At 51.5% G+C, this 57671-nt stretch carries 55 protein-coding genes and 1 tRNA gene (1 of these 56 running past the window's edge); 39 read left to right on the forward strand and 17 right to left on the reverse strand.

Annotated features, from left to right (window positions below; translation table 11 throughout):
• The first annotated feature begins 94 nt into the window (after positions 1 to 94).
• The 5 genes from GN208_RS11610 (at position 95) to GN208_RS11630 (ending at position 6244) form a co-directional block, all read left to right on the forward strand.
• Positions 95 to 3271, forward strand: coding sequence for a host specificity protein J (locus tag GN208_RS11610; RefSeq protein ID WP_243828377.1), 3177 nt, complete (start codon positions 95 to 97; stop codon positions 3269 to 3271).
• A 1-nt stretch (position 3272) separates the two neighbouring features.
• Positions 3273 to 3593 carry a hypothetical protein gene (locus GN208_RS11615; RefSeq protein ID WP_004238646.1) on the forward strand — a complete coding sequence of 107 codons (321 nt, stop codon included), beginning with the start codon at positions 3273 to 3275 and terminating at the stop codon, positions 3591 to 3593.
• Positions 3590 to 4276 (forward strand): hypothetical protein, encoded by a 687-nt coding sequence (locus tag GN208_RS11620; protein WP_064483550.1) that lies wholly within the window; start codon positions 3590 to 3592, stop codon positions 4274 to 4276. The genes GN208_RS11615 and GN208_RS11620 overlap by 4 nt, the downstream gene beginning before the upstream one ends.
• Before the next feature lie 2 nt (positions 4277 to 4278).
• Positions 4279 to 4545 carry a hypothetical protein gene (locus tag GN208_RS11625; RefSeq protein ID WP_036414560.1) on the forward strand — a complete coding sequence of 89 codons (267 nt, stop codon included), beginning with the start codon at positions 4279 to 4281 and terminating at the stop codon, positions 4543 to 4545.
• A 112-nt stretch (positions 4546 to 4657) separates the two neighbouring features.
• The gene (locus GN208_RS11630; RefSeq protein ID WP_243828378.1) at positions 4658 to 6244 is read left to right on the forward strand and encodes a hypothetical protein; all 1587 of its coding nucleotides are present in this window, start codon (positions 4658 to 4660) and stop codon (positions 6242 to 6244) included.
• Between the two features lie 394 nt (positions 6245 to 6638).
• Here the strand turns inward: GN208_RS11630 and GN208_RS11635 are convergent, their stop codons facing one another.
• From GN208_RS11635 to GN208_RS11650, 4 genes are all read right to left on the reverse strand, one after another.
• The gene (locus GN208_RS11635; RefSeq protein WP_111759644.1) at positions 6639 to 6923 is read right to left on the reverse strand and encodes a DinI-like family protein; all 285 of its coding nucleotides are present in this window, start codon (positions 6921 to 6923) and stop codon (positions 6639 to 6641) included.
• A 351-nt stretch (positions 6924 to 7274) separates the two neighbouring features.
• Positions 7275 to 7351 (reverse strand) — tRNA-Pro (locus tag GN208_RS11640).
• 76 nt (positions 7352 to 7427) lie between these two features.
• Positions 7428 to 9197 (reverse strand): LPS biosynthesis-modulating metalloenzyme YejM, encoded by a 1770-nt coding sequence (yejM, locus tag GN208_RS11645; RefSeq protein WP_004238018.1) that lies wholly within the window; start codon positions 9195 to 9197, stop codon positions 7428 to 7430.
• 27 nt (positions 9198 to 9224) lie between these two features.
• On the reverse strand, positions 9225 to 9452 hold the full coding sequence (locus GN208_RS11650; RefSeq protein ID WP_004238019.1) for a YejL family protein: 228 nt from the start codon (positions 9450 to 9452) through the stop codon (positions 9225 to 9227).
• A gap of 232 nt (positions 9453 to 9684) precedes the next feature.
• On the opposite strand from GN208_RS11650, the gene yejK reads away from it, so the two are divergent.
• The gene (gene yejK, locus GN208_RS11655) at positions 9685 to 10689 is read left to right on the forward strand and encodes a nucleoid-associated protein YejK (RefSeq protein WP_004238021.1); all 1005 of its coding nucleotides are present in this window, start codon (positions 9685 to 9687) and stop codon (positions 10687 to 10689) included.
• 78 nt (positions 10690 to 10767) lie between these two features.
• Here the strand turns inward: yejK and rplY are convergent, their stop codons facing one another.
• Both rplY and GN208_RS11665 read right to left on the reverse strand, forming a co-directional pair.
• Complete coding sequence (gene rplY, locus GN208_RS11660; RefSeq protein ID WP_004238022.1) at positions 10768 to 11049, reverse strand: 50S ribosomal protein L25; 282 nt, start codon at positions 11047 to 11049, stop codon at positions 10768 to 10770.
• A gap of 172 nt (positions 11050 to 11221) precedes the next feature.
• The gene (locus GN208_RS11665; protein WP_015422838.1) at positions 11222 to 12982 is read right to left on the reverse strand and encodes a DEAD/DEAH box helicase; all 1761 of its coding nucleotides are present in this window, start codon (positions 12980 to 12982) and stop codon (positions 11222 to 11224) included.
• A gap of 231 nt (positions 12983 to 13213) precedes the next feature.
• Here GN208_RS11665 and rsuA point away from each other — a divergent pair, with 231 nt between their 5' ends.
• The 3 genes from rsuA (at position 13214) to GN208_RS11680 (ending at position 15988) form a co-directional block, all read left to right on the forward strand.
• Positions 13214 to 13909 (forward strand): 16S rRNA pseudouridine(516) synthase RsuA, encoded by a 696-nt coding sequence (gene rsuA / locus GN208_RS11670; RefSeq protein ID WP_004238026.1) that lies wholly within the window; start codon positions 13214 to 13216, stop codon positions 13907 to 13909.
• A gap of 37 nt (positions 13910 to 13946) precedes the next feature.
• Positions 13947 to 15131, forward strand: a complete 1185-nt coding sequence (locus GN208_RS11675; protein ID WP_015422837.1) for a Bcr/CflA family multidrug efflux MFS transporter — start codon at positions 13947 to 13949, stop codon at positions 15129 to 15131.
• A 512-nt stretch (positions 15132 to 15643) separates the two neighbouring features.
• A complete protein-coding gene (locus GN208_RS11680; protein WP_004240670.1) occupies positions 15644 to 15988 on the forward strand; it encodes a hypothetical protein in 345 nt (114 codons plus the stop codon).
• 114 nt (positions 15989 to 16102) lie between these two features.
• On the opposite strand, the gene mepS is transcribed toward GN208_RS11680, so the two are convergent.
• Together mepS and GN208_RS11690 are read right to left on the reverse strand one after the other, a co-directional pair.
• A complete protein-coding gene (mepS, locus tag GN208_RS11685) occupies positions 16103 to 16657 on the reverse strand; it encodes a bifunctional murein DD-endopeptidase/murein LD-carboxypeptidase (protein WP_004240669.1) in 555 nt (184 codons plus the stop codon).
• A 328-nt stretch (positions 16658 to 16985) separates the two neighbouring features.
• Positions 16986 to 17705, reverse strand: a complete 720-nt coding sequence (locus GN208_RS11690; protein ID WP_004238031.1) for a phosphatase PAP2 family protein — start codon at positions 17703 to 17705, stop codon at positions 16986 to 16988.
• A gap of 360 nt (positions 17706 to 18065) precedes the next feature.
• Here GN208_RS11690 and GN208_RS11695 point away from each other — a divergent pair, with 360 nt between their 5' ends.
• Together GN208_RS11695 and GN208_RS11700 are read left to right on the forward strand one after the other, a co-directional pair.
• Positions 18066 to 18395, forward strand: coding sequence for a type 1 fimbrial protein (locus GN208_RS11695; protein WP_004238032.1), 330 nt, complete (start codon positions 18066 to 18068; stop codon positions 18393 to 18395).
• A gap of 176 nt (positions 18396 to 18571) precedes the next feature.
• Positions 18572 to 18910 carry a type 1 fimbrial protein gene (locus tag GN208_RS11700; RefSeq protein ID WP_015422836.1) on the forward strand — a complete coding sequence of 113 codons (339 nt, stop codon included), beginning with the start codon at positions 18572 to 18574 and terminating at the stop codon, positions 18908 to 18910.
• A 91-nt stretch (positions 18911 to 19001) separates the two neighbouring features.
• Here GN208_RS11700 and yeiP read toward each other — a convergent pair whose 3' ends face one another.
• The 3 genes from yeiP to GN208_RS11715 all read right to left on the reverse strand — a co-directional run bounded on the left by yeiP (position 19002) and on the right by GN208_RS11715 (position 21557).
• Entirely contained in the window at positions 19002 to 19574 is a 573-nt protein-coding gene (gene yeiP, locus GN208_RS11705) for an elongation factor P-like protein YeiP (RefSeq protein WP_004238035.1), read from the reverse strand.
• Between the two features lie 151 nt (positions 19575 to 19725).
• Positions 19726 to 20973 carry a tryptophan permease gene (gene mtr / locus GN208_RS11710; RefSeq protein WP_004238037.1) on the reverse strand — a complete coding sequence of 416 codons (1248 nt, stop codon included), beginning with the start codon at positions 20971 to 20973 and terminating at the stop codon, positions 19726 to 19728.
• 161 nt (positions 20974 to 21134) lie between these two features.
• Complete coding sequence (locus GN208_RS11715; RefSeq protein WP_004238038.1) at positions 21135 to 21557, reverse strand: NUDIX domain-containing protein; 423 nt, start codon at positions 21555 to 21557, stop codon at positions 21135 to 21137.
• A 238-nt stretch (positions 21558 to 21795) separates the two neighbouring features.
• Between GN208_RS11715 and fruK the strand changes: the two genes are divergently transcribed.
• On the forward strand, positions 21796 to 22734 hold the full coding sequence (gene fruK, locus GN208_RS11720) for a 1-phosphofructokinase (RefSeq protein WP_032098715.1): 939 nt from the start codon (positions 21796 to 21798) through the stop codon (positions 22732 to 22734).
• A gap of 6 nt (positions 22735 to 22740) precedes the next feature.
• On the opposite strand, the gene nfo is transcribed toward fruK, so the two are convergent.
• Together nfo and GN208_RS11730 are read right to left on the reverse strand one after the other, a co-directional pair.
• Positions 22741 to 23583 carry a deoxyribonuclease IV gene (gene nfo / locus GN208_RS11725; protein WP_004238040.1) on the reverse strand — a complete coding sequence of 281 codons (843 nt, stop codon included), beginning with the start codon at positions 23581 to 23583 and terminating at the stop codon, positions 22741 to 22743.
• A 105-nt stretch (positions 23584 to 23688) separates the two neighbouring features.
• The gene (locus tag GN208_RS11730; protein WP_004238043.1) at positions 23689 to 24777 is read right to left on the reverse strand and encodes a YeiH family protein; all 1089 of its coding nucleotides are present in this window, start codon (positions 24775 to 24777) and stop codon (positions 23689 to 23691) included.
• Between the two features lie 181 nt (positions 24778 to 24958).
• Here GN208_RS11730 and yieE point away from each other — a divergent pair, with 181 nt between their 5' ends.
• The 10 genes from yieE (at position 24959) to GN208_RS11780 (ending at position 38201) form a co-directional block, all read left to right on the forward strand.
• Positions 24959 to 25825: a DNA-binding transcriptional regulator YeiE gene (gene yieE / locus GN208_RS11735; protein ID WP_004238044.1), complete on the forward strand. Its 867-nt coding sequence runs from the start codon at positions 24959 to 24961 to the stop codon at positions 25823 to 25825.
• Between the two features lie 187 nt (positions 25826 to 26012).
• On the forward strand, positions 26013 to 27494 hold the full coding sequence (locus GN208_RS11740) for an amino acid permease (RefSeq protein WP_004238046.1): 1482 nt from the start codon (positions 26013 to 26015) through the stop codon (positions 27492 to 27494).
• A 311-nt stretch (positions 27495 to 27805) separates the two neighbouring features.
• Positions 27806 to 28930, forward strand: coding sequence for an ABC transporter substrate-binding protein (locus GN208_RS11745; RefSeq protein WP_004240661.1), 1125 nt, complete (start codon positions 27806 to 27808; stop codon positions 28928 to 28930).
• A 28-nt stretch (positions 28931 to 28958) separates the two neighbouring features.
• A complete protein-coding gene (locus GN208_RS11750) occupies positions 28959 to 30056 on the forward strand; it encodes an iron ABC transporter permease (RefSeq protein WP_004238048.1) in 1098 nt (365 codons plus the stop codon).
• 1 nt (position 30057) lies between these two features.
• Positions 30058 to 30876, forward strand: coding sequence for an ABC transporter ATP-binding protein (locus GN208_RS11755; RefSeq protein WP_004238050.1), 819 nt, complete (start codon positions 30058 to 30060; stop codon positions 30874 to 30876).
• A gap of 276 nt (positions 30877 to 31152) precedes the next feature.
• Complete coding sequence (locus GN208_RS11760) at positions 31153 to 33117, forward strand: ligand-gated channel protein (protein WP_032098687.1); 1965 nt, start codon at positions 31153 to 31155, stop codon at positions 33115 to 33117.
• A 584-nt stretch (positions 33118 to 33701) separates the two neighbouring features.
• Positions 33702 to 35081, forward strand: a complete 1380-nt coding sequence (locus GN208_RS11765; RefSeq protein ID WP_004240658.1) for an APC family permease — start codon at positions 33702 to 33704, stop codon at positions 35079 to 35081.
• A 122-nt stretch (positions 35082 to 35203) separates the two neighbouring features.
• A complete protein-coding gene (locus tag GN208_RS11770) occupies positions 35204 to 35989 on the forward strand; it encodes a TSUP family transporter (RefSeq protein WP_004238053.1) in 786 nt (261 codons plus the stop codon).
• 112 nt (positions 35990 to 36101) lie between these two features.
• The gene (gene dld, locus GN208_RS11775; RefSeq protein ID WP_004238055.1) at positions 36102 to 37847 is read left to right on the forward strand and encodes a D-lactate dehydrogenase; all 1746 of its coding nucleotides are present in this window, start codon (positions 36102 to 36104) and stop codon (positions 37845 to 37847) included.
• A gap of 57 nt (positions 37848 to 37904) precedes the next feature.
• On the forward strand, positions 37905 to 38201 hold the full coding sequence (locus GN208_RS11780; protein ID WP_223302402.1) for a hypothetical protein: 297 nt from the start codon (positions 37905 to 37907) through the stop codon (positions 38199 to 38201).
• Between the two features lie 40 nt (positions 38202 to 38241).
• On the opposite strand, the gene sbcB is transcribed toward GN208_RS11780, so the two are convergent.
• Positions 38242 to 39660 carry an exodeoxyribonuclease I gene (sbcB, locus tag GN208_RS11785; RefSeq protein WP_015422835.1) on the reverse strand — a complete coding sequence of 473 codons (1419 nt, stop codon included), beginning with the start codon at positions 39658 to 39660 and terminating at the stop codon, positions 38242 to 38244.
• Between the two features lie 277 nt (positions 39661 to 39937).
• On the opposite strand from sbcB, the gene tmaR reads away from it, so the two are divergent.
• The gene (gene tmaR, locus GN208_RS11790) at positions 39938 to 40264 is read left to right on the forward strand and encodes a PTS system regulator TmaR (protein WP_015422834.1); all 327 of its coding nucleotides are present in this window, start codon (positions 39938 to 39940) and stop codon (positions 40262 to 40264) included.
• A 109-nt stretch (positions 40265 to 40373) separates the two neighbouring features.
• Here tmaR and rne read toward each other — a convergent pair whose 3' ends face one another.
• Entirely contained in the window at positions 40374 to 43529 is a 3156-nt protein-coding gene (gene rne / locus GN208_RS11795) for a ribonuclease E (RefSeq protein ID WP_015422832.1), read from the reverse strand.
• A 534-nt stretch (positions 43530 to 44063) separates the two neighbouring features.
• On the opposite strand from rne, the gene rluC reads away from it, so the two are divergent.
• Positions 44064 to 45023 carry a 23S rRNA pseudouridine(955/2504/2580) synthase RluC gene (gene rluC / locus GN208_RS11800; RefSeq protein WP_004238062.1) on the forward strand — a complete coding sequence of 320 codons (960 nt, stop codon included), beginning with the start codon at positions 44064 to 44066 and terminating at the stop codon, positions 45021 to 45023.
• 67 nt (positions 45024 to 45090) lie between these two features.
• Here the strand turns inward: rluC and GN208_RS11805 are convergent, their stop codons facing one another.
• Complete coding sequence (locus GN208_RS11805; RefSeq protein WP_004238063.1) at positions 45091 to 45417, reverse strand: hypothetical protein; 327 nt, start codon at positions 45415 to 45417, stop codon at positions 45091 to 45093.
• 37 nt (positions 45418 to 45454) lie between these two features.
• A complete protein-coding gene (locus GN208_RS11810; RefSeq protein WP_004238064.1) occupies positions 45455 to 46045 on the reverse strand; it encodes a nucleoside triphosphate pyrophosphatase in 591 nt (196 codons plus the stop codon).
• 154 nt (positions 46046 to 46199) lie between these two features.
• Between GN208_RS11810 and yceD the strand changes: the two genes are divergently transcribed.
• The 15 genes from yceD to lpoB all read left to right on the forward strand — a co-directional run.
• Positions 46200 to 46724: a 23S rRNA accumulation protein YceD gene (gene yceD / locus GN208_RS11815; RefSeq protein ID WP_004238065.1), complete on the forward strand. Its 525-nt coding sequence runs from the start codon at positions 46200 to 46202 to the stop codon at positions 46722 to 46724.
• A 12-nt stretch (positions 46725 to 46736) separates the two neighbouring features.
• Positions 46737 to 46907, forward strand: coding sequence for a 50S ribosomal protein L32 (gene rpmF, locus GN208_RS11820; RefSeq protein WP_004240653.1), 171 nt, complete (start codon positions 46737 to 46739; stop codon positions 46905 to 46907).
• Between the two features lie 28 nt (positions 46908 to 46935).
• Positions 46936 to 47970: a phosphate acyltransferase PlsX gene (gene plsX, locus GN208_RS11825; RefSeq protein ID WP_071823274.1), complete on the forward strand. Its 1035-nt coding sequence runs from the start codon at positions 46936 to 46938 to the stop codon at positions 47968 to 47970.
• Positions 47971 to 47975: 5 nt separating this feature from the next.
• Positions 47976 to 48929: a beta-ketoacyl-ACP synthase III gene (locus GN208_RS11830; RefSeq protein ID WP_004238069.1), complete on the forward strand. Its 954-nt coding sequence runs from the start codon at positions 47976 to 47978 to the stop codon at positions 48927 to 48929.
• A 19-nt stretch (positions 48930 to 48948) separates the two neighbouring features.
• Positions 48949 to 49881: an ACP S-malonyltransferase gene (fabD, locus tag GN208_RS11835; RefSeq protein ID WP_004238071.1), complete on the forward strand. Its 933-nt coding sequence runs from the start codon at positions 48949 to 48951 to the stop codon at positions 49879 to 49881.
• Between the two features lie 7 nt (positions 49882 to 49888).
• Complete coding sequence (gene fabG, locus GN208_RS11840) at positions 49889 to 50623, forward strand: 3-oxoacyl-ACP reductase FabG (protein ID WP_004240650.1); 735 nt, start codon at positions 49889 to 49891, stop codon at positions 50621 to 50623.
• A 155-nt stretch (positions 50624 to 50778) separates the two neighbouring features.
• Positions 50779 to 51015, forward strand: a complete 237-nt coding sequence (gene acpP, locus GN208_RS11845; protein WP_004238075.1) for an acyl carrier protein — start codon at positions 50779 to 50781, stop codon at positions 51013 to 51015.
• A gap of 69 nt (positions 51016 to 51084) precedes the next feature.
• The gene (fabF, locus tag GN208_RS11850) at positions 51085 to 52329 is read left to right on the forward strand and encodes a beta-ketoacyl-ACP synthase II (RefSeq protein WP_015422831.1); all 1245 of its coding nucleotides are present in this window, start codon (positions 51085 to 51087) and stop codon (positions 52327 to 52329) included.
• Positions 52330 to 52488: 159 nt separating this feature from the next.
• Positions 52489 to 53328, forward strand: a complete 840-nt coding sequence (gene pabC, locus GN208_RS11855; RefSeq protein ID WP_004238077.1) for an aminodeoxychorismate lyase — start codon at positions 52489 to 52491, stop codon at positions 53326 to 53328.
• A 20-nt stretch (positions 53329 to 53348) separates the two neighbouring features.
• Positions 53349 to 54371 (forward strand): endolytic transglycosylase MltG, encoded by a 1023-nt coding sequence (gene mltG, locus GN208_RS11860; RefSeq protein ID WP_004238078.1) that lies wholly within the window; start codon positions 53349 to 53351, stop codon positions 54369 to 54371.
• Complete coding sequence (gene tmk, locus GN208_RS11865; RefSeq protein WP_243828379.1) at positions 54368 to 55006, forward strand: dTMP kinase; 639 nt, start codon at positions 54368 to 54370, stop codon at positions 55004 to 55006. The genes mltG and tmk overlap by 4 nt, the downstream gene beginning before the upstream one ends.
• Positions 55006 to 56004, forward strand: coding sequence for a DNA polymerase III subunit delta' (holB, locus tag GN208_RS11870; protein WP_004238081.1), 999 nt, complete (start codon positions 55006 to 55008; stop codon positions 56002 to 56004). Before tmk ends, holB begins: the two co-directional genes overlap by 1 nt.
• 10 nt (positions 56005 to 56014) lie before the next feature.
• Complete coding sequence (locus tag GN208_RS11875; protein ID WP_004238082.1) at positions 56015 to 56794, forward strand: metal-dependent hydrolase; 780 nt, start codon at positions 56015 to 56017, stop codon at positions 56792 to 56794.
• Positions 56795 to 56837: 43 nt separating this feature from the next.
• Positions 56838 to 57188, forward strand: coding sequence for a purine nucleoside phosphoramidase (gene hinT, locus GN208_RS11880; RefSeq protein ID WP_004238084.1), 351 nt, complete (start codon positions 56838 to 56840; stop codon positions 57186 to 57188).
• A 21-nt stretch (positions 57189 to 57209) separates the two neighbouring features.
• Positions 57210 to 57671, forward strand: the 5' portion of a protein-coding gene (lpoB, locus tag GN208_RS11885) for a penicillin-binding protein activator LpoB (RefSeq protein WP_004238085.1). It continues 126 nt past the right edge of the window; the window shows 462 of its 588 coding nt (coding positions 1–462); it begins with the start codon at positions 57210 to 57212; its stop codon lies off the right edge, out of view.

Genomic DNA, 57671 nt, shown 5'->3' on the forward strand with positions numbered 1-57671 from the left:
TAAGCGCCGCATCGGCGGCGCGGTTATCTCAGCCGGAATTTACGTCGAAGATCAGCAGTAACTTTCCCTTCAGTTATCCAGCAGGAAATCCAGAATGACACAAATCACAGGCCGCAAAGGTGGCGGTGGCAGCCCGCGTACGCCCGTCGAACAGCCGGACGACTTACAGTCCGTAGCCAAAGCTAAATTGCTGATCGCCCTCGGGGAAGGTGAATTTGCCGGTGAGCTGACCGGGAAGAATATCTTTCTGGATGGTACCCCGCTGCTGAATGCTGACGGGTCGGAAAACTTCCCCGGCGTGGTGTGGGAATACCGTCCCGGCACCCAGGCGCAAACCTATATTCAGGGGATGCCGGCGGCAGAAAATGAAATCACCGTTGGTACCACGGTGCAGAGCAGCACACCGTGGGCGCATGCGTTTACTAACCCGCAGTTATCTGCGGTCCGCGTCCGCCTGAAATGGCCGTCCCTGTTCCGCCAGGAGGATAACGGGGACATGGTCGGGAATGAGGTGAAATACGCCGTTGATTTGCAGACTGACGGCGGCAGCTGGAAAACCGTTGTTGATGGCCGCGCAAAAGGCAAGACCACCTCGGGTTATGAGCGCACCCATCGTATTGATCTGCCGCAGTCGGCCACATCCTGGACACTGCGGGTGCGGAAAATCACGGCAGATGCCAACAGTGCCAAAATTGGTGACACCCTGGTGCTGCAGAGTTACACCGAGGTGATTGATGCCAAACTGAGGTATCCGCATACCGCGCTGCTGTATATCGAGTTTGACTCAAAACAGTTTAACGGCTCCATCCCGCAGGTCACCTGCGAGCCGAAGATGCGGATCATCCGTGTACCGTCAAACTATGACCCGGAGCACCGGACGTATTCCGGTACCTGGGACGGTTCGTTTAAATGGGCATGGACCAATAACCCGGCCTGGGTCTTTTACGATATCGTGATTTCCGATCGTTTCGGCCTCGGTGACCGTATCAAAATTCAGAATATCGATAAATGGGAATTGTACCGCGTTGCGCAGTATTGTGACCAGCCGGTACCGGACGGCAAAGGTGGCAGCGGCACTGAGCCGCGCTATATCTGTGATGTGTATGTGCAGGATCGCAATGAAGCCTATACCGTGCTGCGGGATTTTGCGGCCATCTTCCGGGGTATGACCTACTGGGGCGGAAATCAGATTATCACCCTGGCGGATATGCCGCGGGATATTGATTACAGCTATACCAAAGCCAACGTGCTGGACGGGCGTTTCACCTATTCCGGCAGCAGCAGTAAGGCCCGTTATTCCTCCGCACTGGTGTCGTACTCAGATCCGCTGAACGGTTATGCCGATGCGATGGAGCCGGTGTTTGAAAATGAACTGGTTTACCGGTTCGGCTTCAACCAGCTGGAAATGACGGCGATTGGCTGCACCCGCCAGTCAGAGGCCAACCGCAAAGGCCGCTGGGGAATCCTCACTAATAACAAAGACCGGGTAGTGACATTCGGTGTGGGGCTGGACGGTAATATCCCGCAGCCGGGGTACATCATTGCGGTGGCGGATGAAAATCTGTCCGGGAAAGTCACCGGCGGCCGCGTCAGTGCGGTGAATGGCCGGAGTATCACACTCGACCGCAAACCGGATGCCGCGCCTGGTGACAGGCTGATGCTGAATCTGCCGTCCGGCAAATCACAGGCCCGTACCATTCAGATGGTCACAGATAACGTGATCACTGTTACCACGGAATACAGCGAAACGCCGGAACCGGAATGTGTCTGGGTAACGGAATCAGATGAGCTGTACGCCCAGCAGTACCGGGTGGTGAGCGTGACTGAAAATGATGACGGCACGTTCACGATATCGGCGGCCATGCATGACCCGGATAAATACGACCGGATAGATACCGGCGCGGTACTCGATGAACGGCCAATCAGTGTTATTCCGCCCGGAAACCAGTTCCCGCCGAAAGATATCACTATCAGTTCTTACTCTGTGGTGAATCAGGGGATCAGCATTGAAACTATGCAGGTTACCTGGTCACCGGCGGAGAACGCGATTGCCTACGAGGCGCAGTGGCGGCGTGATGATGGCAACTGGATCAATGTGCCGCGCAATGCCACCACCTCGTTTGACATGCCCGGGGTCTATTCAGGCCGCTATCTGGTGCGGGTCAGGGCGATTAATGCAGCGGAAATCTCCAGCGGCTGGGGATATTCAGAGGAGACCAGGCTGACCGGGAAAGTGGGTGATCCGCCGATGCCGCTGAACTTCCGGGCATCCACACTGGTATTCGGGATCAAACTGAACTGGGAGTTCGGGAAATTTACGGAAGACACCCTGAAAACCGAAATTCAGTACAGCAAAACCAACGATGGCCAGAATCTGTTGCTGCTGGCCGATGTGCCGTACCCATCCCGATCTCACGAACTGGCCGGTCTGGCCGCCGGTACCGCGTTTTATTTCCGCGCCCGCCTGGTAGATAAAACCGGCAATCAGTCCCCCTGGACTGAGTTTGTGCGCGGTGTGGCCGAGTTCGATGCATCAACCATTATTGATGAAGTGGCCGCCGGGCTGGGTGATTCCCAAATCATCAAAGATCTGCAGTCGCAGGCGGATGACAACTTCGAAGCCATCATCAACAACGCCAACAACGCATACGGCCAGTGGGGCTACTGGCAGCGCGAAAACGGCGCGATGAAAGCAGAAATTATCGAAGTCCGCAACTACACAGTCACGGAAACGAAGGCACTTGCAGAGAAACTGGACGCGGTACAGGTTAAAGCAGAAGACGGACTGGCGCTGGCGCAGAACTCCATCCGCGCGCAGTGGGATATGGCATCCGGTCAGGCATCCGTGGTCCACGATATGAAAGTCCGGATCCGTTATAACGGTGAGGATTATTCCGCCGGTATGGTGATCGGGGCTGAGCTGAAAGGTGGTCAGGTGAACACCCTTATCGGTTTTAACGCTCAGCAGTTTGCGTTTTATAATCCGGTGAAAAAATCGATGGACATGTTCATGTACATGAAGGACGGACAGGTCTTTATGCGTGAGGCGTTCATTAATCAGGCATGGCTCAACAGTGTGGTTGTCACTGACAAAATGCAGTCGGAGAACTATGTGCCGGGTAAACAGGGTTTTATTCTGGATGCAAAGGCTAATAAATTTGAGTTCTTTGACGGAACAACAACAAACGGTACCGGTATTACAGCGGGCGGTATTAAAGTATATGACAATAACCGGCTGACGGTCATTATTGGTGATATATCGGGGTATTAATATGGCTCACGGGATTATTGTATATGATGATCGCGGTAATAAAATATTAGATTCCGGTAAAAGACTCGGTCGGTTCGTCGGCTGGCATGATATTAATCCTGCACCGGTCGGTCAGTTTAAATACAGCTGGGATCACCGGAACCTGCTCCCTATGGGGGAGATTTTTGTCTGGGTTAATCCGAGCTTTTGGTTCAATCATAACGGCTGGTGCGATTGCCGGGTTGAAAATGGCGTTATTATTTTTGAGGGTAATTTAAGGCGAAACGACGAACAGAGAGCCAGGGAAACTTATATGCGTATATTATATGGTGTAAAATCATGAAACACGGTTTTATATGTTTTGGTGACACCGGCCGGATGCAAATTGACGGCACTAATATAGCGTTAGGGCTAATCAGAAAACAGTCGTTTCATTGTCCGAAAGTGCAGGATGCAGGACAGGGAACCATTAAAGAGGTTTATTTTCCTGCCAGAGTTCATCCGAAAACACAAATGATCGCAGCCAGAGCATCATTCTGGGTCAGAATAGGCGGTCAGGCGTTTGACAATACGAATAACAATGCTTTTGTCTCGATGCCTTTCCGCGACGGTCCCGGCGGAAATATAGAAATCTGGGAGTTTGGCAACGCTCCTGTTAAGGTGCGTAATCAAAGAACGGGAATAGTTGTGATAAACCCGGTAACCAATCAGGTGGTATATAATACTAACTGGGGCGTTGCAAATATACTGCATGTTCAGCGGCTTAAACTATGGCCTGATACAATGTGGTCTATGACAATGCCTAATAATGGTAATAACTGTGCAGTTGTATTTGGCGGTGGTGCTCAGAAAAGAACAAATTATGATGAATATATGGAATTCGAGTCTTATTTCTGGCGAATGAACGGTTCTAAACTGGAAGTACGTCTGTTGGTTGATACGTATTCCAGACCGCATGCATCACAATCTTTTGAATCATGTGATATACCGCTATATATAATGATAATAGATACAACGGGGATATAAGAATGAATATATCAAAATTAATCACATTAGCTGCAATAACCACGCTGACAGCCTGCAGCCATAACGTATACACCAAACCAGTGGATTGCACCGGGCATATGTTTGAGGGGCTGGATAACCGGCATTACTCAGCTAAGCTGACAAAATATGCGCCGGACAGTAAACGGTTTTTCAGTACAGGTGATCCTGTTCTGGGTTTGCATGGCTGGATCCGCATGGATGCGTTTGACAAAATTACATGTGTTAAAGGCAAGAGTACAGAGGACTGATTATCGCCGTTACCGTCGCTGACTTCGATCCGCAAATACTAAAATCAAAATAAATAATCTCCTCCAACAACCGCTCCGGCGGTTTTTTTCGTCTGAAATTTAAGGAAACCCCATGATTTACACCGACGGCACCATAGCCATTAAAGCCGGTTCACCGATTGTGATCGGCACCGGTACACAGTGGAAAAACAACATTCACGGTGTGGCACCCGGCCAGCTTATCAGCATCGAGAACGGCACAGCACCGGTCAGCATGATGATCCGCGCGGTAAACAGTGATACCGAACTGGTGTTGTCATTCAATGCCCCGGTGACGCTCAGCGGCGCGAAATATTCAATCGCCACCACGGTACCGGACACAATTTCAGATGCAGCCCGCACCATGTCAGCCAATCAGGGCTATATCGTTTACTTTCTCCGGGCAATGCAGCAGTGGATGACAGACACCGGCCAGGTGGAAATTGAACTGCCGAACGGCCAGAAGGTGACACTGGAGGATGTAAAAGGGCTGGCTTCAAGGGAATGGGTTAACAATATGCTCCTGACAAGCGGGGAGCTGACACAGATTCAGTCACCGGCCAAAACGAGAGGGATTTATGTTAATGATAACGGGGATATCGGCGGAAACCTCGGTCCACATCAGAACTGGAAGGTAGACGGGAATGCAAAAGCCCATTTCCGGGAATTAGAAGTAAAAAGTCCGGGGGATTACACCGGCATTAATCTGGTAAAAGGTGATGGCCGATATGTACTGATAGAAACCAATCCGCATGCCGGTAGTGTATCGATGCTGACGTTTGCATACAGAAATGCATCAGGAGAAAACCAGCACGTTATTACTATACCGTATGACTCAGGTGCGCTGGCCACGCAGACATATGTGAAATACAGTACAGGTTTTGGTATCGGTTCTGAGGCGGGTGGTAAAGGAATTACAGATTTTAATAGTTTCGTCACGCCAACCGGTCAGTACTGGTACGGAAATTCCTCCTCAAATATTCCCCGGACTGTTGTGGGATTTGGTACCGCACTGGTTACACGGTATTCCAATAATATTTCGCATCATCTGATTATTCCGAACTATGGCGGAGGGAGTTATCTCGCTATCAGACGTAACAATGGCGGGGCGATAGAGGATGTCGTTGCCCTGACATCCAATATGTATATCGTAGACGGCAGTGGATATTATAAAAAATCGTCGCCAATCGTTCAGATTTACCCTGATGGCCATTATGAAACCAACGACGAATCCGAAGGCGCGGAAGTCCGCCGTACCGGCACCGGCCAATATCACATTACCGGCATTCTCGGTTATAACTCAGATGGCGCATGGGGTGTAAACGGTGGAATTTCCGTACCGAAAGACAATAACGGCCTTGAGCTGGTTTATGTCGATGACCGCGTACAGAAAGATGGCAGTATTATCATCGAAACCTGTCACCGTCAGCATGCGCATTTGCCGGAACGTTTCCAGAACTGGCGGCTGAAAGAGGTCACCCCGGAAGGTGAGCGCATCTTCTATCAGGACGGTGAACCATGTGATCTGCCGGAATCCACCCGCCTCGATGTTCGTGTCGAAATGCCGCAGGGCTCTGTGTGGAATGTGAAGCAGCAGGAGCTGGCCGAGCAGATGGAGCGTGAGCAGGCAGAGCGTGAAGCGCAGGAAGCAGCGGAGCAGGCCGGAGAATCAGAGGAATAAAACAAAGTCGCGCTGGTGGATGTCCGGCGCGGCTATTTTTCTGTATTACGATTGCTCATTAAAAGCATGATGTCACTGTACTCTGAGGAAAGGTAATCACTCAGTAATTCATTTACAGAGACATTAAGCACATGAGCAATCATTATAACCGTGTTTATGGTCATTGGCGTTTGTCCGGATTCATAGCGCGATACCTGTTGCTGTGAGACACCAATCTTTATGGCAAGGTCATTCCCGGACATTCCGGCAGATATTCGCGCATCTTTAATTTTACGACCTATGTTGGTGTTCACGCTGTTTTTTGTATTCGTCATTGTTATAGAGAGCAGATAGATAATTTTTTTATTATAATCTCCTTTTCTGAAATGTGTAATAAAATCTGAATGCAATAGTGTTATTTATCAAAATATTCTGCATCATCGGAAGCGTCTGCCGTTTCCGGTACCCAGCTGCCGTCCTCAAAAATCTCCTGCAGTATCTCTTTTATTTTTTTATTGTCCTTATCATTTTTCCCGCCTGTTACTGACATCACCGCATTGGTTCCCCATACTATACGGACGTTCATATCCGGATGCTGAGCCCGTAGCTTTCGGTCTATTTCCTTTTCCAACGCCTCAAATGTGCCAGGCGGCATCATCTCTTTTTGGTTGCTGCTGAAAATAACTTCAATACGGAGCATGCGATTACCTCTTAATTAACTGGTTATATATACAGTATAAATTAACGGGGCAGAATAATGCTGTCAAGACTGACTTTGATCTTTGGGGCACCAGTGGGGCAAAGAGTTGTCGCAAGTGCGCACGAATGTGCGGGTGTGTGATTTTAAACAATCTGCTTACTTGTTGATTTATATAGAGTGTGCGTAACTGTGCGGGCTGTTTAAAACATGGCTCAACATCGAATAAACGTATTGAGTGAATGCAGGATTTCTGTCGGTAGTTTTGCCATAGTTTTACCATTATTTTACCATCGGCATTTTGACGGGCACAAAAAAACCAACCCTAAGAGGTTGGTTTTCTTATATAAATACTGGTCGGCATGACAGGATTTGAACCTGCGACCCCCGACACCCCATGACGGTGCGCTACCAGGCTGCGCTACATGCCGAATGTTATCTATACTACTGTTTTGTTTGGTTAAAGCAAGACGCTACTGTATCAGTTGCGCTTTTTTTATCCCGGGCTCAGTGGGTATCGATAAAGCGTTTCTGCTCTGTCAGAACCTGGAGTAATTCCGCCATATCCGGCTTGGCGTTGCGGATCTTCTCATTATTCTCATCAAAGCGCTGGTATTTACCCTGAGCGGTCAGCAGTGATGCGGAATCCGGCTTGATAATGACCAGATTGCTGTTATCGCCGGTGAATATCCGAGGTTTACGCCGCGTGGTAGTGAACAGATCATCACCCTGAGTGTATTCTCCCGGCGGATTGCTGACGTGCAGCAGTCTCTGCATCAGGGTAGCCATAATATCCGGATGTGCGGTCAGTTTGCTGATGGTTTGTGCCGGGGTATCCGGCCAGTGAATAATCAACGGCACGCGTAACTGGTCGCGGTTAAATTTGCCGTCGGTGACCCAGTTATCCTGTAATTTGGTCATGCTGTGACCAGCACCGGCGGTGATGACAATCACTGTTTTATCCCACTCACCGCGCGCACGGATATCCTGAATCAGTGTGCCCAGCGTGTTATCAATATCTGTCATATCCGGGGCGGAATGATCATCCGGTAATGGTGTGCTGAGGTTAATTAGTGCAAACCACGGCTGATCTTTGCGGGTCTGTTTCAGCCAGAGTGACCAGCGATCTGCCACATCCGCAGAGGCGGTAGCTGTTCTGTTATTGTCCTGTCCGTCACGCAGCGGCGGCAGGCTGTAATCCGCCAGCAGGGCATAGCGGAAGAGCGGGGAGGCAAAGTGTTCTGTGGAGAAGAACCCTGACTGATAATTCTGTGCACTCAGCGCCGTCATCAGTGCGGACGGAATGCGTCCGTTGAGAATACCGTCATAATAGGTACCTGAGATGCCGTAATAGAGCCCGAACTGTGCCCGTTCCGGATTAATTTCACTGCTGTAGTGCTGTGTGAATTGCGTGCTTTCCTCTGCAAACCGGTTCAGGTTCGGCATTGCCTTATCAATATCTTCCCGGCTCAGTGAGGTGAGGGTGATAAGCAGCAAATTGTAGCCGCTGCCATTGTCTGCATAGGTCAGTTTGTTGATCGGGTACTCAACACCCTGGGCGGTCGGGTCGCCGTGCAGAAGCAGTTGCTGCTCATAACTGGTGCTGTCGAGCAGGCCGTGACGCTCCAGGAATTTGCGGGCGGTCATCGGGTAAGAGACCGGCAGGTTATAGCGCTGCATCGTCACCGGGCGGTAGAAATTGGCATCCGCCCAGATATACATAATATGAGAGGTAATAAAGGCGGTGATAAATACCACCGCAACAGGTTTACCGAATTTTTGCCGGTTCAGGCTGCGCAGTTTTTGCCAGCTCCAGGTGCCGAACAGCATTTCGATCAGGAAGATAACCGGGATCGCAATAAAGATAAACTGCCAGCGCCGCGCCATTTCCCCCTGTTCAGGGTTCACGACTAAATCCCACACCACCGGATTTAAATGCAGGCGGAACTGTTCATAGATGCCGATATCAAACAGCAGCAGTGTCAGCCCGGCCGTACCGAGGGCAGCGGATAAAAAGCGCAGAAGCCGTTGTGACATCACCACAAAGGTGAGCGGGAACACAATCAGCAGATAGAGGGCGAATGCCAGGAAACTGAAATGTCCCAGCCAGCTGGTGATGGCGTAAATGCGGCCAATCAGCGTGTCCGGCCAGTCAGAAATAAACAGGTAACGGCTGCTGAGTGCAAGACTCAGCAGGATATTAAACAGGGTGAACCAGTGTCCCCAGCTAATCATCTGGGAAACTTTGTCACCGTATTTCGGACGATACGTTACCATAGAATTTCGTCGTCAGCCGGAATGCGGTCAGTGCGCTTTATCTTCACTGACGGAAGATTGCAGGGCGCGGGCGAAGGATTCAGCAATATGAGCGCGTTGTGACGGCGCTACACTGGTATTGATGAGATTGGTCACCATATTTCCTAACACCATAAGAGAAAGGTCGGTCGGTGTCCGGTTTTTTTCCAGCACACTGACCAGCTCAGCCAGTAACTTTTCAACGTGTTCATCACTGTAGCGGGATGATTGCGGCATAAACGTAGATATCCTGATTGTACAAAGCTCTATATCATAACTGATGAGCGGCCGTATTTCTGCTTTTTGCGGAAAATTATTTCAATTATGGATCCGGTTACGCAGGGAATACGCCATTTTCAGTATGCACGCCGCTGATTATCCTGTCTTGTCACATTCTCCTGTGATTGTGACTTGCGCACAGATTACAACGGTGTTTGAATACGCGCAAACGAGGCCGAAGGAGTAAAAGATGAGTCTGGATATCATTCAGATTGCGTTGCATCAATTGATTAAACGCGACGAACAGACACTGGAAGTAGTGCTGCGGGACACACCACTGGAAAAAACCGCCATTGTTGAGGAAATGATGGCTGAACTGCACCGGGTCTACAGCGCGAAAAGCAAAGCGTACGGTGTGTTTAATGAAGAGAGTGAACTGTCAGAGGCACTGCGTCTGCAGCGGCAGGGCGAGGAAGAGTTTCACGCCTTCACCCGTGCGGCAACCGTCCGCCTGAAGGATGAGCTGGCAAAATACCCGTTTGCCCAGGGCGGTGTGGTGTTATTTGCCCATTACCGCTATCTGGCGGTGGAGTATCTGCTGGTGGCGGTACTCGACAGCTGCCAGAGCATGCTGGTCAACGAGAGCCTGGAGCTTAACAGCACCCATTATCTGGATATTCCGCATGCGGATATTATCGCCCGTATTGACCTGACCGAATGGGAAACCAATCCGGAATCCAGCCGTTACCTGACCTTCCTCAAAGGCCGTGTCGGTCGCAAAGTCTCCGATTTCTTTATGGATTTCCTCGGTGCCGCTGAAGGCTTTAATGCCAAAATCCAGAACAAAGGCCTGTTACAGGCACTGGACGATTACTGCGAGGAGGCTCAGGCGGACAAACAGGAGCGCCAGTCTTACCGCAAACAGGTGTTTGATTACTGCACAGAGCAATTACAGAGCGGTGAAGAGATTCAGCTGACAGAGCTGTCTGCGGAACTGCCGCCGCTGGGTGAGCAGAGCTTTGCGCAGTTTACTCAGGAAAAAGAGTACGGACTGGAGGATTCTTTCCCGGCGGACCGCAGCACATTACGTCAGCTGACAAAATTTGCCGGCAGCGGCGGCGGGCTGACCATTAATTTTGATGCGATGTTACTGGGGGAGCGGATTTTCTGGGATGCGGCCACGGATACCCTGACGATAAAAGGGACACCGCCGAATCTGCGGGATCAGTTACAGCGCCGTGGTAATAAAGGATAGTGAGAGCAGAAATAAATAACGCCGCAAAAGCGGCGTTATTTACTCGGCGTCCCGATTAAAGCTCGATAGGTGGCGTAATTAAGCGCGCAGGAAATCGATGTGTGTCAGTTTTGGCTTGAACGGATGACGCTGTACAGCCTGTACTTTCACTTTGGTTTCTTTACCATCGATAACCAGGTTCAGAACTTCGTAAAATTCTGGTTTAGCTTCCTGGTTGATCAGGACGTCGTGGTCCAGTTCGATGGAAACAGGTTCCTGGTTGCCACCATAAACGATAGCAGGGAACTTATTTGCGCGACGCAGGCGGCGGCTCGCACCCTTACCCTGCTCTTTACGTAATTCAGCATTGATAGTTAACATAACTTTTCTCTTTAACAAGAGTAAAAAAAATCTTTGCTACAGGCGACCCAGCAGCAAAGTCGGTATTTGGCTTCAGCAGGGTTACCCGTGGTGAAGCGGCGTGCATTTTACCGAAAATGCGGACAAACGGCAAACGAAACCCGGTATAAAACCAAAAAAGCAGCACTCAGGGTTATGCCAGACTGTCAGATTTGCGGAATCGCCCCTGATAATCAAAGATTTTTTCGCGGATTTGCCAGTAGTTCTCTTTTTTGCGTGAGACAACAAAATCCGGGTAACGGAGCAGTACCTGCTGACGGATCACGGATTCTGCATCCTGCCACTGAAAGGGCACACCGGGTGCGCGCAGATGCTGTGCCAGAAACTGTTTTTCAAAGACAAAACGCTGTGCCGGGGTGGTCAGGCGGAAACGTTCGCTGACAGTGGTGCCGTCTTCATCGTAATAGTTTATGGTCAGCCATTCACCGCGGTTATCCTGTCCGGCAGAAAGCGCCATACCGCCGCAGCGCAGCACCAGGGCATCTTTCAGGCGCAGTGCGGCTTTCAGCATGTCGTCCGGGTCACTGAGGATTTCATCACAGTGGCAGCAGCGCCGTGCGGCAATATCATTTTCCCCGTTACAGGACGGGCAGAGTTTAAAGCGGAAACGGAAATCGCACTGATGACGGGCGGATTCATCATCCGCATCAATAATTCCCTGACAGCGGCGGCCATAGTGCTCGATGATATGCCCGTCGTCGGTACATAATCCCCAGAACAGATTAGCAAAGCCGCACAACGGGCAGAATACCTGCACCGGCTGGCTTTTGCTGTTCGGTTTGTGATTGCCGACTTCCGGCATATAAAGGTCATGCGGGTTTCCGGCGTAATCGAGGATCAGACACTCCGTTTTTCCGGGAGACAGGCGCAGCCCGCGGCCGGCGATTTGCTGGTAGAGGCTGACTGACTCTGTCGGGCGCAGAATGGCAATCACATCCACATGCGGGGCATCAAACCCGGTGGTGAGCACGGAAACGTTGACCAGATAATGCAGCTCCCGCGCCTTGAAATTCCGGATAATCGTTTCCCGCTCTGCGGACGGGGTATCCGCACTGACCAGTGCCGCTTCGCCCGGCGGCAGCAGTGATACAATTTCAGCCGCGTGTTCCACCGTGGCGGCAAATATCATGCAGCCCTGACGGGGGGCGGCATACTCAATAATCTGGCGGACAATACGCGGTGTGATCCGCTTTTGTTTTTTCACTTCCCGCGCCAGCACCTGCGTGTCAAACATCCCGGCGGCGCTGACCGGTACCTGTGAGAAATCATATTGCAGCACCGGCATATCCAGCCGCTGCGGCGGCACCAGATACTGATGGCTGACCATATAACGCAGCGGCAGTTCATAGATACAATCGCGGAAGAAGCATTCATGATCGCCGCGGATCATGCCATGATAGTGATACTGATAGATCCAGCCGCTGCCCAGCCGGTACGGCGTGGCTGTCAGGCCGAGAATGCGCAGGGCCGGGTTATTTTTCTGCAGATGCTGTATCACCTGCTGATACTGACTGTCTTCGCTGAGGCTGATACGATGGCACTCATCAATAATCAGCAGGGAAAATTTGCCGTCAAAGTCCGCCGTATTACGGGCGACAGACTGCACGCTGCCGAAAATGACTTTTTGTGAAGACTCTTTTTGCGATAATCCGGCGGAATAGATACCGGCATCTAACCCGTAAGCCTGATATTTACTGTGATTCTGCTCTACCAGCTCTTTGACATGCGCCAGCACCAGCACACGGCCGTGTGCCAGCCGCGCCAGTTCGGCGATCACCAGGCTTTTTCCCGCCCCGGTAGGCAGAACAATCACTGCAGGCGTGGTATGTTTGCGGAAATAGAGCAGGGTGGCATCAACAGCCTCCTGCTGATAAGGGCGCAGGGTAAACGTCACAGAAACTCCGGCGGAACAGACAAAATCAGGGCGTCAGCATATCACACTTTGGGCGCGACAATTGACTGCATGACGGCGGATAAATAGCGGAAGCGCCGTCAGAAAGGCGCTGTGATGTTGACGGTTTGTTGTTATAATGATTACTGTGGTTATTATCAAACAAAATTCTTTCATTTTATCTGCTTATCAGCCGGCAGTATGCTGCGGGCACGTCAGGTTTAAGAGACATTCATGCGATTAGATAAATTTCTTGCCCATCAGATGGGTATCAGCCGGAACCTTGTGGCCAGAGAGCTGCGTGCGGGGATGGTGACTGTGGATGGTGAGGTCGTGAAAAACGGCGCACTGAAAGTCAGCGCGGAGAACGAAGTGGCGTATGACGGCAATGTGATGACACACGTCACCGGGCCGCGCTACTTTATGCTGAATAAACCGCAGGGCTATGTCTGCTCAACGGATGATCCGGTTAACCCGACTATTCTTTATTTTATCGATGAGCCGGTTGCCCATAAACTGCATGCCGCCGGACGGCTGGATATTGATACCACCGGGCTTGTGCTGATGACTGACGACGGGCAGTGGTCGCACCGCATCACCTCACCGAAACATCATTGCGAGAAAACCTACCGCGTCACCCTGGCGGAGCCGGTGGCGGACACTACCGCAGCGCTGTTTGAGCAGGGTGTGTTACTTAACGGCGAACAGCACCCGACCAAACCGGCAAAACTCGAGATTATCACCCCGCAGGATGTGCGGCTGACGATTTCCGAAGGGCGCTATCACCAGGTCAAACGTATGTTTGCCGCTGCCGGTAACCATGTGGACGAACTGCACCGCGAGCGTATCGGCGGCATTGTGCTGGATGACAGCCTGGCGCCGGGGGAATACCGCCCGCTGACTGATGAGGAAATTCAGTCGGTTCTCTGAACACCTTTTTTACTGAATCCAATACGGAGTAACAGGCGTGCAAGTGCAACGTTCGGCCTATTTCGGCCTGATTTTTATCCTGGGGCTGTTATCGATGCTGATGCCTCTGGCTATCGATATGTATCTGCCAAGCATGCCGACCATCGCCCGTGACTTTGGTGTCACTGAGGGCGATGTCCAGATGACACTCAACAGTTACCTGATCGGTTTCGCCGCCGGGCAACTGGTATACGGTCCGATGGCGGATGCGCTCGGCCGCAAGCCGGTGATCCTCGGGGGAACACTGATTTTCGCCCTGGCCTCCGCCGGGTGTGCGATGTCTCAGGATATCGGTACCTTTATCGGGATGCGCGGGCTGCACGGCTTTGCAGCGGCTGCGGCAAGTGTGGTGATCAACGCCCTGATGCGCGATATGTTCACCAAAGATGAATTCTCCCGCAGTATGTCGTTTGTGGTGCTGGTAATGACAGTGGCACCGCTGCTGGCACCGATCATGGGCGGTATGATGATGCTCTGGTTCAGCTGGCACGCGATTTTCTGGACCATCATGATTGCCGCGCTGATCGCTGCACTGCTGGTGCTGTTCTTTATCCGCGAAACCCTGCCGAAAGAGCGGCGTCAGCCGTTCCGGCTGCGGATCATGCTCGGCCAGTTTGTTACACTGTTCCGCCAGAAGCGGGTACTGTGTTATATGGTGGCATCCGGCTTTTCATTTGCCGGGATGTTTTCGTTTTTATCGGCCGGGTCATTCGTTTACATTCAGCTTTACGGGCTGACGGAGCTGGAATTCGGTTACTGCTTCGCGCTGAATATTGTTTTCCTGTTTATTATGACCACCATTAACAGCCGTTATGTCCGCCGTTTCGGTGCACTGAATATGCTGCGCACCGGGCTGGTGGTGCAGTTGCTGGCCGGATGCTGGCTGGTACTGGCCGCATCCGCCGATCTCGGCTTTGTGGCTCTGATGATAGGTGTGGCCTGCTATGTGGGGAATATTGCCATGATCACATCAAATGCCATGGCGGTGATTCTGGATGATTATCCGCATATGGCCGGTACCGCCTCATCACTGGCCGGTGTGCTGCGGTTTGGTATCGGTGCGGGTGTCGGTGCGGTGGTGGCTTCATTTGACATGACAACGGTTTGGCCGATGGTCGGCGCGATGGCGCTATGTATTCTGATTGCCGCCTCTCTGGTGCTGTACGCACGGCGTTTTGCCTGATTTCCTTTCCCTGTTGCCGGTCCGGGTGTCTCCGGGCCGGTCATTTCCCGAATATCAGTAATAGTCGAATGATTACTCCGGATAACTACTCAGTCGTCATTTGGTTGATCTGAGTCATGAAAAGTTACACTAATGTGAATTCTGTTTCACGGCAGAAAGTAACGTATAATATCGTACGCCTTTCTCTTAATTATATAATTAACTGATATTTCATCGTATTTACGGGTATGCGGGTCATTACAGCGCGGAATTATATCCTTCTTCATTCAATTTAAGCTATATGATATAAAATAAATCAGTTGAGAAAATTAACAAAACAGTATACAAATAGAGGTAATTGGATTGATGATGTTAACATCCGGCGAAAGAGCACAATGTGTTTTATTACCGGATCGGGAGTAAATCACCGGCGTTTCATCATCCGTGAACACAGAATGTTCGTTAATTCCGAAGGATTGGGTCGGAAAATTTATTTCAGATGATTCACCGGCACAGTAAGACAGGATAATAGTGTGAATAGTAATGCGCTTTCAGTTGTTTCCCGCCTGCCACAGCATTACCGGCTTGCCGGTAATGATGACGGCCGCCGGTTAGAGGCGTTACCGGAATCTTTGCAGAGCAGGGAAGACAGCCTGACCGGTTTAAAATTACTGAGTCACGGCCACCATTCAACATACGATGCACTGTGCGCCATCCGGTCGCACCTGGAAGGATTACAGATTGATAGTCTGATCCTGACCTGGGAAGGGGAGCCGTGCCTGTTTTTACACAGTGATGATGAAAGTACCGCACTGTGTGCCCTGAAAACCGCAGGGGCGGCAATTGCGGAGAATATTTCTGCCCGTTACCCGTTCTGACAGGTAACACTGCCGTTCTGTGTGACGGATTCTGATAAAATGCAGACATAAAAAAAGCTTCCTGAAAAGGAAGCTTTTTCTTGTTAAATAATACACTGCAAGGGAGTGAATGTATTATTTAATTAAACGGCGTCCGTCGTAATAACGGTTGTTCCAGTATTTATCCGTCATGTTTGAGACGATAACACCGTTTGAAGTGGATGCATGGACAAATTTGTCATTGCCGACATAAATACCGACATGGCGCTGACGTTTTCCGGTTTTAAATAACACCAGGTCGCCGGCCTGTAATTTAGCGCGTTTTACGCTGGTGCCGACAGACTGCTGCTCTGCGGTTGAACGCGGCAGTTCCATACCGAACTGGTCAAGGAAAGTCTGACGGACAAATGCGGAGCAATCAATACCGGAGCGGGTGGTGCCGCCGAGGCGGTAAGCAACGCCTTTCCAGCTGGCATACTGAGACATCAGTTTGGATTTAACATCAACATTATTAACTAACTGTTCGAATTCATCCTGAGACGCTTGCAAGATAAAGCTGTTTGTACGGGTTTCAGATTGAACTTGACGGGCTGAATTTGGAGATGTACTGCATGCTGACAATGTCGCCGCGATAATCAATGCCGGAACAATCCGGGTGATATATCTCAGAATTGGTTGAGATGTGACCATGTGTGAGTTTTCCCTTGCAGTCCTTATGTGACAAACGTCACTTTAAAAAACAAAACATATCAACACTAATTAAATCTGTGTATGTGCACAATATGTTTATTCTAAAAACGTGCGGAACGGCACGTTTAATATCCATGAACAATTACTGAGGAAAAATTAATCAGTCATCCGTAAAGGCGTAATTATCGGTGAAATTAATCAATTCCTAATAATCGGACGGATTGATACTACATAAAGGTGCCGGAAATGGCGAGGGAAAAAACCTGTTATTTACAAAACCTTAAATTTGTCAGCGAAACAATCAGGATGTGATGTCAAATATGTTTAACTAATGTGAAATTTTCTTTGTAATATCGGATAAACGGGGCATATGGCGTACCAGAAAATTTACACACTGATCACTCAGCGGTGTCAGTAAAATCCAGGGAACCGTGATCAGTGCCAGTGACAGCGAACCGGCCATAATATCGCTGAACCAGTGTGCACCGGCCATTATCCGCGGTAAAGAAAATATAATTGTCAGCAAAACTGCTGCCGCAAAATAACGGAATCCGGCATAACGCCAGACAAAGGCGGCAAAAATGATCAGCATCAGCCCGTGGTCGCCCGGAAAACTGCTTTTTGAGGCATCTTTTGTAAAGATCCCGGTGATATCGCTGACACGGTGAACAGCGTCCAGTTCCAGTGTCGGGCTGAGGCGGTTAAAAGGAATTGCCTGTCCGGCCTGATTAATCAGTACCGCACTTATTACCATCACCACACCTGCCATTACCAGACGGCGTTTACCGTCGCTGTCCTGTTTGCGGAAAGCCGCATAATAGATAAGTCCCATCAGCAGGAGTGCTGCCAGATCAAATGCCCGGTTGTTAATAACCGCAATAAATACAGCCAGTGAATGATTACCGGCGAGCGGGGTATTGAAAAAACGGAAAACAGCATGGTCAGGTAGCGCCCACCAGCCGTGATCAACCGGCAGGTACCAGGAAAGAAACAGCATGATACCGGCGAGGCTGATAAAAAGCGGAAGTGTGATGCGTTGTACTGCCATGACAAAACCTGATGATAATAAAATATTATTACGGAAATAGTTCCGGATAGTCTGACAGAAATACGGATAAGGGTTTATACAGAAAAAGGGAAATAACGCATGTTATTTTTATGTAAAAGTTGTTGGTTTCGTGGTGGCGTCTATAATCATAAGTGAAGAGAGTGATGTAGTTAATAAAGCCGAATGCATATCATAAAATAAGGAATTTCAGATTATAACGCTGAAGGTGTACTAAAAATACGGCTGTTTGTTATAGCGCAGTAAAGATTAGTGACCTATTGTCGATAAGGAATAAGCGAATATTTTTCATCCCGGCGGTAACGGATTGCCTCCGTGAATACTTATCTGAAGAGGTACGTTATGAAAAAGCTACAGTTCTTTATCGCTGCTGCAGGCTTATTAATGAGCAGTTTTGCTCCGGCAACTGAAAGTAAAGGCCAGACAGCATCGGGTGTGATCATTTTTCATGGTGCGATTGTTGAAGGCCCCTGTGCAATGGACTTTCAGACCAATGACATCAGTTCCCGCTGTTACCGCTCCGGGATGAAAAAAGAGCGGCTGAATACCCAGACTATTACCCGTAATACCCGGTCAGTTTCTGATTTGATACCGGCCAATATGGGTGATGCAAAACTTCACTGGATGGATGACAGTAAGCTGATAGCGATGGTTATTGTCAGTTATCTTTAATGCAGACTGAGAATCACAATTAATGCATTCAGAGGAAACCGGAAAAATCGTGTGACGTATCACACCACGATATCTGTTTCCTCTTCTTTTTTTGTGTCCGGCGCGTTATAACAGATACAGCGGTAACGTTAACACGCTGGTCGTCAGTCTGACGAAACAACAGTGAGGTGCCTGTGATGAATCATCTTAAGGCTATTTTCAGTGGTATGTTGTTAAGCTTGTCAGTTATCACACCGGGTGCGGCAGCCGGTGTCAGTGAAGGGACGATTCTGCTGTCCGGCAGTGTGGTGAATGCCGCCTGTGAGGTCAGTGTCCCGGCGGCGGAACAGCCGCAGAACAGTCAGCCGTCATTTGAATATCGCTGCCTGCGCAACGGAGAGCCTGCCAGTGTGCAGGACAGTATCGCTGAAGGTGAACTTGTGCAGGGGCGTCTGCCGCAGTCAATGGGGCGTACGTCTTACACGGTGCTGAATGAAGAGCGCCGGGAAGCGTATCTGCGGGTGGATTATTTCTGAAGGACGGGAAAAGAACGGCGGGTCAGCCGGTCTCCGCAATGTGCAGAAAACCGGTAACCCGGTAACAGGCAGTTTTTACCGGCTGCGGGAATTAATCCGCGCGGCCCATATAACGGCGTTCCGCGATATGAATGCGGATTTTTTCACCGTTACTCAGGTATTCAGGCACCTGAATCACCAGCCCGGTCGGCATGGTTGCCGGTTTGGTCCGTGCACTGGCGGATGCACCCTTGATGCCCGGGGTGGTTTCAACGATTTCCATATCGACAGTCTGCGGTAACTCCAGCGCCAGCACCTGGCCATCCATTGTCAGTACCTGCATACCCGGCAGACCTTCCTCGGGAATAAACAGCAGTTCTTCTTCGATCTGATCTTTTTTCATCGGATACGGCGTGAAGTCTTCATCATCCATAAAGACATACTCATCACCATCAACATAAGAGAGCTGAACAGCGCGGCGGGTTAAGGTAATGGTCTCAATAATATCATCGCCTTTAAAACGCTCTTCCACTTTCTGACCGGTACGGACATCAGTAAAACGCATTTTATACAGGGTGCTGGCCCCGCGGGCACTTGGCGTCTGGACATCGATATCTTTGACCATCAGCAGCTTGCCGTTATAGCTCACTGCGGTTCCGCGTTTAATTTCATTGGCTTTTGCCATAATTTGTCCCGTTACATAATGAACATCAATAGTAAAGCAGGCCTTAAAGCCTGCCGATTGGCGACAAAATTACTCGCAGTTTTTCCAATGTGCAAGCCCAAATTATCACACCCGCCTGCAGAAATGCAGCGGGTGTGATATCCGGGTGAAATCAGCGGTAAACCGGCAGGAGATCCATCATGGATAAAATATGTGTGACGGCGTTGAGAAGCCCGAACAGAATGATAAAGATGATCATCGCATTGCCGCCCGGCACACGGTAGGCTGCCTGCGGGAAGCGGCGGCGGGTGGCTTTTGCCATCAGCGCCGGGACAATCACCGCCCAGATGGTTGCTGCCAGCCCGGCATAACCGATGGCATACAGGAACCCGTCCGGGTACAGCACTGCCAGAATCGCCGGCGGAACAAAGGTAAACACGGCGGATTTCAGGCGTCCGGTGCCGTTATCCTTAAACTTAAAGAAGTCAGCGATGTAGTCAAACAGTCCCAGCGACACCCCGAGGAAGGAGCTGGCCAGCGCCATATAACTGAAGGCATTGAGTAACTGCACCGTAGTGTCACTGTTGATAGCGGCTTTCATCTGGCTTAACAGCGCGGTGATATTGCCGCCTTCCGCGATAACCTGCTTAAAGTTTTCACGCGGGACGTTACCCTGGGCGGCCAGCTGCCATAAGATATAGATCACCAGTGAAATCAGGGAGCCGATAAGCAGACTGCGCACGACGGATTTCGCGTCATTACGGTAATATTTCACCAGACCCGGCACGTTACCGTGGAAGCCGAATGAGGTCAGCAGGAACGGCAGCGCTACCAGTGCATACGGCAGATAGCGGGCTTCCGGGTCCTGTGTGTTAAATAATACCGCGGTTTTCACTTCCGTGATCATGCCGCCTGCGGACATCACAAATGCAATCACCATCCCGCCGATTAAAATGGTGCACAGACGGTCAACGGCTTTGGTGGAAATCCAGACAATCACGGCCACCACGGCAGCAAAGAAAATCCCGCTCATCGCCGGGGTGATATTGAGTCCGCGTGCTGCCAGGTTCTCCTGTAACATCGAACCACCGGCCGAGATATATGCATAAGTCAGAATATAGAGCACAAAGGCGATGGAGAGCCCGTTAATTACTGACCAGCCGTTACCCAGCAGATCTTTGGTAATGGTGTGAAAGCTGGAGCCTGACGGATAATTGAGGTTTGCCTCGAGGATCATCAGCCCGGAGGTATACATACAAAACCAGGTGTAAATCAGCAGCAGAACGGAGCCGGTAAACCAGACACCCGCTGTCATCACAGGGATGGAAAACATGCCTGCACCGACAGCGGTACCGGCGATAATCATGGCACCGCCCAGGACGGAAGGGCGTTTGGTTTGTGTTATTGCGTCGCTGCTCATTAAATAAATCCTCCGGTTACTCAGCTCCGTGTACTAGCTTGATGATACGGCGGCAAAAAAAGGTTGTAAAGCAGATAAACTGATAAATCCGCGTAATTGTGTGTGATTGAATGATAAATGAGCAATTACCGCCCCGGTAGTCAGGTGCGGCATGTAACGGATTATTTTGTCAGATAAAACTGATTGGTCTGCCACAGATGAATGGCGTTGCGGCTGGCTTCAAAATGCGGTTCGGGCAGATTATCCGGAGAGCACCAGATAATGCCGTCAAATTTATCCGGCTCCCGGATCACCGGCAGCGTATCGCTGTCATAGTGTGCCAGCAGGCAGACTGATACCGTGTGCTTGCCTTCCGCCCGGTATGTTTCCAGGTTATTGCACAGACCGATAACCTTCGGGTCAGTAAGGGTAATGCCGATCTCTTCCTGAATTTCACGGATAGCGCAGGCTTCAAAGGTTTCACCGGGATCAACATGTCCCCCGAAAATGGACCAGTATGGCGCATGTTTGCCGCTGCGTTTACCCAGCAGCACTTCACCTTTGCTGTTGACAATAACCACCCCGGTACCAACGACGACTGACATTATTTTTTCCTTCTTTTTAATCAGATTGCGGGCGCTATGGTACACTTCCGTGCGCCGGAGTGACAGCCTGTCTGTTTTTGACAATATCTTCCTGCAAAATGAATGATTCAGAGCATAGAATATCTGCCTGTCTGTGTTATAACTGAAACGATTCAAAAGCAGCTATTGTATCATGCTGCATTATATTACTAATGATTATAACCCGTTAGCCAAAAATAACAGAGGGAGCACCCGGCTGATGACCCGTCGAGTAGCCACAATTACCTTAAATCCGGCCTATGACCTTGTGGGAATGTGTCCGTCCCTTGTCCCGGGCGAGGTGAACCGTGTCAGAACGGTAGGGTTACATCCTGCGGGAAAAGGCATTAATGTCGCCAAAGTCCTGAGAGATCTCGGGGTGGATGTGACTGTCAGCGGCTTTCTGGGGAAAGATAATCAGGAAGAATTCCAGCATTTTTTCAGTGAAAACGGGCTGGCAAACCGCTTCCATGTGATCCCGGGACGCACCCGGATCAACGTGAAACTGACCGAAAACAGCGGCTCGGTGACGGATCTGAATTTTTCCGGTTTCCGTATCACCGAGAGCGAATGGCAGAAGTTTATGGCCGATTCACTGACCTGGCTCGGGCAGTTCGATATGGTGGTGGTCAGCGGCAGTCTGCCGGAAGGCGTGGATCCGGCGTGGTTTACCACCTGGATGAGCCGCCTGCGTCAGCTGTGCCCGTGCATTATTTTTGACAGCAGCCGTGAGGCGCTGGTGGCAGGTCTGAAAGCTACACCGTGGCTGGTGAAGCCCAACCGTCATGAACTTGAGATCTGGGCGGGTAAACCGCTGCCGGAACTGAAGGATGTGATTGACGCCGCCCATGCCCTGCGGGACAAAGGCATTGCCCATGTGGTGATTTCGCTGGGACAGGAAGGGGCGCTGTGGGTGAATGCCTCCGGTGCCTGGCGTGCACTGCCGCCGCATTGTGAGGTGGTGAGCACTGTCGGGGCAGGGGATTCAATGGTCGGCGGCCTGGTATACGGCCTGCTGATGAGCCAGAGCAGCGAACACACGCTGCGGATGGCGACAGCGGTGTCTGCACTGGCAGTGAGCCAGCCCGGTGTCGGTGTCCGTGACCGCGCCGAACTGGCGGCAATGATGGCAAAAATTAAACTCAGCCCGGTGGTATAACCCGGGTTATTTTTCCAGCGATTTCAGCCAGGCAATTTCCTGCGCCCAGATATCCGGATTCACGGTTTCCAGTACCATCGGGATGCCGTCGAACCGTTTATCTTTCATAATAAACTCAAACGGCGCATTGCCGATTTTACCCTGACCGAGACTATCGTGACGGTCAACACGGCTGGCGAATTCACTTTTTGCATCATTCAGGTGCATGCCCTTCAGATACTCAAACCCGACAATGCTTTCAAAATCCGCAAACGTGGCTTTGCAGGTTTCCGGTGTCCGCAGATCATACCCGGCGGCAAACGCGTGGCAGGTATCGATACAGACACCAACGCGGGATTTATCCTCCACGCCCTCAATAATGGCGGCCAGTTGCTCAAAGCGGAACCCGAGGTTGCTTCCCTGTCCGGCGGTATTTTCAATCACGGCAATCACACCGCTGGTTTTATCCAGCGCAATATTAATGGATTCCGCGATCCGCGCCAGACAAGCCTTTTCCTCAATCTTATTGAGGTGGCTGCCGGGATGGAAATTCAGACGGTCGATCCCGAGCTGTTCGCAGCGCTGCAATTCATCAAGAAATGCCTCGCGGGATTTTTCCAGTGCTTCCGTTTCCGGATGGCCGAGGTTAATCAGATAGCTGTCGTGGGGCAGGATCTGCCCGTGGCCGTAGCCGTATTTTTTGCAGTTGGCCTTAAAGGCCGCGATGACGTTTTCCGGCAGGGGGGCAGCTTTCCACTGGCGCTGATTTTTGGTGAACAGGGCAAAGGCTGTGGCGCCCAGTTCATGCGCACGGATAACTGCCTGATCAACACCACCGGCGGCGCTGACGTGTGCTCCGACATATTTCATTGGTTTTTCTCCTTCTTTGTGCCGATTATGGCATAAGGAACCGGAGAATGCAGTGACAGGATATCCCGGCCGCACAACCGGGATATCACAGAAAGAAGGGCAGGATCAACCGGTGATCAGCGGGATAAGCAGGTTAATTGCCGCACCGCCGCCAATCAGCCAGCCGAACAGCACCAGCGCCATCAGCATCGGCTTGATACCGGCCTGGCGGATAGCACTGACGTGAGTGGTCAGGCCGAGTGCCACCATTGCCATCGCCAGCAGAATGGTATCGAGCACAATAATCTGGCGGACAATAATTTCCGGGATCAGATGGAAGGAGTTAAATCCGGCCACCAGAATAAAGAAGACGGCAAACCACGGGATAGTGATTTTGGATTTTTCCTTCGCCGCGCCCCTGGTACTGCTTTTCTGACGGCTCAGATACTGAGACAGGATCAGAAGGAACGGCGCCAGCATCATCACGCGGATCATTTTACTGATCACGGCGCTGTTTTCCGCATCCGGGCTGATGGTGTGACCAATCGCCACCACCTGAGCCACTTCATGCACGGAAGACCCGGCATACACCCCGAAACTCATGTCGGTGAACGGCAGCCAGCCCAGCGCGGCATTGAGATGGAACAGCCACGGGTACAGGAAGATACCGATGGTGCCGAAAATCACCACGGTAGAGACCGCAACCGCCACTTTACTTGCCGGGGCTTTAACCACCGGCTCGGTGGCCATCACCGCTGCCGCACCACAGATACTGCTGCCTGCACCAATCAGAATGACGGTTTCTCTGTCCAGCCCGAACCATTTACGGCCGATATACATGGCGATCAGGAAGGTGCTGGTCAGCATCACGGCATCAATAATCACGCCGCTGATCCCGACATCGGCAATCTGCTGAAATGTCAGACGGAAGCCGTACAGGATGATCCCCGCCCGTAAAAAATAGTGTTTGGCAAACCCCACCCCGGCTTCGCACTGTGGCTTGATATGCGGGTAAACGGTATTACCGGCAATAATCCCCAGCAGAATAGCCAGTGTCAGTGCGCCCAGCCCGAGGTTGATAAACCAGGGCATTTCCCCGAGCAGCATAGCGGCGGTGGTCAGAACCCCCGCCAGGACAAAGCCCGGAAGTAGTCTCAGCCACATCGGTTTTGCTGTGCAGCGGGCTTTTTCGGTTTTGATATGACTTTCAGACATAAGTAACTCACAAAAAGGAATAACGATGTGCAAAGCATAGCGGAAAGCGTAATATTTTTAAAATTCATTATAATTCTATAATCAACCTAAAAATCAGGTTAGCGGTAATGGCAATGTTAAATTATAAGTATAATGTTAATATGATGATAATAATCGGGATAAAATAAGGGAGCGCTTTGCTATGCGCATCACACTGAGACAGCTCGAAGTCTTTACAGAAGTTCAGAAGTCCGGTTCGACGACACAAGCTTCCCAGCAGCTGGCGCTTTCACAGTCCGCCGTGAGTGCCTCTCTGACGGATCTGGAAAATCAGCTGAATGTTCAGCTGTTTGACCGGGTCGGTAAACGGCTGGTGACCAATGAGCACGGGCGGCTGCTGTATCCGAAAGCCATTGCTTTGCTCGAGCAGGCCGGTGAAATTGAACAGCTGTTTAAAACCGATGCGGGGGCATTGCGTTTTGCGGCCAGTACCACCATCGGCAACTATATGCTGCCGGAAATGCTGGGGGCATACCGTGCAGTGCATGAAAATACACCGGTTGAATTATTTATCGCTAATACTGAGGAAGTGATTAAAGCCGTGCTGGAGTTCCGCGCGGATATGGGGCTTATCGAAGGGGTCTGCCATTCCCCGGAACTGATTACCGAGCCGTGGCTGGAAGATGAGCTGGTGATTTTCTGCAGCCCGGATAATCCGCTCAGTCAGAAAAGCAATGTGACTCCTGATGATCTGAAAAATGTGGCCTGGGTTCTGCGTGAACGCGGTTCGGGTACGCGGGAAGTGCTGGATCAGATCCTCTTTAACCGTCTGCCGGGTTTCCGCGTGGAAATGGAGCTGGGGAATTCCGAGGCCGTCAAACACGCGGTACGCTTCGGGCGCGGGGTCAGTTGTCTGTCGCGGCGGGTGATTGCCGAACAGCTGAGTAACGGGCTGTTGTCAGAGGTGAAGATTGCCGGGCTTACCCTCAACCGCACACTTTTCCGGATTTATCACCGTCAGAAACATATCTCCAACGCCCTCAATACCTTCCTGACCTATTGCCGCTGACGCGGCATCTGTTTCTTCTGCCGCCGGTTTCCGGCGGGCAGCTGAGGCAAATTATAAGCCGGGTGCTTATAATTCCGCAGCGATTATGCAGGTATCTTATAATGCCGCATATTTGCTGGGTACAGTCCCGGGATTTCGCTACAATCACGCTCAGTGGATGAAAATAACTACATGAAACAGGATTGTAATGTCTCAGCAAGCAAATCAAATCGCGGGTGAACAACCGCAGACACTGCGCCGTGAATTAAAGGCGCGCCATCTGGCGATGATCGCCATCGGCGGATCTATCGGTACGGGGCTGTTTGTCGCTTCCGGTGCCACTGTTGCCCAGGCCGGTCCCGGCGGGGCGCTGTTAACCTATGCCATTATCGGCCTGATGGTCTATTTCCTGATGACCAGCCTCGGCGAACTCGCGGCCTATATGCCGGTATCGGGTTCATTTGCCACTTACGGCGCCAAATATGTGGATGAAGGCTTCGGTTTCGCACTGGGCTGGAACTACTGGTACAACTGGGCGGTGACTATCGCGGTTGACCTGGTGGCAGCACAGCTGGTGATGACCTACTGGTTCCCGGCAGATCAGATTCCGGGCTGGGTCTGGAGTGCGGCGTTCCTCGCCATCATGTTCCTGCTTAACTTTATCTCTGTAAAAGGATTCGGTGAGGCGGAATACTGGTTCTCCTTAATTAAGGTCAGTACCGTTATCCTGTTTATTGTTGTCGGCGTGATGATGATCACCGGCATTATGAAAGGCGGGGAAGGTGCTGGCTGGCATAACTGGACTGTCGGCGAGGCACCGTTCAAGGGCGGGTTTGCCGCGATGATCGGGGTGGCCATGATTGTCGGCTTCTCCTTCCAGGGAACAGAACTTATCGGTATCGCTGCCGGTGAATCCAAAGATCCGGCCAAAAATATTCCGAAAGCGGTGCGTAAGGTGTTCTGGCGTATCCTGCTGTTCTATGTGCTGGCGATTCTGGTGATCAGCCTGATTATCCCGTACACCGACCCGAATCTGCTGCGTAATGATGAAACCGATATCAGCGTCAGTCCGTTCACCCTGGTCTTTGAACGCGCCGGTCTGCTCTCTGCGGCAGCAGTGATGAACGCGGTTATCCTGACAGCGGTACTGTCTGCGGGTAACTCCGGGATGTATGCCTCCACCCGTATGCTGTACACCCTGGCAAAATCCGGCAAAGCACCGAAACTGTTTGCCAAACTGTCCAAAGGCGGTGTGCCGCGTAACGCGCTGATTGCCACGACGGTGATTGCTGCGCTCTGCTTCCTGACATCGATGTTCGGTAACCAGTCTGTGTATCTGTGGCTGCTGAATGCCTCGGGGATGACCGGCTTTATCGCCTGGCTGGGGATTGCCATCAGCCACTACCGTTTCCGCAGAGGCTATATTAAGCAGGGCTATGACCTGAACGATCTGCCGTACCGCTCCGGTTTCTTCCCGGTCGGCCCGATCTTCGCCTTTATTCTGTGTCTGACCATCACCCTCGGTCAGAACTACGAAGCCTTCCTGCAGGATCAGATTGACTGGGTGGGTGTGGTCGCGACCTATATCGGTCTGCCGCTGTTCTTCGCCATCTGGTTTGGTTATAAAATTGTTAAGCGTACTAAGTTTGTCCGCTACGGCGAAATGGACTTTCCGGCCAGCCATAAATAAGGCTGTGTGACCCGATTTTGTGACATATCACGTAAATTGATAAAAAACCTGACGATCCTGGTCAGGTTTTTTTTATGTTTGTCGTTACAGGCTTTGCAGGGGTATTTACGGGTTGAAACTGTGTTTATCCGTTAAGTCAGTCGTTTTATCTGTTAATAATGAATATCACTTACAGATTATCTTTCGATATATCGCTATCACCTGATGATAACGAATATTGTAATGAGGAAGATAATTATTCCGTATTGATAAGGGTTCTTATTTGCTTTATTGTTAACGCCAATTTCTGACAGATAACAGGAGTCGGTAACGTGAAATTAGTATCTGTAGCAAAAGGGCTGACCATGAGCCTGGCAGCAGGGGCTGTTCTGATGAGCAGCGCAGCATGGGCGGAAACAGTGGTTGATGCCGCAGGGCGTACGGTGGAAGTACCGGAAAAAGTGGAGCGCATCCTGTTAGGGGAAGGGCGTATGATCCACGCGGTGGCATTGCTGGAAGGGGACAAACCACTGGCACGTATTGCCGGCTGGCAGGGTGACTTCCGCAAACTCGACCCGCAGTCTTATGCTGTCTACAAAGCTAAATTCCCGGAAATCGACAAGATCCCGCTGATCGGTAACACGACAGAGGACAGCGTCAGTGCAGAAAAAGTATTAACCCTCAATCCGGATGTGGCTATTTTCGGCCTGGCCGGTCACGGACCGGGTAAAAACAGCGAGCTGGTCGGTCAGCTGGAAAAAGCCGGTATCCCGGTTGTCTTTGTGGATTTCCGCAACGAACCGCTGAAAAACACTCTGCCGGGTATGCGTGTGCTGGGTAAAGTGCTGCACCGCGAAGAAAAAGCCAAAGCCTTTGAAGATTTCTATCAGAAGCAGATGAAGTTAGTCACTGACGTGACAGACAAAATCCCGGAAGATAAAAAACCGACCGTGTTTATCGATCTGCGCGCCGGGTCTTTCCCTGACTGCTGCGGTACTGCCGGTAACGGTAACCTCGGTAACTTTATCGATCTGGCGGGCGGTAAAAACATCGCCAAAGACGTTCTGCCGACACCACTGGGTACCATGAACCTGGAGAAAGTGATTGCGGCGGATCCGGATATTTATCTGGTCAGCGGCGCGAAAGCCCCGGGCAGCACCGATGCGGGTGTTCAGCTGGGTGCGCAGGCAACAGAAGCGGATGCCAAAGCCAGCCTGAAAGCCATTACTGAGCGTAAGGGCATTAATACCCTGACCGCAGTGAAAGAAGGGCGTGACTATGCTATCTGGCACAACTATTATAACTCACCTTATAACGTGATTGCCGCGCAGGCCTTTGCCAAGTGGTTCTATCCGGAGCAGTTTAAAGATCTGGATCCGAAGAAAACCATGGATGAAATGTACAGTCAGTTCCTGGCTGTCGAACCAACCGGCACATACTGGGTCAGCGGTAAATAATTTTAAGTAGTCAGCAGGTATTTGAATAATGAGTATTACCACAGAAGCAATGCTACAGACGAAGCCGGAACAGGCAGGCAGTGAATTAAGCTGTGATGTGAAATCACATTACCGGCGTGTACTGCGCAGGCGGCTGATGTGGATGTTTGCGGTGGTTGCGGTAATACTCTGTACCGTGGTGCTCGATTTCACCATGGGGCCGTCCGGGCTGACCCTTGATGCACTCTGGCAGACCCTGGTGTCGCCGGAAAGTGTATCCGCGGGCACCCGTGTGATTGTCTGGGAAATACGTCTGCCGTATGCCCTGATGGCCGTGGTGGTCGGCATGTCTCTCGGTCTTGCCGGGGCAGAGATGCAGACCATCCTCAATAACCCGCTGGCGAGTCCGTTTACCCTCGGCGTCTCCAACGCCGCATCGTTTGGTGCGGCGCTGGCGATAGTCCTCGGAATTGGTATTCCGGGCGTACCGGATCAGTGGTTTGTTTCCGCGAACGCCTTTATTTTTGCCCTGTTTTCCGCGCTGATGCTTGACGGCATCACCCGCTGGACACGAGTGGCAACCTCCGGTGTGGTGTTATTCGGTATCGCAATGGTCTTTACCTTTAACGCACTGGTATCAATGATGCAGTTTATCGCCACGGAAGACACCTTACAGGGGCTGGTTTTCTGGACGATGGGCAGCCTGGCGCGCGCCACCTGGGTAAAACTGGGTGTGATGACACTGGCCTTTGCCATTCTGCTGCCGATTTCCATGAGTAACTCGTGGAAACTGACCGCACTGCGCCTCGGCGAAGATCGCGCTGTCAGTTTTGGTATTAACGTGCGCCGTCTGCGTCTCGGTACGCTGCTGCGTATCAGTATTCTGACTGCGCTGGCGGTGGCTTTTGTCGGCCCGATTGCGTTTATCGGCCTGGTCGCGCCGCACATTGCTCGCATGATGTTCGGTGAGGATCACCGTTTCTATCTGCCGGCGAGTGCATTAATCGGGGCGCTGGTCCTGTCGATGGCATCCATTGCCTCGAAAAACCTGATACCGGGGGTGATTATTCCGGTTGGTATTGTAACATCACTGGTAGGTGTGCCGTTCTTCCTGAGCATGATCCTGCGTCATAAAGGGAGCATGTAAGATGGATTTGAATGCAATGTCTGCTCAGAGCGGGTTACAGATTAAACACTTCAATGCCGGTTATCCGAAACGGAAAATCATTGAAGACCTGAATGTTGAGCCTCTGCCGCGCGGTAAAATCACCGTGCTGCTCGGGCCGAACGGCAGCGGGAAATCCACCCTGCTGCGCTCCCTGGCCGGTCTGAACAAGGCAGAGGGGCAGTTACTGCTCGACGGTCATGATCTGACGCGGATGAATTTTGCCGAACGCGCGAAGCAGGTGGTTTATCTGCCGCAGACACTGCCTGCCGGGGTGCACCTGCATGTGCTGGAATCCGTGATTGTTGCACAGCGGGCTTCAGGCGGTATTTCTGACCGCGACAGTGAGCAGGAAGTGATGTCTCTGCTGTCACAATTAGGCATTGAACATCTGGCGCTGCATTATCTGGATCAGTTATCCGGCGGTCAGAAACAATTAGTCGGGCTGGCGCAATCATTAATCCGTCAGCCGACACTGTTATTACTGGATGAGCCGTTAAGTGCGCTGGATTTAAATTATCAGTATCACGTAATGGATTTGGTACGCCGTGAAACTCAGCGCCGGAATATTATTACGGTGGTGGTTGTGCATGATATTAATATCGCACTGCGTCACGGTGATCATATATTAATGCTGAAAGACGGGAATTTAATTGCGGAAGGGGATCCGGAAGCGGTTATTACGCCGGACAGCCTGGCAACCGTTTATGGTGTGCGCGGCCGTATTGAGCACTGCTCGCAGTCTGTGCCGCATGTTGTTATTGATGGCCTGGTGCCGCGCGCGGTTGCGGTGCTGGCATAATAAAACCGGTTTATATTACATATTCTTTTTTATTCTCTGCGGAATATATTTCCGCAGAGGGTGATTATCTGCATGCTGCATATATTTTATGCGCTGATAATACATTGTTTTCTGTATGATTTATTTTTATAAAAACAAATAACCTTATAAAAGGTAATAAAATAATGACGGATGCCTGCAATGGCAGGGTCATTATTATTTAAAAAAAGGGATATAAATCCCTCAGAGCGAATGTCGATTGTCCATAAATATATTATCTCTTGGAGAATCAAAAGAATGGTTATTTTTTCAAAAAGAAAAGTGGCGGTATGTGTTATGGCAGCACTCGCCGCTCAGGTGATGGCTGCTCAGGCTGCAAATAAAGAAGACGTGATTGTGGTTACCACCGCATCCGGCTTCCAGCAGAAAATTGAGGATGCTGCGGCGACTATCTCCGTTGTTTCACGCGAACAACTGGAAGATAAAGCCTACCGCGATGTGACTGATGCCCTGAAAGATGTGCCGGGTGTTGTGGTCACCGGCGGCGGCAGCTCGTCAGATATCAGTATCCGCGGGATGGATCCGAAGTACACCATGATCCTCGTGGACGGGAAACGGGTTGCCAGCCGCGAAACGCGCCCTAATAGTGATAACTCCGGAATTGAACAGGGATGGTTGCCGCCGCTGACTGCGATTGATCGCATTGAAGTGGTGCGCGGACCGATGTCTTCACTGTATGGTTCGGATGCCATGGGCGGGGTTATCAATATTATCACGCGGAAAGCGCAGGGTGAGTGGCATGCGAGCGTCCGGACAGATGCAACCATTACCGAACGCAAAGACAGCGGTAACACCGGGCAGGGCAGCTTCTTTGCCGCCGGTCCGCTGGTGGATAACCTGCTGAGTATGAAAGTGAATGGCCAGTATTCCCATCGCGGTGAAGATAATTTCGCGAACGGCTTTAACCGTCAGATCATGACCAGCGGCGGCGGTACACTGACATTAACGCCGGATGAGCAGAACAGCATCGATTTTGATTTCAAAAAAGATAATCAGCACCGCGATTCCCGTCTCGGGAAAAGTGCCTCTGCGCGCAGCAAAGAGAGCAGCTTCAGCAAGTATGAGATGTCGCAGTATGCGATTACTCATGACGGTAACTATGACTGGGGCAGCATGAACAGCTATGTTCAGCGTAATGAAACCAAAAACCCGGGCCGTAATATGGAGTATTACGACACTATCGCCCGTAACCAGACTGTTATGCCGCTCGGCGACCATATGTTGAGCCTCGGCGGTCAGTACCGTTTCGAAGAGCTGAAAGATCAGGGCAATAAATTAGCCGGCAATAAACTTGACCGCTACAGCTGGGCGCTGTTTGCAGAGGATGACTGGGCGCTGACCAATGATTTCACCCTGACCGGCGGTCTGCGTATGGATAAGGATGAAAACTTCGGTACGCACTGGACGCCGCGTGTTTACGGTGTGTGGCATCTGGATGAGAGCTGGACAGTGAAAGGTGGCGTGTCCACCGGTTACCGTTCACCTGATCTGCGCCAGGCAACGGCTTCATGGGGTCAGGTGACCGGCGGCGGCAGTCTGAACGGTGTTATTTTCGGTAACCCGGATCTGAAACCGGAGAAAAGTGTCACCGAAGAGATCAGTGTGCTGTGGAATAATCAGGATAATCTCAATATGAGCCTGACTGTCTTTAACACTGACTTTAAAGATAAGATCACCGAAATCCGCCGTTGTGGTACAGGAACCGATACTATCTGTACGGAAAAAGATCCGGATAACAAAACCTACGATTTCATCAGTGACCGTATCAACGTCGATAAAGCCAATATGCGCGGTGTGGAAGCGATTATGAACTGGCAGATTGTCGAGTCTGTGGATCTGACAGCGAACTATACCTTCACCGACTCCGAGCAGAAGAGTGGTGCTTTCAAAGGCAAAGCGCTGAATAAGATGCCGAAACATATGGCTAACGCCACGCTGAACTGGGATACCACGCAGGATATCAAAACCTGGAGCCGGATTAACTTCCGCGGCAAAACCTCCGATTATCTGTCCCGCACCAGTATGGCTACAGGAACCGGTTCTTATGCCACGGTGGATGTCGGCGGCAGCTATCAGCTGAATAAAGACCTGAACTTTGTGGCGGGTGTGTATAACGTGCTGGATCGCCGTATCAATAATGAAAACTACGGTGCCACACTTGACGGCCGTCGTTACAATATCGGTCTGAATTATAACTTCTGATGTAACCATCATTCATTATTATGTGCCGAAACACGGCGTCCTTTTCAGGGCGTCGTGTTTTTTTATGGCAGGCAGAGTGACTGGAAAACACACGAACAGCCGGATTTTTTAACGTTTCAGCTATAAATATTCAAAGTTTCATCACAGAAATTCTGCCGGTAAAGCAGTATGTAAAAAAATTACCGGATCAGGGCGAACAAAGCTTGAAATTTATGACTGAGGGGTGCAGAATGCGCCATCCAAAAAAATAACTGATGCATTTATACGCATCGGTTTTTTTTTTTTGCACTAAAATATTGTCACCGACAAAAAAAGGGGCCGATAGGCCGGATAACTGTTTACTGAATTACACCGGACGATAAACACCGGTATGAGGATGCGATAAATGGCGCAATTTTTCACTTTTGCACCTGTGCCAATCGGCGCTGGCTGCTGCAACGACGACTACGGAGCACGGCGCTCCTGCTCAGCACTCCAAACCCCTTCTTACTTCACTGCCTACAGGCAGATGCGAAGTCTTCCCGGTAACACGCCATCTGATAGTAGTATCAGTATGATTGTCGGTGTTACGGGGGGATTCGCTCATGTCGCATAATACTACCCTCGATATTGGCCTGAATCGTACAGCTGCCAATAACCGCGTACAACTCGCAAAAACACTTACCCTCGTTCAGGTTGTCATGATGGGGCTTGCGTACCTGCAGCCGATGACTATCTTTGATACGTTCGGGATTGTGTCCGAAATTACCAGCGGTCATGTTGCGACCTCTTATGCTATCGCACTGACAGCCATTCTTTTTACTGCGCTGAGTTACGGCAAACTGGTTAAACGGTTCCCGTCCGCAGGCTCGGCGTATACTTATGCCCAGAAATCCATGAGTCCGCATATCGGCTTTATGGTTGGCTGGTCATCGCTGCTGGACTACCTGTTCATGCCGATGATCAACATTCTGCTGGCAAAAATTTATCTTCAGGCAATCTTCCCTGACTGTCCGCCATGGATTTTCGTCGCGGGTCTGGTTTTCCTGATGACATTATTTAACCTGCGCGGCATCAATGTTGTGGCAAACCTCAATACCGGGATTGTACTGGTACAGGTTGCTGTGATGATTGTGTTTGTCGGTCTGCTGGTCCGTGGTGTGTCTGCGGGTGAAGGGGCGGGTACGCTGCTCTCCTTCCGTCCGTTTGCTTCCATTGATGCGGAACTGATCCCGATGATAAGCGGGGCGACCATACTGTGCTTCTCCTTCTTAGGATTTGACGGTATCAGCTCACTGTCAGAAGAAACACCGAATGCCGGGAAAGTGATCCCGAAAGCGATTTTCCTGACCGCACTGATTGGTGGTCTGATCTTTATCGCGGTGTCTTATTTCCTGCAGCTCTATTTCCCGGATGTATCCCGTTTCAACAATCCGGAAGAGTCACAGCCTGAAATTATGTACATGGTGGCCGGTGCCTTCTTCCAGTCCATCATTCTGGTGTTCTCCTGCGTGACCGTACTGGCTTCCGGTATGGCGGCACAGGCAGGGGTATCCCGTCTGATGTATGTGATGGGCCGTGACGGCGTGTTCCCGGAGAAATTCTTCGGCTACGTGCATCCGAAATGGCGTACCCCGGCACTGAACGTGCTGCTGGTGGGTGTGCTGGCGCTGAGTGCAGTCTGGTTTGATCTGGTTACCGCAACCGCGCTGATTAACTTCGGGGCACTGGTGGCGTTCACTTTCGTTAACCTGTCTGTGATTTCACAGTTCTACATCCGCGAGCGCCGTAACAAGACGCTGGGCGACCAGATCAACTATCTGCTGCTGCCGATTATCGGTGCCGCGACAGTGACCGTGCTCTGGTTCAACCTCGATGCGAAATCGATGGAACTGGGTCTGAGCTGGGGTGCACTGGGTCTGATCTATATGTTATGGCTGACCCGCCGTTTCCGCCGTCCGATGCCGCAGATGCCGGAACAGTAAGTCTTTAAGCAGTTATGTCGTGAAAACGGCGCCAGTTTGATGCTGTGCGCCGTTTTTTTATGTGTAATCGCGTATAGTAACCCTCTGAAAGTATAGAAAATGATAATAATTAAGGGATGTAGATGTATATTGAGCACAGTCTGATGGCAGACTATTTTTATGCGGGACTGGCACTGCTGGTCATCGCCTCTTTTGTGGCCGGATATATTGATTCCATTGCCGGCGGTGCAGGGCTGATTCTGATCCCGGCCTTTATGCTGACCGGTCTGCCGCCGCATATGGCGCTGGGACAGGAAAAACTGGTGAGCTCTGTCGGTACGCTGGCGGCCATTTCTAATTTCATTAAAAACAAATCGGTTTACTGGCAGATAATTCCGGCTGGGATTATTTCATCGTTCTTCGGGGCCTGGGTGGGCGCGAAAGCGATTATATATCTGCCGTCTGAAACGATTACCTATATTATTATCTGTATGCTGCCGATCGGCCTGCTGGCGGCCTTTTTTAAAGGAAAACTCGGTGGTGCACAACAGGGCAGCGCCGTGCGCAAATCTGTATGGCTGGTCTTTTTCACCTGCTTTATTGTCGGTTTCTATGACGGCTTTTTCGGGCCGGGTACCGGCAGTATCTTTATTATCTGTCTGTTTCTGATCAATAACCTCGATTTACTGAAATCCTCCGCGACCTCGAAAATCTTTAACCTGGCATCAAATGCCGGCGGGCTGGTCGCCTTTATTATGGCCGGGCATATCGCGTTCCTGCTCAGTATCCCGATGATCGCCGCCAGTCTGCTCGGGAATCACCTCGGCAGCCAGCATGCTATCCGCACCAACGGAGAAATTGTCCGTAAAATCCTGATCCTGACAGTCGGGATTATGATGGTGACGCTGCTGATCAACCTGTTCAGATAAGCCGGATTCGTGGTTAATATGTTAAATTTGTTAAAAATAGTATTTGTATTATAAATAAGATAAGAGGCATAATTACTTAATGAACAATAAGTAATCTGAATCGGGGTAAAGTATGATCAACAATCAACAACCTGACGGCGCACGTCTTATTCAGGCACTGACAGATATTGTCAGTCACAAACACATTTTAACAGAGCCGCGTAAGACGGAGCGATACCGCAAAGGCTTCCGTTCCGGAGAAGGCAGCGCGCTGGCGGTGGTGTTCCCGGGCACGCTGTATGAACTGTGGCAGGTGTTTAAAGCCGCTGTTGAAGCTGACAGAATTGTGATCATGCAGGCGGCCAATACCGGTCTGACCGAAGGCTCCACCCCGAGCGGGGATGATTATGACCGCGAAATTATTATTATCAGCACACTGCGCCTGGATAAAATTCAGGTACTGACAAAACAGCAGCAGGTAGTGGCACTGCCGGGCAGCACCCTGTGGCACCTGGAAAAAGTCCTGAAACCGCTGGGTCGTGAGCCGCATTCAGTGATCGGTTCTTCCTGTATCGGGGCTTCCGTGGTCGGCGGGATTTGTAATAACTCCGGCGGTTCACTGGTGCAGCGCGGTCCCGCTTATACCGAACTGGCGCTGTACGGCCGCGTTAATGCGGACGGCAGCGCAGAACTGGTTAACCATCTGGGGATTGATTTAGGATCCACGCCGGAAGAAATTCTGAATTGTCTGGAATACCGTCAGTATCAGGATGCGGATATTGAGGACACGGATAAACCGGCCTCTGACCATGATTATCATCAGCGTATCCGTGATGTGGATGCGGACACCCCATCCCGTTTCAACGCCGACGAACGCCGCCTGTTTGAAGCCTCCGGCTGTGCCGGTAAGCTGGTGGTGTTTGCAGTGCGCCTTGATACCTTCCCGTCTCAGGGAGAGAGCAAAGTTTTCTATATCGGCACCAATACGCCTTCTGTGCTGGAAGATATCCGCCGTCATATTCTTGCGGAGTTTGAGCATCTGCCGGTGGCCGGTGAATATATGCACCGCGAATGTTATGACATCGCAAAGGTCTACGGCAAAGACAGCTTCCTGATGATTGATAAACTCGGCACTGAGAAAATGCCGAAGCTGTTCACTATCAAAGGGCGGATGGATGCTGTTTTCAATAAAATCCCGCTGCTGCCAAAAAACCTGATTGACCGCACAATGCAGTTATTCAGTCATCTGTGGCCGAACCATCTGCCGCGCCGGATGGAAGAGTACCGCGATAAATATGAGCATCACCTGATGCTGAAAATGGCCGGAGAGGGGATCGATGAAGCCCGTAACTGGCTGAGCACTTTCTTTGACAATGCAGAGGGTGCTTTCTTTGAGTGTGATGCCAAAGAGGGGGCGGATGCTTTCCTGCACCGCTTTGTGGCCGCCGGTGCCGCCATCCGCTATCACGCGGTCAACAGCAGCAAAGTGGAGGATATCCTCGCACTGGATATTGCACTGCGCCGTAATGATCAGGCGTGGCTGGAAGTCCTGCCGCCGGAAATCGAGAGTAAACTGGTGCATAAACTCTACTACGGACATTTTTTATGCCACGTTTTCCATCAGGACTATATTGTGAAGAAAGGCGTGGATCCGCATGCGCTGAAAGAGGAAATGCTGGAAATCCTGAACACGCGCGGGGCGGAATATCCGGCAGAGCATAATGTCGGCCATCTGTATAAAGCGAAACCTCAGCTGAAAGCCTTCTATAAAGCCACCGATCCGACCAACACCCTGAACCCGGGACTGGGCAAAACCAGTAAATTAAAATATTGGGGGGAAGGGCACGAAGGATGTGGCTGCGGAAAGTATAATCAGTAATGTTAATAAGGGATTAAATTCACTATAATCAGCTTTTCTCCCTGTTTACTGATGATTATGTTTAAAAGACTCAAGAATGCCTTCGGCAAAGCGGTTCCGGTCAAGTGCCATAAAGCAGAGGTGCTGCATAACCTCAGCACGGATGAGCGGGCGCTGATTGTGTATATCCTGAATGCCCGTGATGAAAATGTCAGTATCGGCATTAAGCACAGCAGTGCGGATTCACTGATCACCAAAGGGGTGCTGAAAGAACTGGGGCGGGATACAGAGAGCCGCACGCGGCTGGTCTCTGTTTGTCCGAAGTACAGGGAATCCCTGTGCCGGGTATTCTATACCGCCAATAAAGCGGGATGATTTCACTGCCGGGAGTCTCCCTCCCGGCAGTCTGTTCTGATTACTGCGCCAGGTGCTGTGCGTACTGCACCAGCTTCTTTAGTAATTCTGTCTTGTTTGCATCATGCTGATATTCCTGCATCATTTCACCAATCTGCTCAAAATAACGGGTTAAATTATCCTGATTAAAGACCTCACGGCGATGGGCAAGCCAGCGCTGCTGCTCATGCTCATCCAGTGTGCCGGGGAAATTCCGGGCGCGGTAGCGGAACAGTAACTCCGGCAGACGGGCATCCTGGTAACTCAGCGCCAGTGCCGGCAGATTCTTTGGATCCGTTTCGCGGATAATCGTCATGGCCGCTTTATCCGAATCACTGAAAAAGCCCTGATAAATCATGTGATCCACATCATTCTGCGGCGGAAACTCACGTGGTTGTGCGAACACTGCCACGACTTTTTCGCGGATCTCCGGATGCTGATGCAACAGTTCTGCATTACGGGCACACAGGTCTTTATCCAGCCCGATACGCTGTGCATCCTGCGGGCGCAGGGTATTTTCCGGTGCCAGGATCGGGCACTTATTGATATGCACCAGTTTGAGCGGTACCGGGGACGCGCCTTCCGGCAGTTCATCACGGCGGGTGTACAGGTGTTCGCGCAGCGTATCCGCATCCAGCGTCAGCAGCGGGGTCAGGTCACCGGCGAGATCACACATAATCACGGCATTGCGGTTATCCGGATGCCATGCGAGCGGGGCTACCAGGCTGGTATTGGCGCGGACAGCCCCGAACATTCCGGAGACATGCACCAGTGGTTTCATGGACGGAATATCAATCAGTGCCGCGAGTTTGCGCTTATCGCGCAGACTGAAGAAATAATCGAACAGACGCGGCTGTGCACCACGCAGCTGTTTCGCCATGGCAATGGTGGCATACACATCCGCCATCGCATCGTGGGCATTTTCATGGGCGATACCGTTAGCGGCAGTCAGGTGTTCCAGCTTAAAGCTCGGCAGTCCTTCGTCATTCTCCGGCCAGTTTGTGCCATCCGGGCGCAGCGCATAGCAGGCGCGGGTGATATCAATCAGATCCCATCGGGAATTGCGGTTCATCCAGCTGTAGGCATACGGGTCGTAAAAGTTCCGGTAGAAAATATTACGGGTGACTTCATCATCAAAACGAATGCTGTTATAGCCGAGAATACAGGTGTCCGGCTGTGTAAAGGTGTCATGAATCAGCTTAGCAAACTGCGCTTCATTAACCCCTTTCTGCAGGGCTTCCTGCGGCGTGATGCCGGTTATCATCACAGCAGCGGGCTGCGGCAGATAATCATCCGCCGGGGCGCAGTAGGCGATCACCGGGTCGGCGATAATATTGAATTCACTGTCTGTGCGGACACCGGCAAACTGCGCCGGGCGGTCACCGGCAGGATCCTGCCCGAAGGTTTCGTAATCGTGAAAGAAAAATTGTGCTGAAGACACCGTATGGCCCGTTTTCTGATAAATGATGGGCTACAGGGTAGCAAATCGGGGAAAAAATACCAATTTCAGTCCTGATTATCCCGGCAATACGATTTGATGGCAGATCTCACAAAATGGCGGTAATTTGTGCTGAATTTATATTAGCTGAAACAATTCCGCTCAGAAATACGCTACACTGAAGAAAACCGCAGAAAACCGGCGGAATTGCTTGTCGGCGGTCATGGTTAACCTGTATTGTTTAATGAATCACATTTCAGATATGACTAAGGGTAGAATAATGGACAACACAACCAAGCCTTCCTTTCACAATGTCCTGGAGTTTGTTCGTATGTTTCGCCGTAAAAACAAAATACTGCGTGAAATAACTGACAACGAAAAGAAAATTCGTGATAACCAGAAACGTGTACTTCTGCTTGATAACCTGAGTGAATACATCAAGCCGGGCATGTCCATTGAAGATATCCAGGCTATCATTGCCAATATGCGCAGTGACTATGAAGATCGTGTGGATGAGTACATTATCAAGAATGCGGATCTGTCAAAAGAGCGCCGCGAAATCTCCAGAGAACTCAAAGCGATGGGCGATATCAAAGATATTAAGTAATCGCACAGACTGAACAGCAGAAACCGTGAATTGAATATTCGCGGTTTTTTTTATCTTTTCCATAAAAAAATGGCTCCCGGGGGAGCCATTTTCAGTTCAGTGCGGATTATCAGAGCAGGGTTTTTGACGGCTCTGATGCAGCATGGTTAGTGGCCGCATGACCGCCTGCACCGTGCAGCGCATAGGCTTCGCGGGCTTCACGCTGGTATTCGGTGATAACAAAGGCTTCGCCGGTGGTTGCCGGAGCAGGGGCTTTGGTCATCGGTGAATAAGCATGACGGCCGGCAGCAACGACAGTTGTTTCAGTAACCGGAGCCGCAACCGGTGCGGTAACAGGTTCAGCCACAACAACTGCCTCAGGCTCTGCAATCACTTCCGGTTCTGCAACAACAACCGGTGCAACTGGTTCCGTGACAGTAACAGGCTCAGTAACAATCACGTCAGTCACAACAGGCTCACTGGCGACAACGTCAGCCGTTTCCTGTACAGGCTCTTCTGCCGGTACAGATTCAGTGGCAGTATCCGCAACCGGTGTTTCTTCCGGAGCAGTGACCTGAGGAGCCTCAGATGCGACAGTCAGAGAGAACTGTTCTGCCACAACGGTGGTTTCTGCCGCTTCAGTCATCACCTGAGCGACAACCGCGGTTTCGGTAATCACAGCTGTTGTTTCGGTGATTTCCGGTGTCTCAGCTGCGATTTCCTGTTCTGCCTGTGCAGCAGGTGTCACAACCGGATACTGGATCCACACTTTACCGGAAGCCAGTTCAGGGGAAAATACAGCCATTTCCAGCGGAACCGGAGACTGCGTCAGCTGACGGTCTTCACGGTAACGGCGGCGGCGCTGACCACTCACACGCAGATGACGTGGTGAGCGGCGGGAGCGGCGCGGCAGGATGTTATCGCTGTGTGCCTCATCACCATTGTTTTCCGCCGCTGCCGGTACGTCGGTATCTGCGGGAACTGCCACTGGTGCATTATCGATAACAACCGGAACCGGTGCTGCAACAGCCGGTTTAGTCTGTGTTTCACCATCAGTGATACGGACAGAACCGTTCAGCTGACGGCGGGTACGGCGCTGACGAACCGGTGTCGGTGCATCATCATCTTCCGTGTTGCCGTCACTGTTCAGTGCATCCTGATCTTCCTGCTGGGCACGCAGTTTTTTCGCATCCTGCTGGACACGTTTTTCGTCCTGACGGCGGCGCTGACGCTCTGCACGCTGTTCACGGCGTAACTGCTGCTGTGCTTCGCGGGCGGCCAGTTCTTCCGGTGTCAGATCTTCGTTCGGTGTATTCTGATTACGGCCTTTACGCGGTTCATTCACAGTATCGCGATCGCGTTTGTTGCGCGATTCGTTGTCACTGCGCTCAGGGCGGTCAGCACGCTCGGTACGCTCGCCGTTGCGATCATTACGGTCACGGCGGTTACGGCGCTGTTTGTTACGATCATTCCCGCCGCGGCGGTTGTTGTCGTTAGTCTGTTTTTTCTCTTTCTGTTCAGTTTCTTCCGGGACAGCAGGAGCGGAGCCGAACAGTTTTTTGATGAGACGGCTGAAGAAACCACCTTCAGAAGCCGCAGGTGCCTGTTTATCCTGACGGTTATCGCGTTTGCTTTCCGGTTTGCGGGTTGCGGCAGTCTGTGCCGGTACCGGTGCATCGGATGTGATAGCAAAGGCATTGATAGCCGGTTGTTCTGGTGCACGGCGTTCCTGAGTTTCCTCTTCTTCACCGGCAGCGGATTCCGCTTCGTATTTCTCCGGCAGGCGGTAGCTCAGGGTACCGATTTCATCACCTTTACGGACACGGACCACACGGAAGTGCGGGGTTTCCATCTGGTTATTCGGTACGATAATCACGCTGACACCGGCCTGGCGTGCTTCAATCGCACTGACAGCCTGGCGTTTTTCGTTCAGCAGATAAGAGGCGACCGGTACCGGCACAATTGCATGTACCTGATGGGTATTCTCTTTCAGCGCTTCTTCTTCAATCAGACGCAGAATGGAGAGCGCCAGTGATTCGTTATCACGCACAGTTCCGGTGCCGCTGCATCGCGGACACACATGATGGCTTGATTCACCCAGTGACGGGCTCAGGCGCTGACGGGACATCTCCAGCAGACCAAAGCGGGAAATGCGGCCAATCTGGATACGGGCGCGATCCTGACGGACAGCTTCGCGCATGCGGTTTTCCACTTCGCGCTGATGACGGACCGGGGTCATATCGATAAAGTCGATAACAATCAGGCCGCCGAGGTCACGCAGGCGCAGCTGGCGGGCGATTTCATCCGCCGCTTCCAGGTTGGTGTTAAAGGCAGTTTCTTCGATATCACCGCCGCGCGTTGAGCGGGAGGAGTTGATATCGATAGCAGTCAGAGCTTCGGTGGTGTCGATAACAATCGCACCGCCGGACGGCAGACGGACTTCGCGCTGGAAAGCGGATTCAATCTGCGACTCAATCTGATAGTGACTGAACAGCGGCACTTCGCCCTGATACAGTTTAATTTTGCTGGCAAAATCCGCACGGCCGATAGCAGTGATGTGCTTGCGTGCCAGTTCCAGAATTTTCGGGTTATCGATGAGGATTTCACCGATGTCCGGGCGCAGGTAATCACGGAACGCGCGGACGATAACATTACTTTCCTGATGAATCAGGAATGGTGCAGGGCGGCCTTCAGCAACTTTTTTGATGGCTTCCCAGTGCTTGATACGGTACTCGAGATCCCAGCGCAGGGCATCGGCTGATTTACCCACACCGGCGGTGCGGACAATCAGACCCATTCCATCCGGGATATCCAGGGCAGACAGGGCTTCTTTCAGTTCGGTGCGGTCATCCCCTTCGATACGGCGGGAGATCCCCCCGGCACGCGGGTTATTCGGCATCAGAACCAGATAGCTGCCAGCCAGGCTGATAAAGGTGGTGAGTGCCGCGCCTTTATTACCGCGCTCTTCTTTGTCCACCTGAACAATGACTTCCTGACCTTCTCTCAGGACATCTTTGATATTCGGGCGGCCGGATGCGTGGTAATTAGCAGGGAAATACTCGCGGGCAATTTCTTTGACGGGAAGGAAACCGTGACGCTCTGCGCCATAGTCAACAAAAGCAGCTTCTAAACTCGGTTCAATACGGGTGATTTTCCCTTTATAGATGTTTGCTTTTTTTTGTTCGTGACCGGGGCTTTCGATATCCAGATCATACAAGCGCTGCCCGTCGACAAGGGCAACACGCAACTCTTCCTGCTGAGTTGCGTTGATTAACATTCTTTTCATTATAAGTTACTCAATTTTTTTCATTTAATTAGTGCGCTGCGGGCAATTTCGTTGCTACCGGAACCGATGACCTCGTGGCTTTTACCGCACCGTCAGCCTCCCGGCTGTCGATCGTATAGAGGTGCAAATTGTGTCGGTGAGGTTCAGTCTTGTCTGAATCCCCGTTGCCGGCTGAAAATCACGTTTATACGCGATACCGGCCCGGTAAGCTGCAACCCGCAGCCCGCTGATTATCTGACCGGAAATAACGTCTTACGCCATTGCTGCGTTGTCATCGGTCAGACAAAGATAAAATATCTGTTTTGCCAAAATCGGCGCATGCATTATTCCATTGCCGGTGTGGTTATAGCAAGGTGACATTGCATGTTTCGGTGAAAATTATGCAGAAATTTGTTAATGACGTTAATCCTTGGTCTTTTTCCGGAAAAAATGGGAAAATAGCCGCGTAAAACATTGATGCACATTTGCCGCCTGTTTCACCGGAAAAATATACCGGTTTACGGAGCAACGGTTCAGAGGATAGCCCCCCGTTTCATGAAAACTGATAATCAGACAGTTCAATTTGTTGTTGTGTCCGGCGATGAAGCCGGCCAGCGTATTGATAATTTCCTGCTCGCGCGCCTCAAAGGGGTGCCGAAGAGCATGATTTACCGCATCATCCGTAAAGGGGAAGTGCGTGTCAATAAAGGCCGGATTAAGCCGGAATACAAAATCGCGGACGGGGACAGCATCCGTATCCCGCCGGTGCGTGTGGCTGAGAAAAACGATGCCCCGGTGTCGGCGAAACTGGATAAGGTTTCTGCACTCGCAGAGTGCGTATTGTATGAAGATGATCATATTCTGGTGATTAATAAACCGGCGGGTACGGCGGTACACGGCGGCAGCGGTCTGAGTTTCGGTGTGATTGAGGCAATGCGGGCGCTGCGTCCGGAGGCGCGTTTCCTGGAACTGGTGCACCGGCTTGACCGCGATACTTCCGGTATTCTGCTGATCGCCAAAAAACGTTCCGCACTGCGGGCACTGCACGAGCAGCTGCGTCTGAAACAGATGCAGAAAGATTATCTGGCACTGGTGCGCGGCCAGTGGCAATCCTCAGTAAAAGTGGTACAGGCACCGCTGCTGAAAAATATTCTCCAGAGCGGCGAGCGCGTGGTGAAAGTCAGCCCGGAAGGCAAGCCATCGGAAACACGCTTTAAAGTGGAGGAGCGGTTTGAGGCTGCCACGCTGGTCAAAGCCAGTCCGGTCACCGGGCGCACACATCAGATTCGTGTGCACACACTGCATGCAGGGCATCCTATTGCCTTTGATAACCGTTACGGTGATGCGCAGTTTGATGCTCAGCTGAAAGGGACAGGGCTTAACAGGCTGTTTTTGCATGCGGCCGCACTCGCCTTTACCCATCCGTCCACCGGTGAGGCGATGCGCCTTCAGGCACCGCTGGATGAAAAACTGCGCCACTGCCTGACGGTACTGCGGTCGAAACAGGCAAAATAAGCAGAGAACAGAAATAAAGAACCCGCGCAGAACGCGGGTTTTTTCTTATACAGAGGGCATTCTGCGGTTACTGCGGCTGTACACCGATAATTTTTGTGGTACAGCTCTGTGCAATCTCACCGATCGCCTGAGAGTCCTGTTCGGTCAGTGCCTGACCTTTGCGGACCCGGTCATCCAGTTTTTCCAGCCCGTCTTTGCCGAATTTCGCCAGTGAGTTGTCATACACACACTCACAGACCGCCGGGACTTTGCTGCGGTTATCCGGGTTTTTCAGGTTGGTCACAGCACCTTTTGTACAGTCGGCAACAAAGGTTGTTTTATCCGCCAGTGACGGGGCAGCCAGACCGGCAGCACTGAACAGCAGCGTTGCGGCAGCGATCATTTTCAGCTTCATGTCAGTTCCTCAGAATCATCGGATGCCCCGGCGTGTGTCAGCGGGGGATCCGCAGTGGGTTGTATCCGGCCTGAATCAGTAATTCTGTCAGACGGATCAGCGGTAAACCTATCAGTGTATTAGGGTCATCTCCCTGAAGTTTTTTAAATAAGGCGATTCCTAAACCTTCAGATTTAAAGCTTCCGGCACACTGATAGGGCGTTTCCGCCAGCAGATAGGCACGAATTTCGTCATCATCCAGTGTACGGAAATGCACACAGTAAGGTTCACATATCGTGTGATCTTCCCCGGTGGCACTGTTGTACAGGCTCAGCCCGGTATAAAAGGTGATGCACTGACCGGAGGCTTTGCGCAGTTGTGCAAAGGCAGCATCGTAATGATGCGGTTTGCCGGTGATTTCCCCGTCCAGCACACAGACCTGATCAGAGCCGATAATCAGGCTGTCAGGGTACTGCTGCGTTAATGAACGGGCCTTTTCGCGCGCCAGGCGCATGACCAGAGACTGCGCGTCTTCTGCCGGATGCGGGGTTTCATCCGTACCCGGGGCTGCGGATACAAACGGGATGCCGAGTTTTTCCAGCAGGGCTTTGCGGTACAGGGAGGTGGAGGCGAGAACCAGTGAGATCATAAATATTCCGAAAGTCGTGGTAAAAAGAATAAACTCATTCTAAACTATGCGCCGCTTATTGAGTGTATTTTTAGCGGGAAGGCAGGTTACCGCCCTCTTTGCTGTCTATATTTTCTTTGACTATATCGTCTTACGAATATAAGATGCGCGCCTTATGCAAAAGATAAAATTACCTCTGACTATTGATGCAAAGCGCGCCGCGCAGAAGCGTCTGGATTACCGGGGGTGCTATGCACCTGAGCAGGTTACGCGGTTAGCCGAATCGGTAGTCAGTGTGGACAGCGATGTTGATGTTGATTTGACGTTTGAAATCGACCCGCAGCGTCTGACAGTCATTAAGGGAACAGCAGAAACTGATGTTTCACTTGAGTGTCAGCGGTGTGGTAATATCTTCCCGCTTCATGTCCGCGCAACGTATTGTTTCAGCCCGGTTGTCAGCGATGAACAGGCTGAGGCATTACCGGAAGAGTATGAGCCAATTGACGTAAATGATTTTGGTGAGACAGATTTACTGGCAATGATTGAAGATGAATTAATTCTTTCTCTGCCTGTGGTTCCGGTACATGATTCTGAACACTGTGAAGTGTCCGACGCGGTGAAAGTCTTTGGTGAGCTTCCTCCGGAAGCAGAAAAGCCAAATCCGTTTGCCGCATTAGCCAGTTTAAAGAAAAGTACTTAAGGAGTAAGGTCAATGGCCGTACAACAAAATAAACCAACTCGTTCCAAACGTGGTATGCGTCGCTCTCATGACGCACTGTCAGCAACTCTGGTTTCTGTTGACAAAACCTCTGGTGAAACTCATCTGCGCCACCATGTGACCGCTGATGGTTACTACCGTGGTCGTAAGGTAATCAACAAGTAATCTGCTGCTTTTTAAGCACGTTGATATCTTGACTAATCTAACCATCGCGTTAGATGCCATGGGTGGGGATATCGGCCCCCATGTCACAGTGCCTGCCTCGCTGCAGGCACTGGCATCTAATCCAAAGCTCACCCTGTTGCTGGTCGGGCACCCTGATTCCATTTCTCCTCTGCTTGCAAACCAGAATGCTGAGCTGCTCAGTCGTCTGCGGGTGATCCCTGCCTATGAGACGATTGCCGGTGATGCCAAACCTTCTCAGGCTATCCGCCAGAGCAAAGGCACATCCATGCGTATCGCGCTGGAACTGGTGAAAGAGGGGGAGGCACAGGCGTGCGTCAGTGCCGGAAACACCGGGGCGCTGATGGGGCTGGCGAAACTGATGCTGAAATCGATTGAAGGCATCGAGCGTCCTGCACTGATGACCGTGGTGCCAAATCAGAAGAAAGGCAAAACGGTGCTGCTTGATCTGGGCGCAAATGCGGAGTGCAGCAGTGACATGCTGGTGCAGTTTGCTGTTATGGGCGCGGTGATGGCAGAAGATGTGGCCGGGATCCCGCATCCGCGTGTGGCATTACTGAACATCGGCGAAGAAGAAACCAAGGGACTCGACAATATCCGCGAAGCAGCCACTGTGCTGAAATCGATACCGGACATCAATTATATCGGCTATGCCGAAGGCAACGAACTGCTGACCGGTAAAACTGATGTGCTGGTCTGTGACGGCTTCGCGGGTAACGTTACCCTGAAAACCATGGAAGGGGTGATTCGTGTGATCCTTTCTATGTTTAAATCACAAAATGAAGGCAAATCGTCATCCCTGCTGTACAAACTTGTGAAGAAAGTGGTGACAAAATGGCTGAATAAACGCTTCAGCCACCTGAACCCCGACCAGTATAACGGTGCTTCTCTGTTAGGATTACGCGGCATTGTGATTAAGAGTCACGGTGCGGCGAATGTAAGTGCATTCAACGCTGCCATAACGCAGGCGGTTCAGACTGTTGAAAAGCAGGTGCCTGAACGAATCGCATCCCGTCTCGCTATGGTATTACCCAAGAGTAACTAACTAATATGTATACGAAAATTTTAGGAACCGGGAGCTATCTTCCTGCACAAATCCGCACAAATGCTGATCTGGAAAAAATGGTCGACACAACCGATGAGTGGATTGTTACTCGTACGGGTATCCGTGAGCGCCGTCTGGCCGGTGATGATGAAACCGTTGTTACAATGGGCCACCAGGCAGCACTGAACGCACTGGATATGGCGGGTATTCCTGCCGGTGATATCGATCTGATTGTTGTGGGCACCACTTCTTCCACGCACGGTTTCCCGAGCGCGGCCTGTGAAATCCAGAAACTGCTGGGCATTGACAGCTGTATCTCCTTTGATGTGGCGGCGGCATGTGCCGGTTTCAGCTATGCCATCAGTGTGGTGGATCAGTTCATTAAAACCGGGATGGCGAAAAAAGCCCTGGTGATCGGTTCGGATGTGCTGGCGAAAACGCTGGATCCGGCAGATCGCGGTACGGTTATCCTGTTTGGTGACGGCGCAGGTGCTTTTGTAGTTGAAGCCTCAGAAGAGCCGGGCATTCTCTCCACCCATTTACATGCAGACGGCCGCTACGGCGACCTGCTGACATTACCGAATAAAGATCGCAAAGACAGCGAAAAACCGGCGTACCTGACAATGGCAGGTAACGAAGTATTCCGTGTGGCGGTCCGTGAATTAGCCAACGTCGTTGAAGAAGCGCTGGTGGCGAACAATATTGATAAATCAGAACTCGACTGGCTGGTGCCGCATCAGGCAAACCTGCGCATTATCAGTGCCACAGCAAAAAAATTAAATATGGGCATGGATAAAGTGGTGGTTACCCTGGATCGTCACGGCAACACCTCTGCAGCCTCTGTACCGACTGCATTCGACGAAGCGGTTCGTGACGGGCGCATCAAACGCGGTCAGCTGATTCTGATTGAAGCCTTCGGCGGCGGTTTTGCCTGGGGTTCTGCATTAATTCGTTTTTAATTTTTCAGGAAGCTAAATCATGTCTGCATATGCAATGGTATTTCCGGGACAGGGTTCTCAGTCAGTCGGTATGCTGGCGGACCTCGCGGCAAATTTTCCGGTCGTTGAGGCAACCTTTGCCGAAGCATCCGCTGAACTGGGCTACGATTTATGGGCACTCGTTCAGAACGGGCCGGAAGAAGAACTGAATAAAACCTGGCAGACCCAGCCTGCACTGCTGGCGGCCTCTGTGGCCATCTGGCGTGTCTGGCAGGAAAAAAACGGCGCCATGCCTGCCATGATGGCCGGTCACAGCCTGGGGGAATACTCCGCGCTGGTGTGTGCCGGTGTGATGGATTTTAAAGAAGCTATCAAACTGGTGGAATTACGCGGCCGCCTGATGCAGGAAGCCGTTCCGGCCGGTACCGGGGCAATGTATGCCATCATCGGTCTGGACAATGATGCTATCGCCAGAGCCTGTGAAGAAGCTGCACAAGGTCAGGTCGTATCACCGGTTAACTTTAACTCGCCGGGCCAGGTGGTTATCGCCGGTGAGAAAGACGCCGTTGAGCGTGCCGGGGCATTATGTAAGGAAGCCGGAGCAAAACGTGCGCTGCCGTTGTCGGTCAGTGTGCCGTCACATTGTGCATTAATGAAGCCGGCTGCTGATAAATTAGCCGTTGCGCTAAAAAATATCACATTTAATACACCAATCTTTTCTGTTGTGAACAATGTTGATGTTAAGATAGAGACTTCCGCCGATGCAATTCGTGATGCATTAGTCCGTCAGCTTTATAATCCGGTGCGCTGGACAGAAACTGTTGAGTTTATGGCCGCGCAGGGTATTGAAGATCTGCTGGAAGCAGGGCCGGGCAAAGTACTGACCGGGCTGACTAAGCGTATTGTGAAAACATTAACATCATCTGCTGTCAATGATATGTCATCATTGGAAACAGCACTTGAAAATCGCTGAGGTTGAGATGAGCTTTGAAGGCAAAATTGCCCTTGTCACCGGTGCGAGCCGCGGAATCGGCCGTGCAATTGCTGAGAAATTAGCAGCACGTGGTGCAACTGTGATTGGTACTGCGACCAGCGAAAGCGGTGCGGCTGCTATCAGTGAATACTTAGGCGCAAAGGGTAAAGGCCTTGCCCTGAACGTGACCGACAGCGCATCCATTGACCATGTATTAGAAAATATTCGCGCTGAGTTTGGCGAAATTGATATTTTGGTTAATAATGCAGGTATCACACGTGACAACTTACTGATGCGTATGAAAGACGATGAGTGGCAGGATATCCTCGACACTAACCTTTCATCCGTATTCCGTCTGTCCAAAGCGGTTATGCGCGCCATGATGAAAAAACGTTGCGGGCGCATCATCACCATCGGTTCTGTTGTCGGAACGATGGGGAACGCCGGACAGGCTAACTATGCGGCGGCGAAAGCCGGGCTGATTGGTTTCAGTAAATCACTCGCCCGTGAAGTCGCGTCGCGCGGCATCACCGTCAACGTCGTTGCCCCGGGTTTTATCGAAACCGATATGACTCGTGCATTGACAGACGACCAGCGTGCAGGCATTTTATCTCAGGTTCCTGCTAACCGTTTGGGTGATGCTGAAGAGATTGCCAGTGCTGTAGCCTTCTTAGCTTCTGATGAAGCGGCTTACATCACAGGCGAGACATTGCATGTCAATGGTGGCATGTACATGATTTAATGTTTGAGCTAACCATTTGCTGTTTTTGTGTAAACACACGCAAAAGTGAGTATTTATATGGTTAGACCAGCCGGGATTGGGTTGCATCTTTTCCTGTATTTTATAAACTACGAAAACCATCGCATATAGCGAGTTTTGATAGGAAATTTAATAGTATGAGCGCTATCGAAGAACGTGTTAAGAAAATCATCGTTGAACAACTGGGTGTTAAAGAGGAAGAAGTAAAAAACGAAGCTTCATTCGTTGATGACTTAGGCGCTGATTCTCTTGACACAGTTGAGCTGGTGATGGCTCTGGAAGAAGAGTTCGACATCGAAATCCCAGACGAAGAAGCAGAAAAAATCACAACTGTACAGGCTGCTATTGACTACGTTGAGAACGCAGGCAAGTAAGCATCCCTCATGTCCAGGCGGTCACCCGACCGCCTTGTTTCTTTTATTTTCCCCCCCCGGAGGATAAGCGTGTCTGAGCGTCGTGTAGTCGTGACCGGACTTGGCATGTTATCTCCTGTCGGTAATACAGTCGATTCATCCTGGAAAGCTGTGTGTGCCGGGCAGAGTGGTATCAGCCTGATTGATCATTTTGACACCTCTAACCATGCGACCAAATTCGCAGGTATGGTAAAAGATTTCAATCACGAAGATTTTAATATTTCGCGCAAAGATGCCCGGAAGATGGATCTCTTCATTCAATACGGTATTGCAGCCGGTATCCAGGCAATTGCGGATTCCGGAATCGAAGTAACAGAAGCCAATGCAACCCGTATCGGAGCTGCGATTGGTTCTGGTATTGGTGGTCTCGGACTGATTGAAGAAAACTGCAGCTCTCTGGCTGCCGGCGGCCCGCGTAAAGTGAGCCCGTTCTTTGTTCCCTCAACTATCATCAATATGGTTGCCGGACACTTAAGTATTATGTACGGCCTGCGCGGACCAAGCATTTCCATTGCCACTGCCTGTACATCCGGCGTGCATAACATTGGTCACGCTGCCCGGATCATCGCTTACGGTGATGCGGATGTGATGGTTGCCGGTGGTACTGAAAAAGCCAGCACACCATTAGGTGTTGCCGGGTTCGGTGCTGCGCGTGCCTTATCCACCAATAATGACAATCCTCAGGGCGCAAGCCGTCCGTGGGATAAAGATCGTGACGGGTTTGTGCTCGGTGACGGTGCCGGTATGCTGGTGCTGGAAGAGTACGAACACGCGAAAAACCGCGGTGCGAAAATCTATGCGGAACTGGTCGGTTTCGGGATGAGCAGCGATGCTTATCACATGACATCACCACCGGAAAACGGTGACGGTGCCGCACTGGCCATGGCAAATGCGATTCAGGATGCAGGCATTCCTGCTGACAGCATCGGCTATATCAATGCGCACGGCACATCCACCTCTGCGGGTGATGTGGCGGAAGCGAAAGCCGTTGAAACGGTATTTGGTGAAGGAACCAACGTTCTGGTCAGTTCCACCAAATCCATGACCGGTCACCTGCTGGGTGCCGCCGGTGCAGTGGAATCCATTTTCACCATTCTGGCACTGCGTGATCAGATTGTACCGCCGACCATCAACCTGGATAATCAGGATGAAGCGGTCTGCAAACTCGACTTTGTACCGGGCAAAGCCCGCAAAGTGGAAGGTATGGAATACGCACTCTGTAACTCTTTCGGCTTCGGCGGCACCAACGGTTCCCTGATTTTCCGTAAGATCTGAGTCTGTTTTCTGAGAGAAAAGCGCCTGACGGCGCTTTTTTTTTACCTGGCGGGTGACGCTATCGCAGTTTTGCACAAAAATCACAGCTGTACTATTATACAGGTCTGTCCGCATACTGAATGACGGTTAAATAATAACCGTTAAAACAATGAGTTGGCTATGACACAACAGACGCATTACTGGGTTAATGGTGTACCGCAGCACACCATCGCGATTTCTGATCGCAGTGTGCAGTTTGGTGACGGCTGTTTTACCACGATGCGCATTGTGAACAGCAAACCGTCGCTGCTTTCACGTCACCTGCACCGGCTCCGTAGTGGTTGTGCCGGGCTGGGGCTGACACCGCCGGATGACGCGCTGCTGCCCCAGTGGATAATGCAGGCCGCAGAGGGTACAGCGGATGGTGTGCTGAAAGTGATTGTTTCCGCTGGTGAGCAGGGACGCGGTTATCTGCGTGCGGATGTACCGCCGCTGGTGATCCTGATCCGCTCCGCATATCCGGAAAGCTATCCGGTATTGCAGGAGCGCGGGTTATCGGTGGTGAAAAGCCCGGTGCCATTGTCGGTCAATCCGTATCTGGCCGGTATCAAACACCTGAACCGGCTGGAGCAGGTGCTGATCCGCCGTTATACGGCAGAACAGCAGGCCGATGAAGCCATTGTCTGTGATACTGACGGCCTTCTGACCGAAGGCTGCAGCGCCAATCTGTTCTGGCGCTGCGGCGATGATGTGTTTACCCCGTCACTGAGCAAATGTGGTGTGGCCGGTGTGATGCGCGCGCATATCATGGATGTGCTGAAAGGCAGCCGTTACCGCTGTTATGAAACCGAACGTTTTCCGCAGGTGCTGGCAAAAGCGGATGAAGTGATTATGTGCAACGCGCTGATGCCGGTCATGCCGGTCAATGATATCCGCGCGGATGCCCGTCATCACTGGCATTATACCTCCCGCTCGCTCTTTACCTGGCTTTTGCCGCACTGTCCGGCAGCAATACCCTGAATTAACAGAGTTAATGACTGATGAAAAAAACACGGATTTTCCTTGTGACATTTTTGGTGCTGCTCGCAGTTGCGGGCGGCGTGGCGTACTGGCTTTATCATCAGGTGAACGCATTTTCCGGACAAAAAATTTCTGTCACTGAAGAAACCATTTTCACCATTCCGCCGGGCACCGGTCGTGTGGCGCTGGAGAAAAAACTGGCGGAAAGCGGGATTATCCCGGAATCACACAATTATGACTGGCTGCTGCAACTGGAGCCGGATCTGGCAAAAATCAAAGCCGGTACTTACCGACTGACGCCGGATATGACGGTCAAAAGCATGCTGCAACTGTTTGTCAGCGGTAAAGAGGCACAATTTAGTATCCGTTTTGTTGAGGGCAGTAAATTAGCGGACTGGCAGAAAATCTTGTCAGAAGCCCCTTACCTGAAACAGACCCTCGCGGATTTACCGGCAGATAAACTGACAGAAATGCTCGGCCTGCCGGCCGGCAGCCACCTGGAAGGGCGTTTCTACCCGGATACCTATCTCTATACAGCCGGAACAGAAGACACGCAAATCCTGAAGCGGGCACATCAGCAGATGGAAACCAAACTCGCGGCAGCCTGGAAGACCCGTAATACCGACTTACCGTATGCGGATCCGTATGAAATGCTGATTATGGCCTCGCTGATTGAAAAAGAGACCGGCGTGGACGGTGAACGTAAAAAAGTGGCGTCGGTCTTTATGAACCGGCTGAAACTGAAAATGCGCCTGCAAACCGACCCGACGGTAATTTACGGCATGGGTGAGCGTTATCAGGGCACGATTTACCGCAGCGACCTGGTGCGGGTAACGCCGTATAATACGTATCAGATTGACGGCATGCCGCCGACACCTATCGCCATGCCGGGCAGTGCCTCGCTGGATGCGGCAGCCAAACCGGACACCACGGGTTACCTTTACTTTGTCGCGGACGGCAAAGGCGGACATGTATTTACCACGAATCTGCGGGATCACAACCGGGCGGTTGCGGATTACCGTAACGGATTAAAAAAACAATGACAGGCAAATTTATTGTAATTGAAGGGCTTGAAGGTGCCGGAAAAACCACGGCACGTCAGGTGATTGTTGATACGTTGCGTGAAAACGGCATCACTGACCTGGTCTATACCCGTGAGCCGGGCGGCACACCGCTGGCAGAAAAGCTGCGCACCCTGATTAAAGACGGAATCGACGGCGAAACGGTTACTGATAAAGCGGAAGTACTGATGTTATATGCCGCGCGTATTCAGCTGGTGGATAATGTTATCAAACCGGCACTGGCGCGCGGACAATGGGTGATCGGCGACCGTCATGATCTCTCCTCTCAGGCCTATCAGGGCGGCGGACGCGGTATCGATCGCAAACTGATGGAGTCACTGCGTGATACCGTACTGGGGGATTTTTATCCTGATTTCACCCTGTATCTCGATCTGCCGCCGGAAACCGGCCTGGCCCGCGCCCGCAGCCGGGGCGAGCTGGACAGAATCGAACAGGAATCACTGGATTTCTTCCGCCGCACCCGGGCCCTTTATCTGGAGCTGGCTGAATCCGATCCGCGCATTGTAACCGTTGATGCTTCGCAATCAATAGATAACGTCCATCAATCAATCCGCACTGCCGTACTGAACTGGCTGGCACAGCAGGAAGAGGCGTAATGAACTGGTATCCGTGGCTTAATCCGGTTTACCGCCAGCTGGCAACCGCGTGGATGTCCGGTCAGGGGCATCATGCTCTGCTGCTGTACGGTATGCCCGGCACCGGCACTGATGAGCTGGCCTATGCCCTGACACGGCTGCGGATGTGTCAGCAGCCGCAGGGCATCAAAAGCTGCGGGGAGTGCCACAGCTGTAAACTGATGCTGGCAGGCACCCATCCGGATTTTTATCTGCTGCAGCCGGAAAAGGGTAAATCTGCCACCGGGATTGATGCTGTGAGAGCCGTGACAGAAAAACTGTATGAGCACGCCCAGCAGAGTGGTGCCAAACTGGTGCATATTCCGCAGGCGGAACTGCTGACCGAAGCAGCCGCCAACGCCTTACTGAAAACCCTGGAAGAGCCGACAGAGAATACCTGGTTTGTGTTACAGAGCCTGCGGGCGGAGCAGTTGCTGCCGACACTGCGCAGCCGCTGTTTTGCTTATCATCTGGCACCGCCGTCAGCGGAGACCGGTTTACAGTGGTTACAGCGCGAGCATCCGCCGTCTGATGCGGTGTCGCGGCAGACTGCGCTGAATCTTTGCCACAATGCCCCGGCGGCGGCACTGTCACTGCTGACCACCGCTGACTGGCAGAACCGGCTGAATCTGTTTACCCAGCTGGCAGAATCCGTGCGCAGCGGGGATTTTCTGTCGCTGTTATCTGAACTGAATCATCAGGATGCGGAAAAGCGCATCAGCTGGCTGACCACCCTGTTTATGGATGCGGTAAAATATCAGCAGAATATGGCACCTGCCTGTCTGAATCAGGACCAGTCTGCTCTGATTGCACAACTGGCAGCGCATTACAGCAGTGCACACTTACTGAATGCAGCGGAAAGCTGGCTGACCTGCCGCCACCGGCTGATGACCATCACCGGCGTGAATCAGGAACTGCTGCTGACAGAACAATTGTTACACCAGGAAACCCTGTTTTCTGCATCACCTAATTTAAAATAATGAGTTAATTATGTTTTTAGTAGATTCCCACTGCCACCTCGATTGCCTTGATTATGAAAAAAAGCATGAAAGTGTGGATGATGTTATGCAAAAGGCCGCGCAGCGAGATGTGAAATACGCACTGGCGGTGGCGACAACCCTGCCGGGTTACACAAAAATGCGCGAGCTGATTGGTGAGCGCCCGGATGTGGCCTTTTCCTGTGGTATTCATCCGCTGAATCTGGATGAGCCGTATGATTTCACACAGCTGCGTGAACTGGCGGCGGATAAACGGGTGGTGGCCCTCGGCGAAACCGGGCTGGATTACTACTATCAGAAAGAGAATGCCGCGCTTCAGCGTGAGGTTTTCCGCGAGCATATCCGTATCGGACGTGAGCTGAATAAACCGGTGATTGTGCACACCCGGGATGCCCGTGAGGATACCCTGGCGATTATCCGCGAAGAACAGGCCGGGGAGTGCGGCGGCGTGTTACACTGCTTTACCGAAGACAAAGAGACGGCATCAGCGCTGCTGGATGAAGGTTTTTATATCTCCTTTTCCGGCATCGTGACGTTCCGCAATGCGGAGCAGATCCGCGAAGCCGCCCGCATTGTCCCGCTGGATCGCATTCTGGTGGAAACCGATTCGCCGTATCTGGCCCCGGTACCGTTTCGCGGTAAAGAGAACCAGCCCGCGTATGTGCGTGATGTGGCGGAGTATATGGCTGTATTAAAAGGGGTGAGCGTTGAGGCGCTTGCTGAGATCACCACTGACAATTTCTGCCGTCTGTTTCAGGTGTCTGTCCGGTAAATCCGCACACATCTGTCAGGCTGATTAATTACAGGAGCAGGTTATGGCCGAAGAAACTATTTTCAGTAAAATTATTCGTCGTGAAATTCCGTCTGATATCGTCTATCAGGATGACAGCGTGACGGCGTTCCGGGATATTTCCCCGCAGGCACCGACACATATTCTGATTATTCCCAACCATCTTATTCCTACTGTGAATGATGTTACGCCGGAAGATGAACAGGTTCTGGGTCATATGATCACGGTCGCGGCCAAAATCGCACAGCAGGAAGGTATTGCGGATGACGGCTACCGCCTGATCATGAACTGTAACCGCCACGGCGGACAGGAAGTGTTCCATATTCATATGCATCTGGTCGGCGGCCATCATCTGGGGCCGATGCTGGCGAAATAACCGGCTGACAGGAGAACGGTGATGAAACGTCTTTTATGTGTGATAGCGTCAGTCTGGCTGCTCGCCGGGTGTCCTTCAACGGCACCGGTAACACCCCCGGTACCGGTGGGTACCGTAACACCGCCGCCGGATACCACGCCGCCGCCACTGCCGCTGCCGCCGCCGGATACGGTGCCGGTTCCGCCGAAAATGAAAAAAATCGAGTGGGAACAGAGTATTACACCACTGGTTAATCAGATGGTTCACAGCGACGGCGTGAATCAGGGCCGTACGCTGCTGGTGAATAAAGTCGGTAATAAAACCAACAGCAGCCTGCAGACCAGCGTTGCGACCGGTGCGCTGATGAATACCATCGGAAAAACCGGGGTACTGAATGTGATCCCGGCCGGTGCGGTCAGCAGTGCCATGTCGGTGCTGGGTATGGGTGATAACGATACACTGACCCTGCGCAGCAAAGCTATCGGTCTGGCGCGTTATCTGAAT

The sequence above is a fragment of the Morganella sp. HSTU-ASny43 genome (assembly GCF_022819185.1).
Classification (GTDB): Bacteria; Pseudomonadota; Gammaproteobacteria; order Enterobacterales; family Enterobacteriaceae; genus Morganella; species Morganella morganii.

Excerpts from the sequence above, each read along its gene's own strand:
- rplY (WP_004238022.1), bottom strand. The coding sequence starts at position 11,049 with ATGTTAACTATCAATGCTGAATTACGTAAAGAGCAGGGTAAGGGTGCG.
- GN208_RS11630 (WP_243828378.1), top strand. The coding sequence starts at position 4,658 with ATGATTTACACCGACGGCACCATAGCCATTAAAGCCGGTTCACCGATT.
- mepS (WP_004240669.1), bottom strand. The coding sequence starts at position 16,657 with ATGGTCACATCTCAACCAATTCTGAGATATATCACCCGGATTGTTCCG.
- GN208_RS11635 (WP_111759644.1), bottom strand. The coding sequence starts at position 6,923 with ATGCTCCGTATTGAAGTTATTTTCAGCAGCAACCAAAAAGAGATGATG.
- GN208_RS11620 (WP_064483550.1), top strand. The coding sequence starts at position 3,590 with ATGAAACACGGTTTTATATGTTTTGGTGACACCGGCCGGATGCAAATT.
- acpP (WP_004238075.1), top strand. The coding sequence starts at position 50,779 with ATGAGCGCTATCGAAGAACGTGTTAAGAAAATCATCGTTGAACAACTG.
- GN208_RS11780 (WP_223302402.1), top strand. The coding sequence starts at position 37,905 with ATGTTTAAAAGACTCAAGAATGCCTTCGGCAAAGCGGTTCCGGTCAAG.
- tmk (WP_243828379.1), top strand. The coding sequence starts at position 54,368 with ATGACAGGCAAATTTATTGTAATTGAAGGGCTTGAAGGTGCCGGAAAA.
- GN208_RS11700 (WP_015422836.1), top strand. The coding sequence starts at position 18,572 with ATGAATCATCTTAAGGCTATTTTCAGTGGTATGTTGTTAAGCTTGTCA.
- GN208_RS11830 (WP_004238069.1), top strand. The coding sequence starts at position 47,976 with ATGTATACGAAAATTTTAGGAACCGGGAGCTATCTTCCTGCACAAATC.
- mltG (WP_004238078.1), top strand. The coding sequence starts at position 53,349 with ATGAAAAAAACACGGATTTTCCTTGTGACATTTTTGGTGCTGCTCGCA.
- GN208_RS11770 (WP_004238053.1), top strand. The coding sequence starts at position 35,204 with ATGTATATTGAGCACAGTCTGATGGCAGACTATTTTTATGCGGGACTG.
- GN208_RS11810 (WP_004238064.1), bottom strand. The coding sequence starts at position 46,045 with ATGATCTCACTGGTTCTCGCCTCCACCTCCCTGTACCGCAAAGCCCTG.
- GN208_RS11610 (WP_243828377.1), top strand. The coding sequence starts at position 95 with ATGACACAAATCACAGGCCGCAAAGGTGGCGGTGGCAGCCCGCGTACG.
- GN208_RS11805 (WP_004238063.1), bottom strand. The coding sequence starts at position 45,417 with ATGAAGCTGAAAATGATCGCTGCCGCAACGCTGCTGTTCAGTGCTGCC.
- fabD (WP_004238071.1), top strand. The coding sequence starts at position 48,949 with ATGTCTGCATATGCAATGGTATTTCCGGGACAGGGTTCTCAGTCAGTC.
- GN208_RS11730 (WP_004238043.1), bottom strand. The coding sequence starts at position 24,777 with ATGTCTGAAAGTCATATCAAAACCGAAAAAGCCCGCTGCACAGCAAAA.
- fabG (WP_004240650.1), top strand. The coding sequence starts at position 49,889 with ATGAGCTTTGAAGGCAAAATTGCCCTTGTCACCGGTGCGAGCCGCGGA.
- dld (WP_004238055.1), top strand. The coding sequence starts at position 36,102 with ATGATCAACAATCAACAACCTGACGGCGCACGTCTTATTCAGGCACTG.
- nfo (WP_004238040.1), bottom strand. The coding sequence starts at position 23,583 with ATGAAATATGTCGGAGCACACGTCAGCGCCGCCGGTGGTGTTGATCAG.
- yejM (WP_004238018.1), bottom strand. The coding sequence starts at position 9,197 with ATGGTAACGTATCGTCCGAAATACGGTGACAAAGTTTCCCAGATGATT.
- holB (WP_004238081.1), top strand. The coding sequence starts at position 55,006 with ATGAACTGGTATCCGTGGCTTAATCCGGTTTACCGCCAGCTGGCAACC.
- rsuA (WP_004238026.1), top strand. The coding sequence starts at position 13,214 with ATGCGATTAGATAAATTTCTTGCCCATCAGATGGGTATCAGCCGGAAC.
- GN208_RS11765 (WP_004240658.1), top strand. The coding sequence starts at position 33,702 with ATGTCGCATAATACTACCCTCGATATTGGCCTGAATCGTACAGCTGCC.
- GN208_RS11690 (WP_004238031.1), bottom strand. The coding sequence starts at position 17,705 with ATGGCAGTACAACGCATCACACTTCCGCTTTTTATCAGCCTCGCCGGT.
- GN208_RS11695 (WP_004238032.1), top strand. The coding sequence starts at position 18,066 with ATGAAAAAGCTACAGTTCTTTATCGCTGCTGCAGGCTTATTAATGAGC.
- rne (WP_015422832.1), bottom strand. The coding sequence starts at position 43,529 with ATGAAAAGAATGTTAATCAACGCAACTCAGCAGGAAGAGTTGCGTGTT.
- fruK (WP_032098715.1), top strand. The coding sequence starts at position 21,796 with ATGACCCGTCGAGTAGCCACAATTACCTTAAATCCGGCCTATGACCTT.
- GN208_RS11760 (WP_032098687.1), top strand. The coding sequence starts at position 31,153 with ATGGTTATTTTTTCAAAAAGAAAAGTGGCGGTATGTGTTATGGCAGCA.
- mtr (WP_004238037.1), bottom strand. The coding sequence starts at position 20,973 with ATGAGCAGCGACGCAATAACACAAACCAAACGCCCTTCCGTCCTGGGC.
- GN208_RS11750 (WP_004238048.1), top strand. The coding sequence starts at position 28,959 with ATGAGTATTACCACAGAAGCAATGCTACAGACGAAGCCGGAACAGGCA.
- pabC (WP_004238077.1), top strand. The coding sequence starts at position 52,489 with ATGACACAACAGACGCATTACTGGGTTAATGGTGTACCGCAGCACACC.
- GN208_RS11650 (WP_004238019.1), bottom strand. The coding sequence starts at position 9,452 with ATGCCGCAATCATCCCGCTACAGTGATGAACACGTTGAAAAGTTACTG.
- yejK (WP_004238021.1), top strand. The coding sequence starts at position 9,685 with ATGAGTCTGGATATCATTCAGATTGCGTTGCATCAATTGATTAAACGC.
- GN208_RS11740 (WP_004238046.1), top strand. The coding sequence starts at position 26,013 with ATGTCTCAGCAAGCAAATCAAATCGCGGGTGAACAACCGCAGACACTG.
- GN208_RS11715 (WP_004238038.1), bottom strand. The coding sequence starts at position 21,557 with ATGTCAGTCGTCGTTGGTACCGGGGTGGTTATTGTCAACAGCAAAGGT.
- rluC (WP_004238062.1), top strand. The coding sequence starts at position 44,064 with ATGAAAACTGATAATCAGACAGTTCAATTTGTTGTTGTGTCCGGCGAT.
- GN208_RS11625 (WP_036414560.1), top strand. The coding sequence starts at position 4,279 with ATGAATATATCAAAATTAATCACATTAGCTGCAATAACCACGCTGACA.
- yceD (WP_004238065.1), top strand. The coding sequence starts at position 46,200 with ATGCAAAAGATAAAATTACCTCTGACTATTGATGCAAAGCGCGCCGCG.
- yeiP (WP_004238035.1), bottom strand. The coding sequence starts at position 19,574 with ATGGCAAAAGCCAATGAAATTAAACGCGGAACCGCAGTGAGCTATAAC.
- tmaR (WP_015422834.1), top strand. The coding sequence starts at position 39,938 with ATGGACAACACAACCAAGCCTTCCTTTCACAATGTCCTGGAGTTTGTT.
- hinT (WP_004238084.1), top strand. The coding sequence starts at position 56,838 with ATGGCCGAAGAAACTATTTTCAGTAAAATTATTCGTCGTGAAATTCCG.
- GN208_RS11615 (WP_004238646.1), top strand. The coding sequence starts at position 3,273 with ATGGCTCACGGGATTATTGTATATGATGATCGCGGTAATAAAATATTA.
- GN208_RS11875 (WP_004238082.1), top strand. The coding sequence starts at position 56,015 with ATGTTTTTAGTAGATTCCCACTGCCACCTCGATTGCCTTGATTATGAA.
- yieE (WP_004238044.1), top strand. The coding sequence starts at position 24,959 with ATGCGCATCACACTGAGACAGCTCGAAGTCTTTACAGAAGTTCAGAAG.
- rpmF (WP_004240653.1), top strand. The coding sequence starts at position 46,737 with ATGGCCGTACAACAAAATAAACCAACTCGTTCCAAACGTGGTATGCGT.
- GN208_RS11755 (WP_004238050.1), top strand. The coding sequence starts at position 30,058 with ATGGATTTGAATGCAATGTCTGCTCAGAGCGGGTTACAGATTAAACAC.